General features: G+C 71.1%; 52 protein-coding genes and 1 tRNA gene (2 of these 53 cut by a window edge). 26 read left to right on the forward strand and 27 right to left on the reverse strand.

Features of this window, described 5'->3' with window-relative positions; all coding sequences use genetic code 11:
* A protein-coding gene (gene eutC, locus GTY58_RS23780) for an ethanolamine ammonia-lyase subunit EutC (protein ID WP_010985970.1) crosses the window boundary here: on the forward strand, positions 1-245 show its end. Its footprint begins 544 nt before the window's first position; the window shows 245 of its 789 coding nt (coding positions 545-789); the start codon falls outside the window, past its left edge; the stop codon is at positions 243-245.
* 292 nt (positions 246-537) lie between these two features.
* On the opposite strand, the gene GTY58_RS23785 is transcribed toward eutC, so the two are convergent.
* The gene (locus tag GTY58_RS23785; protein ID WP_010985971.1) at positions 538-1,395 is read right to left on the reverse strand and encodes a diacylglycerol kinase; all 858 of its coding nucleotides are present in this window, start codon (positions 1,393-1,395) and stop codon (positions 538-540) included.
* A 195-nt stretch (positions 1,396-1,590) separates the two neighbouring features.
* On the opposite strand from GTY58_RS23785, the gene GTY58_RS23790 reads away from it, so the two are divergent.
* A complete protein-coding gene (locus GTY58_RS23790; protein WP_010985972.1) occupies positions 1,591-2,874 on the forward strand; it encodes an adenylosuccinate synthase in 1,284 nt (427 codons plus the stop codon).
* Positions 2,875-3,101: 227 nt separating this feature from the next.
* Here the strand turns inward: GTY58_RS23790 and GTY58_RS23795 are convergent, their stop codons facing one another.
* The 4 genes from GTY58_RS23795 to GTY58_RS23810 form a co-directional block, all read right to left on the reverse strand.
* Complete coding sequence (locus tag GTY58_RS23795; protein WP_010985973.1) at positions 3,102-3,752, reverse strand: hypothetical protein; 651 nt, start codon at positions 3,750-3,752, stop codon at positions 3,102-3,104.
* A gap of 74 nt (positions 3,753-3,826) precedes the next feature.
* Entirely contained in the window at positions 3,827-6,295 is a 2,469-nt protein-coding gene (locus tag GTY58_RS23800; protein ID WP_010985974.1) for a dolichyl-phosphate beta-glucosyltransferase, read from the reverse strand.
* Positions 6,292-6,996 carry a GntR family transcriptional regulator gene (locus GTY58_RS23805; RefSeq protein WP_010985975.1) on the reverse strand — a complete coding sequence of 235 codons (705 nt, stop codon included), beginning with the start codon at positions 6,994-6,996 and terminating at the stop codon, positions 6,292-6,294. The genes GTY58_RS23800 and GTY58_RS23805 overlap by 4 nt, the downstream gene beginning before the upstream one ends.
* Positions 6,997-7,198: 202 nt before the next feature.
* Positions 7,199-8,554 (reverse strand): aspartate aminotransferase family protein, encoded by a 1,356-nt coding sequence (locus tag GTY58_RS23810; RefSeq protein WP_010985976.1) that lies wholly within the window; start codon positions 8,552-8,554, stop codon positions 7,199-7,201.
* A 200-nt stretch (positions 8,555-8,754) separates the two neighbouring features.
* On the opposite strand from GTY58_RS23810, the gene GTY58_RS23815 reads away from it, so the two are divergent.
* From GTY58_RS23815 to GTY58_RS23825, 3 genes are all read left to right on the forward strand, one after another.
* Entirely contained in the window at positions 8,755-9,357 is a 603-nt protein-coding gene (locus GTY58_RS23815) for a type 1 glutamine amidotransferase family protein (RefSeq protein ID WP_010985977.1), read from the forward strand.
* Positions 9,354-9,809, forward strand: coding sequence for a MarR family transcriptional regulator (locus GTY58_RS23820; RefSeq protein WP_010985978.1), 456 nt, complete (start codon positions 9,354-9,356; stop codon positions 9,807-9,809). The genes GTY58_RS23815 and GTY58_RS23820 overlap by 4 nt, the downstream gene beginning before the upstream one ends.
* Positions 9,810-9,898: 89 nt before the next feature.
* Positions 9,899-11,947, forward strand: a complete 2,049-nt coding sequence (locus GTY58_RS23825; RefSeq protein WP_010985979.1) for a serine/threonine-protein kinase — start codon at positions 9,899-9,901, stop codon at positions 11,945-11,947.
* Positions 11,948-12,065: 118 nt separating this feature from the next.
* Here the strand turns inward: GTY58_RS23825 and GTY58_RS23830 are convergent, their stop codons facing one another.
* Complete coding sequence (locus tag GTY58_RS23830) at positions 12,066-12,812, reverse strand: SLATT domain-containing protein (RefSeq protein WP_010985980.1); 747 nt, start codon at positions 12,810-12,812, stop codon at positions 12,066-12,068.
* Between the two features lie 353 nt (positions 12,813-13,165).
* Between GTY58_RS23830 and GTY58_RS23835 the strand changes: the two genes are divergently transcribed.
* The 7 genes from GTY58_RS23835 (at position 13,166) to GTY58_RS23865 (ending at position 19,850) form a co-directional block, all read left to right on the forward strand.
* Positions 13,166-13,507: a YbaB/EbfC family nucleoid-associated protein gene (locus tag GTY58_RS23835; RefSeq protein ID WP_010985981.1), complete on the forward strand. Its 342-nt coding sequence runs from the start codon at positions 13,166-13,168 to the stop codon at positions 13,505-13,507.
* 112 nt (positions 13,508-13,619) lie between these two features.
* On the forward strand, positions 13,620-14,219 hold the full coding sequence (gene recR / locus GTY58_RS23840; protein WP_007383602.1) for a recombination mediator RecR: 600 nt from the start codon (positions 13,620-13,622) through the stop codon (positions 14,217-14,219).
* Complete coding sequence (locus GTY58_RS23845; RefSeq protein WP_010985982.1) at positions 14,212-14,871, forward strand: DUF5063 domain-containing protein; 660 nt, start codon at positions 14,212-14,214, stop codon at positions 14,869-14,871. Before recR ends, GTY58_RS23845 begins: the two co-directional genes overlap by 8 nt.
* Positions 14,872-15,223: 352 nt before the next feature.
* Positions 15,224-16,516, forward strand: a complete 1,293-nt coding sequence (locus GTY58_RS23850) for an aspartate kinase (protein WP_010985983.1) — start codon at positions 15,224-15,226, stop codon at positions 16,514-16,516.
* Complete coding sequence (locus GTY58_RS23855; RefSeq protein ID WP_010985984.1) at positions 16,516-17,592, forward strand: aspartate-semialdehyde dehydrogenase; 1,077 nt, start codon at positions 16,516-16,518, stop codon at positions 17,590-17,592. The genes GTY58_RS23850 and GTY58_RS23855 overlap by 1 nt, the downstream gene beginning before the upstream one ends.
* A 462-nt stretch (positions 17,593-18,054) precedes the next feature.
* Complete coding sequence (locus tag GTY58_RS23860) at positions 18,055-18,651, forward strand: SigE family RNA polymerase sigma factor (RefSeq protein WP_202497490.1); 597 nt, start codon at positions 18,055-18,057, stop codon at positions 18,649-18,651.
* Complete coding sequence (locus GTY58_RS23865) at positions 18,648-19,850, forward strand: hypothetical protein (RefSeq protein WP_010985986.1); 1,203 nt, start codon at positions 18,648-18,650, stop codon at positions 19,848-19,850. Before GTY58_RS23860 ends, GTY58_RS23865 begins: the two co-directional genes overlap by 4 nt.
* A gap of 85 nt (positions 19,851-19,935) precedes the next feature.
* On the opposite strand, the gene GTY58_RS23870 is transcribed toward GTY58_RS23865, so the two are convergent.
* The 4 genes from GTY58_RS23870 to GTY58_RS23885 form a co-directional block, all read right to left on the reverse strand.
* The gene (locus GTY58_RS23870; RefSeq protein WP_010985987.1) at positions 19,936-20,763 is read right to left on the reverse strand and encodes an SURF1 family protein; all 828 of its coding nucleotides are present in this window, start codon (positions 20,761-20,763) and stop codon (positions 19,936-19,938) included.
* Between the two features lie 176 nt (positions 20,764-20,939).
* Positions 20,940-22,781, reverse strand: a complete 1,842-nt coding sequence (locus tag GTY58_RS23875; RefSeq protein ID WP_010985988.1) for a prolyl oligopeptidase family serine peptidase — start codon at positions 22,779-22,781, stop codon at positions 20,940-20,942.
* A 122-nt stretch (positions 22,782-22,903) separates the two neighbouring features.
* On the reverse strand, positions 22,904-24,925 hold the full coding sequence (locus GTY58_RS23880; protein ID WP_010985989.1) for an NAD-binding protein: 2,022 nt from the start codon (positions 24,923-24,925) through the stop codon (positions 22,904-22,906).
* A 132-nt stretch (positions 24,926-25,057) separates the two neighbouring features.
* The gene (locus GTY58_RS23885) at positions 25,058-25,555 is read right to left on the reverse strand and encodes a helix-turn-helix domain-containing protein (RefSeq protein ID WP_037649212.1); all 498 of its coding nucleotides are present in this window, start codon (positions 25,553-25,555) and stop codon (positions 25,058-25,060) included.
* A gap of 236 nt (positions 25,556-25,791) precedes the next feature.
* Between GTY58_RS23885 and GTY58_RS23890 the strand changes: the two genes are divergently transcribed.
* Complete coding sequence (locus GTY58_RS23890) at positions 25,792-25,953, forward strand: hypothetical protein (RefSeq protein WP_154696733.1); 162 nt, start codon at positions 25,792-25,794, stop codon at positions 25,951-25,953.
* Between the two features lie 56 nt (positions 25,954-26,009).
* On the opposite strand, the gene GTY58_RS23895 is transcribed toward GTY58_RS23890, so the two are convergent.
* The 3 genes from GTY58_RS23895 to GTY58_RS23905 all read right to left on the reverse strand — a co-directional run bounded on the left by GTY58_RS23895 (position 26,010) and on the right by GTY58_RS23905 (position 29,400).
* On the reverse strand, positions 26,010-26,780 hold the full coding sequence (locus GTY58_RS23895) for a TIGR03943 family protein (protein WP_010985991.1): 771 nt from the start codon (positions 26,778-26,780) through the stop codon (positions 26,010-26,012).
* Positions 26,777-27,787, reverse strand: coding sequence for a permease (locus GTY58_RS23900; protein WP_010985992.1), 1,011 nt, complete (start codon positions 27,785-27,787; stop codon positions 26,777-26,779). Before GTY58_RS23900 ends, GTY58_RS23895 begins: the two co-directional genes overlap by 4 nt.
* Positions 27,788-27,978: 191 nt before the next feature.
* Entirely contained in the window at positions 27,979-29,400 is a 1,422-nt protein-coding gene (locus tag GTY58_RS23905) for a hypothetical protein (protein ID WP_010985993.1), read from the reverse strand.
* A gap of 114 nt (positions 29,401-29,514) precedes the next feature.
* On the opposite strand from GTY58_RS23905, the gene GTY58_RS23910 reads away from it, so the two are divergent.
* Positions 29,515-30,771: a molybdopterin-dependent oxidoreductase gene (locus tag GTY58_RS23910; protein WP_037649216.1), complete on the forward strand. Its 1,257-nt coding sequence runs from the start codon at positions 29,515-29,517 to the stop codon at positions 30,769-30,771.
* 403 nt (positions 30,772-31,174) lie between these two features.
* Here the strand turns inward: GTY58_RS23910 and GTY58_RS23915 are convergent, their stop codons facing one another.
* The 5 genes from GTY58_RS23915 to mycP form a co-directional block, all read right to left on the reverse strand.
* Complete coding sequence (locus GTY58_RS23915; protein WP_237529498.1) at positions 31,175-31,966, reverse strand: class I SAM-dependent methyltransferase; 792 nt, start codon at positions 31,964-31,966, stop codon at positions 31,175-31,177.
* Between the two features lie 104 nt (positions 31,967-32,070).
* Positions 32,071-32,688, reverse strand: a complete 618-nt coding sequence (locus GTY58_RS23920) for a DUF2064 domain-containing protein (protein ID WP_010985996.1) — start codon at positions 32,686-32,688, stop codon at positions 32,071-32,073.
* Entirely contained in the window at positions 32,685-33,413 is a 729-nt protein-coding gene (locus GTY58_RS23925; RefSeq protein ID WP_037649221.1) for a glycosyltransferase family 2 protein, read from the reverse strand. Before GTY58_RS23925 ends, GTY58_RS23920 begins: the two co-directional genes overlap by 4 nt.
* Positions 33,414-33,723: 310 nt before the next feature.
* On the reverse strand, positions 33,724-34,725 hold the full coding sequence (locus GTY58_RS23930; protein ID WP_010985998.1) for an NAD-dependent epimerase/dehydratase family protein: 1,002 nt from the start codon (positions 34,723-34,725) through the stop codon (positions 33,724-33,726).
* Positions 34,726-34,963: 238 nt separating this feature from the next.
* Positions 34,964-36,223, reverse strand: coding sequence for a type VII secretion-associated serine protease mycosin (gene mycP, locus GTY58_RS23935; protein ID WP_042494497.1), 1,260 nt, complete (start codon positions 36,221-36,223; stop codon positions 34,964-34,966).
* 1,044 nt (positions 36,224-37,267) lie between these two features.
* Between mycP and GTY58_RS23940 the strand changes: the two genes are divergently transcribed.
* On the forward strand, positions 37,268-37,546 hold the full coding sequence (locus GTY58_RS23940; RefSeq protein WP_137865199.1) for a hypothetical protein: 279 nt from the start codon (positions 37,268-37,270) through the stop codon (positions 37,544-37,546).
* Between the two features lie 416 nt (positions 37,547-37,962).
* Here GTY58_RS23940 and GTY58_RS23945 read toward each other — a convergent pair whose 3' ends face one another.
* Positions 37,963-38,523 carry a hypothetical protein gene (locus GTY58_RS23945; RefSeq protein WP_048894227.1) on the reverse strand — a complete coding sequence of 187 codons (561 nt, stop codon included), beginning with the start codon at positions 38,521-38,523 and terminating at the stop codon, positions 37,963-37,965.
* A 500-nt stretch (positions 38,524-39,023) separates the two neighbouring features.
* On the opposite strand from GTY58_RS23945, the gene GTY58_RS23950 reads away from it, so the two are divergent.
* The 3 genes from GTY58_RS23950 to GTY58_RS23960 all read left to right on the forward strand — a co-directional run bounded on the left by GTY58_RS23950 (position 39,024) and on the right by GTY58_RS23960 (position 41,982).
* Positions 39,024-39,482, forward strand: a complete 459-nt coding sequence (locus GTY58_RS23950; RefSeq protein WP_010986002.1) for a hypothetical protein — start codon at positions 39,024-39,026, stop codon at positions 39,480-39,482.
* 11 nt (positions 39,483-39,493) lie between these two features.
* Positions 39,494-41,413, forward strand: coding sequence for an alpha/beta hydrolase (locus GTY58_RS23955; RefSeq protein WP_202497491.1), 1,920 nt, complete (start codon positions 39,494-39,496; stop codon positions 41,411-41,413).
* Between the two features lie 86 nt (positions 41,414-41,499).
* Positions 41,500-41,982, forward strand: coding sequence for a hypothetical protein (locus GTY58_RS23960; RefSeq protein WP_078234375.1), 483 nt, complete (start codon positions 41,500-41,502; stop codon positions 41,980-41,982).
* Between the two features lie 719 nt (positions 41,983-42,701).
* Here GTY58_RS23960 and GTY58_RS23965 read toward each other — a convergent pair.
* The 3 genes from GTY58_RS23965 to GTY58_RS23975 all read right to left on the reverse strand — a co-directional run bounded on the left by GTY58_RS23965 (position 42,702) and on the right by GTY58_RS23975 (position 44,608).
* Positions 42,702-42,775, reverse strand: a tRNA-Pro gene (locus GTY58_RS23965).
* 33 nt (positions 42,776-42,808) lie between these two features.
* On the reverse strand, positions 42,809-43,594 hold the full coding sequence (locus GTY58_RS23970) for a Pr6Pr family membrane protein (protein ID WP_010986004.1): 786 nt from the start codon (positions 43,592-43,594) through the stop codon (positions 42,809-42,811).
* An 87-nt stretch (positions 43,595-43,681) separates the two neighbouring features.
* On the reverse strand, positions 43,682-44,608 hold the full coding sequence (locus GTY58_RS23975; RefSeq protein WP_010986005.1) for a metallophosphoesterase: 927 nt from the start codon (positions 44,606-44,608) through the stop codon (positions 43,682-43,684).
* 131 nt (positions 44,609-44,739) lie between these two features.
* On the opposite strand from GTY58_RS23975, the gene GTY58_RS23980 reads away from it, so the two are divergent.
* Positions 44,740-45,207, forward strand: coding sequence for a GatB/YqeY domain-containing protein (locus GTY58_RS23980; protein WP_010986006.1), 468 nt, complete (start codon positions 44,740-44,742; stop codon positions 45,205-45,207).
* A gap of 59 nt (positions 45,208-45,266) precedes the next feature.
* Here the strand turns inward: GTY58_RS23980 and GTY58_RS23985 are convergent, their stop codons facing one another.
* A complete protein-coding gene (locus GTY58_RS23985; protein WP_010986007.1) occupies positions 45,267-47,558 on the reverse strand; it encodes a transglycosylase domain-containing protein in 2,292 nt (763 codons plus the stop codon).
* A 409-nt stretch (positions 47,559-47,967) separates the two neighbouring features.
* On the opposite strand from GTY58_RS23985, the gene wblA reads away from it, so the two are divergent.
* Positions 47,968-48,306, forward strand: a complete 339-nt coding sequence (gene wblA, locus GTY58_RS23995) for a transcriptional regulator WblA (RefSeq protein ID WP_037649120.1) — start codon at positions 47,968-47,970, stop codon at positions 48,304-48,306.
* Between the two features lie 74 nt (positions 48,307-48,380).
* On the opposite strand, the gene GTY58_RS24000 is transcribed toward wblA, so the two are convergent.
* A complete protein-coding gene (locus tag GTY58_RS24000) occupies positions 48,381-49,805 on the reverse strand; it encodes an ArsA family ATPase (protein WP_010986009.1) in 1,425 nt (474 codons plus the stop codon).
* Positions 49,802-50,779, reverse strand: coding sequence for an ArsA-related P-loop ATPase (locus GTY58_RS24005; protein WP_010986010.1), 978 nt, complete (start codon positions 50,777-50,779; stop codon positions 49,802-49,804). The genes GTY58_RS24000 and GTY58_RS24005 overlap by 4 nt, the downstream gene beginning before the upstream one ends.
* Positions 50,780-50,874: 95 nt before the next feature.
* Between GTY58_RS24005 and GTY58_RS24010 the strand changes: the two genes are divergently transcribed.
* The 4 genes from GTY58_RS24010 (at position 50,875) to GTY58_RS24025 (ending at position 53,407) form a co-directional block, all read left to right on the forward strand.
* Positions 50,875-51,036 carry a DUF4177 domain-containing protein gene (locus GTY58_RS24010; protein ID WP_010986011.1) on the forward strand — a complete coding sequence of 54 codons (162 nt, stop codon included), beginning with the start codon at positions 50,875-50,877 and terminating at the stop codon, positions 51,034-51,036.
* The gene (locus GTY58_RS24015; protein ID WP_010986012.1) at positions 51,033-51,503 is read left to right on the forward strand and encodes a RidA family protein; all 471 of its coding nucleotides are present in this window, start codon (positions 51,033-51,035) and stop codon (positions 51,501-51,503) included. The genes GTY58_RS24010 and GTY58_RS24015 overlap by 4 nt, the downstream gene beginning before the upstream one ends.
* A gap of 204 nt (positions 51,504-51,707) precedes the next feature.
* Positions 51,708-52,580 (forward strand): NUDIX domain-containing protein, encoded by an 873-nt coding sequence (locus GTY58_RS24020; RefSeq protein ID WP_010986013.1) that lies wholly within the window; start codon positions 51,708-51,710, stop codon positions 52,578-52,580.
* Complete coding sequence (locus GTY58_RS24025) at positions 52,577-53,407, forward strand: MBL fold metallo-hydrolase (protein WP_010986014.1); 831 nt, start codon at positions 52,577-52,579, stop codon at positions 53,405-53,407. Before GTY58_RS24020 ends, GTY58_RS24025 begins: the two co-directional genes overlap by 4 nt.
* Before the next feature lie 73 nt (positions 53,408-53,480).
* On the opposite strand, the gene GTY58_RS24030 is transcribed toward GTY58_RS24025, so the two are convergent.
* Positions 53,481-54,302 (reverse strand): nucleotidyltransferase domain-containing protein, encoded by an 822-nt coding sequence (locus tag GTY58_RS24030; protein ID WP_037649121.1) that lies wholly within the window; start codon positions 54,300-54,302, stop codon positions 53,481-53,483.
* A gap of 116 nt (positions 54,303-54,418) precedes the next feature.
* Complete coding sequence (locus GTY58_RS24035) at positions 54,419-55,093, reverse strand: Crp/Fnr family transcriptional regulator (RefSeq protein WP_010986016.1); 675 nt, start codon at positions 55,091-55,093, stop codon at positions 54,419-54,421.
* A 334-nt stretch (positions 55,094-55,427) separates the two neighbouring features.
* Here GTY58_RS24035 and nth point away from each other — a divergent pair, with 334 nt between their 5' ends.
* The gene (gene nth, locus GTY58_RS24040; protein ID WP_244905200.1) at positions 55,428-56,369 is read left to right on the forward strand and encodes an endonuclease III; all 942 of its coding nucleotides are present in this window, start codon (positions 55,428-55,430) and stop codon (positions 56,367-56,369) included.
* A gap of 187 nt (positions 56,370-56,556) precedes the next feature.
* Positions 56,557-57,129: the 5' portion of a CoA pyrophosphatase gene (locus GTY58_RS24045; protein ID WP_171033224.1), read on the forward strand. Its footprint extends 69 nt past the window's final position; only the first 573 of its 642 coding nucleotides appear in the window; its start codon is at positions 56,557-56,559; its stop codon lies beyond the right edge, outside the window.

The raw sequence follows: 57,129 nt of genomic DNA on the forward strand, positions 1-57,129 counted from the left end.
GCATGTCGGCGGCGGACTCCCTGGGCGCGTACCTGACGTACGCGCCGCGCCCGGGCACGACGACGGACGCGGACCGCAACTGCCTGTCCAACATCCGCCCGCCCCTCGGCCTGGCCTACGCGACGGCGGCGGCGAGACTGACGGCACTGATGAAGCGGGCCCACGAGCTGGGCCGCACCGGGGTGGACCTGAAGGACGAGTCGACCGAGTCGGCCGAGGCCCCTGCCCTCACTCCGACGACGTAGCCGCCTTTCCGCTCGCGCGGGGTGCGTGGCCGCCCGGCCGGGGTGTGCGGCGGCGCCCCGCCCGCTCACTGAGGCAGCCCGGGCCTCCGGGCCCTTCCGTCGTTCGTCCCGGAGGCTGACCGCTCCCCGGGGGGCGTGGCCGTGCCCCCGCTCTTCCCGGCAGCCCGGGGCCCTTCCGCTCGCGCCCGGGAGCGTAGGCCATGCCCCGCCGCTCTTCGCGGGGGCCCGGGGCCCGGGCCCCGGCCGCTTCCGTTCGCGTCGCGCCCGTGGGGCGTAGCCGCGCCCCTCCCGCTCACCCCGGCAGCACCAGCCCCCAGGCCCGCTCCCGGAGCGTCCACGTGCGGGTGCGTACCGGGCCTCCGACCGCCGCGTCCGCCCGGTACCGGAAGTCGGCCCCGGACACCGTCACGCGCCGCCCCGCCGCCCGCAGCGGTGCCACCTCCGCACCCACCGACACCGGCCGCACCTCCACCCACGCCCCGCCGGACGCGCCCGGTGTCACGGACACCCCCGCCACCGGCTGGTCCAGGTCGACGAGGGTCACCCCGTCGACCTCGATCCGCAGCCGCGACGGCCCGGGGCCGGGCGGCGCGGAGGCGAGCCGCGACGGGCGGGTCGCCAGCGTCCGTACGAGGGACTGACAGGTCCGCAGCCACGGGTGGGCCAGGGCCGGCCCCGGGACCACGCCCTCGGCCGCCAGCTCGGCCGTGCCGCGCGCCCACGGGATCCGCAGATCCCCGAGCACCACCCCGTCACTGTCGTCCACCAGCAGGTCCAGCCACTGCTCCGCCCCGTCCAGCACGGTCCGCGCCGCCGCCACGGCGCCCGTGGGCACCCCCAGCGACCGCGCGAGGGACAGCGTCCGCCCCACCGGCACGAGGGACAGCGCGCACGCGCCGAGCTCCCGCTGCCGGTGCAAATGCGCCACCGCCCGCAGCAGCGCCCGGTCGTCGCCCACCACCACCGGCCGCCGGGACCCCCGCCGGGCCAGTGCGCGGGCGAATTCCTCGGGCCCCTCCGGGAGGCACACCTTCGTGGACGCACCCGCGCTGAGCACGTCTTTTGCGATCCGTACCGACTCACCGTCGCTGTGACGGGCGACCGGGTCGATGACCACCAGGAGCTGGTCGGAAGTCGCCACCTCGGTCATGCCTCGCTTCCTCGGGTAGCATCTTTGTGCAAGAGCCCCTTGCGCTATTGCGCCAGGGGCTTCGTCTATTCCGGGGCATCCGGTCCGACGGTCGCGGCCTGTGAAGGTCGCCGGGGTATGCAGCCAACGCACTCGTGCGCTGGGCGCGTACGCCCCCGACCATGGACATGCCCCGCCCGGAAGGGGTGTACGCGCGTGCCCGCACTTGTGCTGCTCGGTGCTCAGTGGGGTGACGAAGGCAAGGGAAAGGCCACCGACCTGCTCGGTGGTTCAGTGGATTATGTGGTGCGCTACCAGGGCGGCAACAACGCCGGCCACACGGTAGTCGTGGGCGACCAGAAGTATGCCCTCCACCTCCTCCCTTCCGGAATCCTCACACCGGAGTGCACTCCGGTCATCGGAAACGGTGTCGTCGTCGACCCGTCGGTCCTGTTCTCCGAGCTGAACGGACTGAACGAGCGAGGCGTCGACACGTCCAAGCTCCTGATCAGCGGAAACGCGCACATCATCACGCCTTACAACGTGACGGTGGACAAGGTGACGGAACGCTTCCTCGGGAAGCGGAAGATCGGCACGACCGGGCGCGGCATCGGCCCGACCTACGCCGACAAGATCAACCGCGTGGGTATCCGCATCCAGGACCTGTACGACGAGTCGATCCTGACGCAGAAGGTCGAGGCGGCCCTCGACGGCAAGAACCAGCTCCTCACCAAGGTCTTCAACCGGCGCGCCATCGAGGCCGGCCAGGTCGTCGAGGAGCTGCTGACGTACGCGGACCGGCTCAAGCCGTACGTCGCGGACACGGTGCTCGTCCTCAACAAGGCGCTCGACGACGACAAGGTCGTGCTCTTCGAGGGCGGCCAGGGCACGCTCCTGGACATCGACCACGGTACGTATCCCTTCGTCACGTCCAGCAACCCCACCGCGGGCGGGGCGTGCACGGGCTCCGGTGTGGGCCCGACGAAGATCAGCCGGGTCATCGGCATCCTGAAGGCGTACACGACCCGTGTCGGCGCCGGTCCCTTCCCGACCGAGCTCCTCGACGAGGACGGCGAGGCGCTGCGCCGCATCGGCGGCGAGCGGGGCGTCACGACCGGCCGGGACCGCCGCTGCGGCTGGTTCGACGCGGTCATCGCCCGCTACGCGACCCGGGTGAACGGTCTGACGGACTTCTTCCTCACCAAGCTCGACGTCCTGACGGGCTGGGAGCAGATCCCGGTCTGCGTGGCGTACGAGATCGACGGCAAGCGCGTCGAGGAGCTCCCGTACTCGCAGACCGACTTCCACCACGCGAAGCCGATCTACGAGAACCTCCCGGGCTGGTCGGAGGACATCACGAAGGCCAAGACCTTCGAGGACCTCCCGAAGAACGCCCAGGCCTACGTCAGGGCCCTGGAGGAGATGTCGGGCGCCCCGATCTCCGCGATCGGAGTGGGCCCGGGCCGCGACGAGACGATCGAGATCAACTCGTTCATCTAGCCACGGCTGAGGATTCACCCGGCCACCGCTGACGAGAGGGGCGTCCGACCGGACGCCCCTCTCGTATCGGGTGGGGCGTCCTGCCGCTGCACCCCGCGCCGACCCGACACGACGGGCCTATGCTGAAAGTCGCCCGCGAGGCAGACGGCCCACGCCTTGGTGCGAGGGCCGTCCGCGTGTTCCGGCGGCTGAGGACGGGCGTCAGCTGAAGCGGCTGAGGACGGGCGTCAGCTGAAGATGATCATCGATCCCTGGGCGAGGCTGCGCGTGGCGGCCGCATGCAGCCCCAGCCACACGTGCCGCTCGCGCGCGAACGGGCTCGGGTCGTAGGGAGCGGCCACCGCCGGTTCCTCCAACTCCGTGGGGGCGCCCGGCGGCTCGGGTGCGGCGGGCGGGTTCGCCGGGTCGATGCCGATCGACGGGGCGACGAACTCCAGCTCGCGCAGCAGTGTCTGGGACGAGCCCAGCGGGCCGCCGCCCGCGAGGAGTTCGTCGCTGGACAGCGGGTGCGGGAAGTCGACCGGGACGTACGCGCCCGCGTGGTCGTAGTGCCACACCAGGTGGGACTGCTGGGCGTTCGTCTCGAACATCTCCAGCAACTGCTCGTAGTCCCCGCCCAGTTCGTCCACCGGGGTCACCGCGAGACCGCACATCTGGAGCAGGTACGCCCGCCGCAGGAAGTGCAGCGCGTCGTAGTCGAAGCCCGCGACCGGGGCGACCTCCCCGGTCAGCCCGGGCATGTACTGGTACACCGGCACCGGCGGCAGCCCGGCCTCGCCCAGCACCTTGTCGTAGAGGGCGAGTTCCTCGGCGAAGGGGTTGTCGGGGGTGTGGCACAACACGTCGACTAGCGGGACCAGCCACAGGTCACAGGCCAACAGACAGCTCCTCTAGTGGGACGACACGGACGACACCAACGATGGTCAGGGCAGCGTAGTCGGTCGCGAACGGGTCAGCTCCCGTCGTGCAGATCCCATACCCACACCCCGTCGACCCACTTCCCCGGGCGCCCCACGAGCTTCTCCACGGCCGCCCGCAGCGCGTCCTCGCGGCCCTGCGGGGCGAGCACGAGCGCGCCCGCCTTCCAGTAGGCGAAGTCGGCCTTCGCCTGCGCCTGCCAGTCCTCGCCGATCTGCGGGACGACGCCCTTGTAGTAGATGTCGCTCAGGAGACTCGAGGTGGAGCGGGGGGAGGCGCCGTAGATGCCGATGCGCTCCTTGCCGTACGGGCCGTTGAAGTAGCCACCGGGCAGCTTGAACCCGAGGCCCGCCGCGGTCTGCCAGTGCAGCGCCTCCGCGTTGCCGGAGTCGGGGAGCGGGACCGGTACGAGCGTCTCGCCCTTGTCGACGTCGACGTACGACTTCCAGGTCCCGTCCGCGATGAAGGCGGGCACCTCGGCGCGCTCCACGGTCTTCAGCGGCGCCGGGACGATCGGGAGCAGCGCGAGGGCCACCGCCGTGAGTCCCAGGAGCCGTGTGCTCTGGCTCGGGGTCCTTACCAGCCGCTCGATCGCGAGGGCGAGCAGCATGCCCAGCGCGGGCGCGCAGATCATCGCGACCCGCCCCTCGATGACCGACTCGAACAGCGGCTTGTCCGCCAGCAGCGCCCACGGGCCGGGCATGGTGATGTCCGTCAGCGGGATGCGGAACCTCGGGCCCAGGGAGAGGACGGCGGCGGCGATCGTCGTGAAGGCCAGCGCCTTGACGACCGCGTGCTCCCACAGCCGGATGACGATCGCGAAGGCGAGCGCGGCCAGCGGCCAGCCGTAGAAGGCGTTCTGCTCGGTCGGGTTGAGGGACAGCGCGTTCGCCGTCAGCTCGTCGCCGGCGATCGCCGAGCGCTCCGCGAACGACAAGAGCGCGAGCGGACTGTTGCCCGCGTTGTCGCCGTGCAGCACGCTCTTGTAGCTCTGCGGCCCGAAGAACTGCCAGTACAGGGGGAGGGCGACGATCGGGAGGCAGACGGCCGCGCCGATCCCGAGACCCTTGAGCAGGGGGCGCCAGGCGGCCCGCGCGACCTCCCGCCGCGCGGCCGCGTACGCCCCGGCGAAGAGCACCGTCCCCAGGGAGGCGAGCAGCAGCGGCTCCTCGCCGAGGAAGATCTGGTACGCCACCATCAGCCCGAGTACGACGCCGTCCCGGACGACCCGGGCGCCCGTACACAGCCGCAGCGCGCGGTCGATGATCAGCGGGACCATGAACAGGACCACGAAGTTCGGGTGCGCGTTGGCATGGCTGACCATCGGCGGGGCGAAGGCGGCGAGCGCCGCGCCGACGAAGGCCGCGCCCCGCTGCCGTACGACCCGTTTGACGATCAGCCAGTACCAGGCCGCGGCCGTCGCGGCGAGGCCGAGGGTCATGACCAGGGCGAGGGTGAACGCGGGGCCGGCGAGCAGCGTGAGCGGCGCGAGGGGCACCGACAGGCCCAGCATGACCGTGTTGGCCATCAGGTTCACGCCGTCGGGGAAGCCCTGGAAGGTGGTGAAGAGGGGATTGCGCAGCTGGCTGACGTTGTCGGCCGTGACCGCGAAGAACCACTCCCACTGGTTCTGGTCCTGGAGGGAGGAGGGCAGATAGCGGTGGCCGGGGTCGGCCCAGCGGCCCGACTGGAGGGCCACCGCCAGCAGCAGGAACAGGGCCGCGGCCAGGAGGTCGGCGGGGCGGACGGAGCGGGCCTTGAGGAGGGTCAGCTCGGCGAGGACGCGGCCGTAGTCGGCGGGCCGTACCTTCGAGCCGGACTGGTGGGCCCAGCGCACCGGCACCTCGGCGACCGGCCATCCCGAACGCCGGAAGTGCTGGAGCACCTCGACGTCGATGCCCCAGCCGTTGAGCCGGGACGCGGCGAACGCCTCGCGGGCGCGGTCGCCGTCGAACAGTTTGAAGCCGCACTGGGTGTCCCGGATGCCGGGCACGGCTATCCGGCGTATCAGTAAGTTACCGGCCCGGCCGAGCAGTTCGCGCATCCGGTGCTGGCGCCGCTCGATGGCCGCCCCCGCCGTGGCCCGGGAGCCGATCGCGGCCGCTTGCCCGTCGGTGAGCGCCTTGTCGAGCTGCTCCAGCTCGTCGATCGGGGCGGCCAGGTCGGCGTCGGTGACGAGGACCCGGCGTCCGTACGAGGCGAGGACGCCGAGCCGCAGGGCGTGTCCCTTGCCGCGGTTGCGGGGGCTGGTGACGAGCTGGACGCGGGTGTCACGGGCCTTGGCGGCGGCGACCACGTCCCTCGTCCCGTCCGTGGACCCGTCGTCCACGACGATCAGCTCCCACTCGCCCCAGCGGTTCTCGTTCTCGCGCAGATGGTCGACGATCGCGTCGAGTGTGGGGCCGAGCCGCTGCTCCTCGTTGTACGCGGGAACGACTACGGAGAGATCGATGGAGGTGGCCGGCATGTCCTCTATGACGTCGGGAACCTGCGTCGCGCTCATCCGGCGCTCCCGGCGGCCAGCCGTTCGACCAGGTCGAGGGAGTGCGCGTTGTACGCGGTGACGACGGCATGCGCCCCGGCGGGGTCACGGCGGGCGAGGGCGTCGACGAGATCGGTGTGGCGGGACCAGAGGCGGCCCTTGAGGTCGGACACCCTGCGCAGGTGCTGGACCGCGCAGACCCAGGACTGGACGCGCAGCCGGTGCAGGAAGTCGGCGAGATAGGGGTTGCCGAACAGGGCGCTCAGTTCGCGCCAGAAGCGCAGGTCGTAGCCGATGAGGATGTTCAGGTCACCGGCGCCCGCGGCCCGCTCGGCCTCCTCGCCGCGGCGGCGCACGACGGCGAGGTCGGCGGCGAGGCGGGGGTCGGACGGGTCCCGTCCGTCACCGCCGGTGAGCTGGTGGAACATCCCGTCCGTCACGAGGCTGCGGGCCTCGATCATGCCGCGGTAGTCGGCGAGGGAGTACGCGCGGACCTCGAAGCCGCGGTGCTGCACCGCGTCCAGGAGGCCCTGTGCCGACAGATCGACGAGGGCCTCGCGGACGGGGGTCGCGGAGACGCCGTACTGGTCGGCTATCTCCTTCACCGTGAACTCCTGCCCCGGCTGGAGCCGGCCGGCCAGCACCTCGTCGCGGAGCGCGTCCGCGATCTGCTGCCGCAGGGTGCTACGGGTCACGGCGCCATTGCCGCCGGTGCCGGGCATGGTGATCGGGATCTCCCTCCGCGTACGGGTCGTCTATGAGCACGTCACCTTACGCGGTGGGGTTCCCGGGGGGCCTGGCTGGCGCCTGGCCGGTGGTCCTGCGCGACCCACGGCCGGTGGGCCTGAGCGCAGCCGGTCGGGGGCCCTGTTCGCATAGCGCCCAGGGCCCCGACCGGCTGTCGGCGTCGGCGCCGGCTGTCGGCTAAACCGTGTACTCGTCCGCCACCGAGAGGGCCGCGTCGAGGGCCGCCAGGCCTTCCTTGGCCTCGGCCTCCGTGACGTTGCACGGGGGCACGACGTGCGTGCGGTTCATGTTGATGAACGGCCACAGGCCGTTCGCCTTGGCGGCGGCACCGAAGGCGGCCATCGGCGCGTTCGCCTCGCCCGCCGCGTTGTACGGCACCAGCGGCTCCCGCGTCTCCCGGTCCTTGACCAGCTCCAGCGCCCAGAACATGCCGACACCGCGCACCTCGCCCACGGACGGGTGCCGCTCGGCCAGCTCGCGCAGCCCCGGCTCGATGACCCGGGCGCCGAGGTTCGCCGCGTTCTCGACGACCCCCTCCTCGGCCATGACGTTGATCGTGGCGACGGCGGCGGCGCAGGCGAGCGGATGCCCGGAGTAGGTCAGACCGCCCGGGTAGGCCCGCTTCCCGAAGGTCTCGGCGATCTTCCCGGAGATCGCGACACCGCCCAGCGGCACATATCCGGAGTTCACGCCCTTGGCGAAGGTCATCAGGTCGGGTGTGACGTCGAAGAGATCCGCGGCGAACCACTCACCGGTCCGTCCGAACCCGGCCATCACCTCGTCCAGGACGAAGACGATGCCGTACTTGTCGCACAGCTCACGCACCCCGGCGAGATATCCGGGCGGCGGAACCATGATCCCCGCGGTCCCCGGAACGGTCTCCAGCACGATCGCGGCGATCGTGCCCGGCCCCTCGAAGGCGATGGTCGTCTCCAGGTGCTCCAGCGCCCGCTCGCACTCCTGCTGCTCGGTCTCCGCGTAGAAGCGCGACCGGTAGAGGTACGGCGCCCAGAAGTGCACGACGCCCGCCGAGGCGCTGTCGGAGGCCCAGCGGCGCGGATCACCGGTGATGTTGACGGCCTGCTGGGTGCCACCGTGGTAGGAGCGGTAGGCGGACAGCACCTTGGGCCGCCCGGTGTGTATCCGCGCCATGCGCACGGCGTGCTCGATGGCGTCGGCCCCGCCGTTGGTGAAGAAGATCTTGTCGAGGTCTCCGGGCGTCCGCTCGGCGATGAGCCGGGCCGCCTCGGACCGCGCCTCGACGGCGAAGGCGGGCGCGAAGGTGGTCAGGCTCGCGGCCTGCTCCTGAATGGCGGCGACGACCTTGGGGTGCTGGTACCCGATGTTGGTGAAGACGAGTCCGCTGGTGAAGTCCAGGTACCGCCTGCCGTCGTAGTCCCAGAAGTACGACCCCTCCGCACCGGCGACGGCGAGCGGGTCGATGAGCTCCTGCGCTGACCAGGAGTGGAAGACATGCGCACGGTCCGCGGCCTTGACGGCGGCACCGACCTGGGGATTCGGCTGAGGGGTCATGGCGCCGAGGGTAGATGTCCGCGGCACGGACAGGACATCGGCGTCCTGTCTGCGGTCGGGACGGGAACGCGACAGTCTGTCCACCACCGCCTTATTGACAGTGTGCTGTCGTATTGACGGGGTACTGTCGTAATGACAGGATGCTGACAAGTGCTCGGGTCCGTCCCGCAAGCGCTTCGGGGTCCGTCCAAGGAGGAGCCATGACCCGCAAGCCCGCCCACCTCGCCGTCTACGACACCTTCGCCGACTGGGAGACGGGGCACACGACCGCCCACCTCGCCCGCGCCGGATACGCGATCCGGACCGTCGGCCCCACCCGTGAGCCGGTCACCACCCTCGGCGGCATGCGCATCCAGCCCGACCTCGCGCTCGACGGCCTGCGCCCCGAGGACAGCTCCCTGCTGATCCTCACCGGCGCCGACCTGTGGGACTCCGGCGACGACCTCGCCCCCTTCGCCCGCACGGCCCGTGCCTTCCTCGACGCGGGGGTGCCCGTCGCCGCCATCTGCGGTGCGACCGCCGGGCTCGCCCGGGAGGGCCTGCTCGACGACCGCGACCACACCAGCGCCGTCTCCTTCTACCTCGCCGCCACCGGATACGGGGGCGGCGAGCGGTACGTGGACGCCGACGCCGTCACCGACGGCAACCTCGTCACCGCGGGGCCCACCGAGCCCGTCGCCTTCGCACGCGAGGTGTTCCGCCTGCTCGGGGTGTACGAGGGGGAGGTGCTGGACGCCTGGTACCGGCTGTTCCACGACTCGGACGCGGCGGCGTACGCGGTCCTGGAGGAGGCCGCGCGGTGAGCCGGGAGCGCCAGGACCTCTTCAGCCGCGGTGCCCTCGCCGTCTTCCGGCTCAACGGCCAGTTCCTGGGCGTGGCGGAGGAGCTGGCCCGGCCCGCCGGGCTCACCGCCGCCTGGTGGCAGGTGCTCGGGGCGGTGCTCGGCGAGCCGCTGCCCGTGTCCGGGATCGCCCGGGCCATGGGCATCACCCGGCAGAGCGTGCAGCGCATCGCCGACCTGCTGGTGGAGCGGGGACTCGCCGAGTACCGCCCCAACCCCGCCCACCGCCGCGCCAAGCTCCTCGCCCCGACGGAGGAGGGGCGCGCGGCCGTCGCCAGGATCGGTCCCGGTCACGCCGCCTTCGCCGGCCGGCTGGCGCAGGCCCTGGGCGACGCCGAGCTCGCCGAGGCCGTACGCGTGCTGGAACGGCTGTCGAACACGCTCGACGAGATCACGCCTGTTACGGAACCGTAGACACCGCTCCGCCCACCCGCCCGTACGGCCGCACTATCCTCGGTCTGTTGCTGGCGTACGGGGGCACACCGGGGGAAGGCGGCGCGGCGGTGGAGAAGCTGGGAGCGGGGGATCCGCAGCGTATCGGGGCATATCGGCTGCTGGCGCGGCTCGGGGCCGGCGGGATGGGGCAGGTGTATCTGGCCCGGTCCGACCGGGGACGTACCGTCGCCGTGAAGCTCGTACGGCAGCAGCTCGCCGAACAGGACGAGTTCCGGGCGCGGTTCCGGCAGGAGGTGCAGGCCGCGCGGCGCGTCGGCGGGCACTGGACCGCGCCCGTTCTGGACGCGGACACCGAGGCCGCCATCCCGTGGGTCGCCACCGGGTACGTCGCCGGGCCCACCCTCCAGACCGTCGTCGGGAGCGATCACGGCGCCCTGCCCGAGCGGTCCGTCCGGATCCTCGCGGCCGGGCTCGCCCACGCCTTGCAGGACATCCACGCCGCCGGACTGATCCACCGGGACCTCAAACCGTCCAACGTGCTCGTCACCATCGACGGGCCCCGGGTCATCGACTTCGGTATCGCCCGCGCCCTGGAGACCGTCACCGACGTGCGGGCTCAATCACACAGGAAACCGGCGCGCTCGTCGGTTCGCACCGGGTTTCATGGGCACCCCGAACAGGTGCGCGGCGACCGCGTCACACCCGCGTGCGACGTCTTCTGCCTGGGATCCGTCCTCGCGTACGCCGCCACCGGCGCCCTTCCCTTCGGGACCGCGAGCAGCGGGGTGCACGCCCTGATGTTCCGCATCGCCCAGGAGGAACCCGACCTGACCGGCGTCCCCGAGGGGCTCGCCGATCTCGTACGGGAGTGTCTGCGCAAGGACCCGGCCGCGCGGCCGCCGCTGGAGCGGATCCTCGAGCGGACCGGCGCCGAGGACACCGTGGCGGACGGGCGGTCCCGGGACCCCTGGCTGCCGAGCGCCCTCGTCGCCCAACTGGGGCGCCACGCGGTGCGGTTGCTCGACGCGGAGGATCCGGAGACGGACGAGGAGCCGGAACGGGAGGGCGCTCCGACGGCGGGCGCTCCGACGGCGGGCGCTCCGACAGCGGGTGCTTCGGCCGGGGGTGCTTCGGCCGGGGGTGCTCCCGCCGCCCCCGCGGACACTCCCGTGTGGCCCGGCGCCGCCGCCGTGCTGTCCACTCCGGCGGCCGCTTCCGGCACCCCCGGCCCGCCCCACGCCCCGAAGCGGCCCGAGGTCTCCCCCGAGCACGGCCCCGCCTCCGACGCCGGCGCCCCGAACGGCGCCGTACCGCCCCCGCCCGGCAGCCCCGCCCCCGTGGACCGGCTGCCCACCCAGATCGTCGGCCCGGGCCGGACGGCCCCGCCGGCCGCCCCGCCCGCCTACGGCTATCCGCAGCAGCACCCGCAGCAGCACCCGCAGCCCTCCGCGTACGGCTATCCGCAGAACGCCGGCTGGGGCGGTGCCCCGGCGTACGGCGGGCCGGGGCTCGGCTCGACCCCGCCGTACGGGCCGGTCGTCGGCGCCCCCGGGCAGCAGGAGCCGCCGCGAAGAAGCGGGCGCTCCACGGCGGCGCTGGTCGTCGTCGCGCTGGTCGTCGCGCTCGGGGCGGGCGGTTCGGTGTACGCGCTGATGAAGGGCGGGGACAGCGGCACGACCAGTGACGGCAAGCCCTCGCCCGTCGGCTCCGCGTCCACGGACCCCGGCCCCGGCAGCTCCGACCCGTCCGACCCCGCCACCCCGTCCACCGGGGACCGCACCACGCGGTCGACCGCGGGCGGCGCGATCCCGGAGGGCTACCTCGGCACCTGGACGGACGGCATCGACAACTCCAACGGGCACAGCACCCGGCGCCTGGTCATCCGGCAGGGCGAGGTCGGCGACACTGTCCTGTCACTGACCGCGGACGGTCCGGCCGGCAGCGGCACGTACCACTGTGTCTTCAAGGCCGATCTGGCCGAGAAGCCGAGCGGTGACGGCCCGCTGGAGATCGGCCCGTCCACGGTGACCGTGGGCGAACCGGCCTCTTCCTGCACACCGGGCGACGCCTCCGAGATCACCCTCCTCCCGGACGGCAGCCTGCGCCGGGTGAAGAAGGGCACCAGCGAGGCGCTCACGTACACGAAGAGCGACTGAGCCACCCGCACCGGGCCCGCCTCGCAGTCCGGCGCTCCCGCATGGCCCCTCACGGTCCGGTGCTGGCGTGCGGCCTCTCGTGGTCCGGTGCTGCCGTGCGGCCCCTCGCGGTCCGGCGCTACCGCGCCTCGGGTGGCCGCTGCCGAGGCATGTTCGGCCGGGTCCCGGGCGGCGGTGGCACGGCGAACCTCCCCGGCGCCACCCCGTCCATCCGCGCGGCTCCCGCCCCCACCGAATGCATCCCGAGCGGCGCGGAACCCGTCCGGAACTCCACCATCCAGTCCGCCGTCTCCGCCCGCACCAGTTCCGTCACGTCCTCCGAGAACCGCCGCAGCACCCCCAGGCACCGCTCGGACGCCTCCCCGGCGGTCCCCTCGGCCGGCCCCAGCACCTCCCGCACGCTCTCCGACGCCCAGTCGAACTGGAGCGCCTGAAGCCGACGCTGCACCGCCTGCGCCGTGGCCACGTCCCGCATCCACCCGGACGTCACGCCGAAGAACCGGTCCCCGGCCACGCACGCCACCCCGAGCAGCAGCGCCAGATACGCCCACGGCGTCGCCCCGCCGACGACCCCCGTGAGATCGAGCAGCGGCAGCGCGGCCCCGCACACGGCCCCCACCGCCGCACCGGTCCGCAGGGCCCGCGCGCCCCGCCGCTTCCACCTCCGGTCGGCGAGATACCAGGCGGCGGTGTCCAGCGCCCCACGCTCCACCCACCGGTACAGCTCGTCGAGCCGCTCCGCGGGCTCCCCCCAGTCGCCGAGCGGGAACGGCCGTCCCATGAGGTCACCCGACCGCAGCCCCGCGCCGCCGTCGCCCCGACCGTCCTGGGCCGACCCCTCGGGCTGCATCTCCGGCTGGCTCACCCGGCACTCCCTACTCAAGACCCAAAACTGTGTGACAGCCGCAGGACGGAAGCCTGCGTGACACCTGTGCTGAATGGTGCTGGATGGTGCTGAAGCGCAGCCCCTTTCCTACCGCCCAATGGGTGGCGATGACCCGGGTTTCGCCGCTTTTCCGCCCAGAAGAGGGCCTTGATCAGGTATAGGCCACGTGCTGATCTCACCCGAAAGAGTGCCGGGAAGAGTGCTGGAGCGATCGCCCCCATGACCACGTAGGCTCGTGCCAGGCGGCAAACCCGCCCTGACAGCCGTACGGACAGCCGTGCGGACGTCGCACCGACAGTCGTACTGACAGCCGTATGAACCAGGAGCTGATCGTGATTCCCGGTGGTGGCCAGCCCAATATGCAGCAGTTGCTCCAGCAGGCCCAGAAGATGCAGCAGGACCTTGCGAACGCGCAGGAGGAGCTGGCGCGTACCGAGGTCGAAGGCCAGGCGGGCGGCGGGCTGGTGAAGGCCACCGTCACCGGCTCCGGCGAGCTGCGGGCGCTCGTCATCGACCCGAAGGCGGTCGACCCGGAGGACACGGAGACCCTCGCGGACCTGGTCGTCGCGGCCGTGCAGGCGGCGAACGAGAACGCGCAGGCGCTCCAGCAGCAGAAGCTCGGCCCGCTCGCCCAGGGGCTGGGCGGCGGCGGCATCCCCGGCTTGCCCTTCTAAGACGGGCAGCGGCCAACTACCGTACGTACTGAAGCACTCGTACTGAAGCATCCGTACAGAAGCAACTCGTACAGAAGCACCTCGTACGGAAGCACTCCAGGAAGGCAGTCCGTTGTACGAAGGCGTGGTCCAGGACCTCATCGACGAGCTGGGGCGGCTGCCCGGCGTCGGTCCCAAGAGCGCGCAGCGGATCGCCTTCCACATCCTTCAGGCCGAGCCGACGGACGTCCGCCGCCTCGCGCAGTGCCTGATGGAGGTCAAGGCGAAGGTCCGCTTCTGCGCGACCTGCGGGAACGTGGCGCAGGAAGAGCTGTGCAACATCTGCCGCGACCCGCGCCGCGACCTGTCCGTCATCTGCGTGGTCGAGGAGCCCAAGGACGTCGTCGCGATCGAGCGCACGCGCGAGTTCCGCGGCAAGTACCACGTGCTCGGCGGCGCGATCAGCCCGATCGAGGGTGTGGGGCCGGACGACCTGCGGATAAGGGAGCTGCTGGCGCGTCTCGCGGACGGCACGGTGACGGAGCTGATCCTGGCCACCGACCCGAACCTGGAGGGCGAGGCCACGGCGACGTATCTCGCCCGCATGATCAAGCCCATGGGCCTCAAGGTCACCCGCCTGGCCAGCGGCCTCCCTGTGGGTGGCGACCTGGAATACGCGGACGAGGTGACCCTCGGGCGCGCCTTCGAGGGGAGACGACTCCTAGATGTCTGACGCCACGCTGCACAACACGACGCAGGACCCCGACGACTTCGCGGTCCAGATCGCGGATCAGGTGGAGAGCTTCCTCGTCGCCGTCACGGAAGTGGCGAAGGGCGACGAGCCGGACTCGGCCGTCCCCTTCCTCCTGCTGGAGGTCTCCCAGCTGCTGCTGGCCGGCGGCCGTCTCGGCGCGCACGAGGACATCGTCCCCGACGAGCGTTACGAGCCGGACATGGGCCCGGAGCCGGACGTCGACGAACTCCGCGAGCGCCTGGCCACGATGCTGGATCCGGTGGACGTCTACTCGGAGGTCTTCGACCCGTACGAGCCGCGCAAGGCCCCGGTGCCGGCCCGCATCTCGGACGACCTGGCCGATGTGATCGCGGACCTGCGCCACGGCATGGCCCACTACCGCGCGGGCCGCACCACCGAGGCCCTGTGGTGGTGGCAGTTCTCGTACTTCTCGAACTGGGGCTCCACGGCGTCCGCGACGCTCCGCGCCCTCCAGTCCCTGGTCGCCCATGTCCGCCTCAACCAGCCCCTGGAGGAGCTGGACGGCCTGGACACCGACCAGGACCTCAGCGAGGACGCCCTCGCGGAGGAGGCGGGCCGGGTGATGGCGAGTGAGATCGCGGGCCCGCTGGGGTTGCGGACGGTCAGGTAGGAGGCCACTGCCTCACTTGAGGCCTTCTGAGGTCTTTTGGCGCCTTCTGGGGCCTTGAGGCGGGGCCGGAATGTGATGGCGGGCAACAGGAGTACGCGCACAGCCGCACCCCCATGCTTGAAAATTAAGTCACATCGCTTGCGTGTGACGCGGCGCACTTTCCGAGTACCGCTCCCGTGACGAGGGCAGATGCCGTCCTGGAGCGGCCGGAGATTCCCGGAGAAATCCGAGGGGATCGCTGTGTGAGCGGGACATCTCACCATGCGACATCTCGGCAGGGAATTTCGGCTGCTCGTTAGACTGAGCCGACCGCAGTTGTGCGGTGCAGAAACGGATTGAGCGAGGAGCGCACGTGGGCCTTGTCGTGCAGAAGTACGGAGGCTCCTCCGTAGCCGATGCCGAAGGCATCAAGCGCGTCGCCAAGCGAATCGTGGAAGCGAAGAAGAACGGCCACCAGGTGGTCGTGGTCGTTTCCGCGATGGGCGACACGACGGACGAGCTGATCGATCTCGCCGAGCAGGTATCTCCGATGCCCAGCGGGCGAGAGTTCGACATGCTGCTGACCGCCGGAGAGCGGATCTCCATGGCCTTGCTGGCGATGGCGATCAAAAACCTGGGCCACAGCGCCCAGAGCTTCACCGGCAGCCAGGCAGGCGTCATCACCGACTCGGTCCACAACAAAGCGCGGATCATCGATGTCACGCCGGGCCGCATCCGGACCGCGCTCGACGAGGGCAACATCGCCATCGTCGCCGGGTTCCAGGGCGTCAGCCAGGACAAGAAGGACATCACCACGCTCGGCCGCGGCGGCTCCGACACGACCGCCGTCGCCCTTGCCGCCGCCCTCGACGCCGAGGTCTGCGAGATCTACACCGACGTGGACGGCGTGTTCACCGCCGACCCGCGCGTGGTGAAGAAGGCGAAGAAGATCGACTGGATCGCCTTCGAGGACATGCTGGAGCTCGCCGCCTCCGGCTCCAAGGTGCTGCTCCACCGCTGTGTGGAGTACGCCCGCCGTTACAACATCCCGATCCACGTGCGCTCGTCCTTCAGCGGACTTCAGGGCACCTGGGTCAGTAACACGCCACTCGTTCAAAAGGCACAGCAGCAAGGGGAACAGAAGGTGGAGCAGGCCATCATTTCCGGTGTCGCTCACGACACCTCAGAGGCCAAGGTCACGGTCGTCGGCGTCCCGGACAAGCCGGGCGAGGCCGCCTCGATCTTCCGCGCCATCGCCGATGCCGAAGTCAACATCGACATGGTCGTGCAGAACGTGTCCGCCGCCTCCACGGGCCTGACGGACATCTCCTTCACGCTCCCGAAGACCGAGGGCCGCAAGGCCATCGACGCGCTGGAGAAGGCCAAGTCGGTCATCGGCTTCGACTCCCTGCGCTACGACGACCAGATCGGCAAGATCTCCCTGGTCGGCGCCGGCATGAAGACCAACCCGGGCGTGACCGCCGGGTTCTTCGAGGCGCTGTCCGACGCGGGCGTGAACATCGAGCTGATCTCGACCTCCGAGATCCGTATCTCGGTCGTCACGCGTGCCGACGACGTCCCCGAGGCCGTCCGCGCCGTGCACACCGCCTTCGGGCTGGACTCCGACAGTGACGAGGCCGTGGTCTACGGGGGCACGGGCCGCTGATGGACCGCACCGGGCCGCGAGCCGGGAGGCCGACGCTCGCGGTGGTGGGAGCGACCGGCGCCGTCGGCACCGTCATGCTCCAGATCCTGTCGCAGCACGCGGACATCTGGGGCGAGATCCGCCTGATCGCCTCCCCGCGCTCGGCCGGCCGCAAGCTGGCCGTGCGCGGCGAGGAGGTCGAGGTCATGGCCCTGACCGAGGCCGCCTTCGACGGCGTCGACGTGGCGATGTTCGACGTGCCGGACGAGGTCGCCGCGCAGTGGGCACCCATCGCGGCGGCCAAGGGCACGGTCGTCGTCGACAACTCCGGCGCCTTCCGGATGGACCCCGACGTGCCCCTCGTCGTACCCGAGGTCAATCCCCACGCGGTACGTATGCGCCCGCGCGGGATCATCGCCAACCCCAACTGCACGACCCTCTCGATGATCGTGGCGCTCGGCGCGCTGCACGCCGAGTTCGGGCTGCGCGAATTGGTGGTGTCCAGCTATCAGGCGGTGAGCGGCGCCGGACGCGCGGGCGTCGAGACGCTGCGGCAGCAGATGTCCCTGGTCGCCGGTACGCAACTGGGGACCAGCCCCGGTGACGTACGACGGGCCGTGGGCGACAACACCGGTCCCTTCCCGGAGCCGGTCGCGCTGAACGTCGTGCCGTGGGCCGGATCGCTGCGCGAGGACGGCTGGTCCTCGGAGGAGATGAAGGTACGCGACGAGTCCCGCAAGATCCTCGGGCTGCCCCAGCTGCGCGTCGCCGTCACCTGCGTCCGGGTGCCGGTGGTCACCACGCACTCGCTCACCGTCCACGCCCGCTTCGAGGGCGAGGTCACCGTCGACAAGGCCCGCGAGATCCTCGCCACCGCACCCGGCGTCGTCCTCTTCGACGACCCGGCCGCCGGCGAGTTCCCGACCCCCGCCGACGTGGTGGGCACCGACCCGACCTGGGTGGGCCGCGTACGCCGCGCGCTCGACGACCCGACGGCACTCGAACTGTTCGTCTGCGGGGACAACCTGCGCAAGGGCGCCGCTCTGAACACCGCGCAGATCGCGGAGCTGGTGGCGAGGGAGCTGACGGGGGCGTAAGGAGCCCAAAGGGCACAGGGGGGGCAAGTTCTTCGCCTCAGGTGTCCGAAAACCGGAATCACCCTGGCCACCAGCGGATTCGTTTGTAGGATCTGTGTGAGTTCTGTGGTGCGGCCCATGGTCCGGACCACTTGAATCAAGCCCTTTCGGCGTTCGAAGATTTCCCTCCCCGCTCTCCGCAACCGTGCGGACGGCGGGGAGCGTCTTTGCGGTCGCCCTTCGGGGGGCTGGGAGCCACGACACACGGGGCATAGGGGAAGAGCTGGTACGCATGAGGGCCTTTGATGCACTGTCCGTTGCGCTGGGGAGCGCGCGGGCAGGTGTGCAGCCTGACGCAAACGTGATGCCTGTCGCGTACAACCCTGGTGGGGGGAAACGTGTCCAACTGACGTGGCAGAGGTACTGGAATTCACCGCGGTACAGGCAAGGGGCACAGCCCTTCGTCCACCCCGCCGACCCCGCATGCCCGGCGCGCCCGGCGGCATGCCGGTGATCGCCCCCATGCCCGCAGCGCGGCCCGCCCGCATACCGAACCAGCGCGAGGGCGCTGACGAGACGATGGCCGCCGGTACGACGGTCGACCATCTGACCGAGACCTATCGCGCCCACTACCGCTCCCTCCTGGGTCTTGCGGCGCTCCTGCTCGACGACACCGCGTCCTGCGAGGACGTCGTGCAGGAGGCCTTCATCCGGGTGCACTCGGCGCGCAAGCGCGTCCGCGACCCGGAGAAGACGCTCGCGTATCTGCGCCAGACGGTGGTGAACCTCTCGCGCTCCGCGCTGCGCCGCCGCATCCTCGGCCTGAAGCTGCTGTCGAAGCCGATGCCGGACATGGCGAGCGCGGAGGAAGGCGCGTACGACCAGCTGGAGCGCGACTCCCTGATCAAGGCGATGAAGGGCCTGCAGCGCCGGCAGCGCGAGGTCCTGGTCCTGCGGTACTTCGCCGACATGACCGAGGCCCAGGTCGCCGAGACGCTGGGGATATCGCTGGGGTCCGTCAAGGCGTACGGCTCGCGTGGCATCGCGGCGCTCCGCATCGCCATGGAGGAGCCGGTATGAGCGGGTACGACGACAAGCCCTTCGAGCCCTTCGACTCCATCTTCGACTCCATTGACTCCTACGACGATGAACACGCTGGGAACGGCACTGTGAAACACGGCCCCGACGGACAGGGACCTGAGAACACGGACACGGACGGTCGGGGTGGCGGCCGGGGCTTCGACGGGCTCGGCCCGGGCGCGGATCCCGACGGCTTCGACTCGGAGCCCGGCGACGGGCTCGGCTCGGACGAGCTGGCGCTGCGCAGGATGCTGCACCAGGCCGTCCGGGAGATCGAGCCCCACGACGCCACGCTGGAGCATCTGCGGCGCGCGGTGCCGGCCCGGCGGGCGCGCAAGCGGCAGGCCGTGGTGGGCATGGCCGCCGCCGCGCTCTTCATCGGCACGGCCATCCCGGCCCTCGTGCACGTCTCGAACGCCACCGGCTCCGACGCCGACCCGTCCATCGCCGGCCAGGCCTCCCAGGCGCAGGGCGGCGCCGGCCAGGACAAGGGCCCGGACGGAGGCTCCAACGCCGCCGGCTCCTCGGGCTCGTCCAAGGGCAAGGGCAAGGACAGCCAGAAGGGCAAGGGCGACAAGGGCACGGGGGCGAGCGGCGGGACCACCGGCGGGGTCAACCCGCCGGCCTCCGCGGCGAGCGCACCCACGTGTACGGCCACCCAGTTCGGCGTGGTGTCCGCGAACGCGGGCACGCCGGACTCGACCGGCGCCGTCTACGGCACCTTCCGCATCTCCAACATCTCCGCCACGAGCTGTACGGTCTCCGGCACGGGCAGCGTGACCGCGGCCGCGGCGGGCGCGGCGGACCAGTCCAAGATCAACGTGGTGCCCCATGTCGCGGGCGACGCGGCGGCCGGCCTGCCGGACCCGTCCCAGGACGTCGCCTCCCTGGTGCTTCAGCCGGGGGCGGCGTACGACGTGAAGTTCGCCTGGGTGCCGTCGGAGACGTGCCCCACCACGGGTGGTCCCGGTGGCCCCTCCCCGGACCCGACGCCCAGTGACGACACCACCGACAGCGGCGGTACGGACTCGGCCGGCGCCGGCACGGCGCCGCAGCTGCTGAGGGAGGACGGGACCGCCGACGGAAGCGTGACGGTGTCCCACATCACGGCCGCGGGGTCACCCACGGCCACGACGGCGGTGTCCAACGCGTGCGCCGGGACGATCTACCGGACCGGGATACTGCCGGCGGTGTCCTGACCCGGCCTCCGACGCCGCGTGCGCGCCGCTGCGTTTCCGCCGATGTGCGCAGGCGGCGACGGCGGCGACTGCGGCGGCGGCCTTCTCAGCTCTTCGCTTCGGCCTCGGCCTCGACCCGGGCCTCGGCTTCGCCGGTCGCGTCGGTCTCGGGCGGGAAAATCCCCAGTTCCGCGTCCCGGGCGAATTCCGCCTCCCGGCGCAGCAGCCGGAACCACATGAAGACGACGAAGCCCGCGAAGACGAACCACTCACCGGTGTAGCCGAGGTTCTGGAACGCCTTCAGGTCGAGGCCGGTGCCCTGGGCCGCCGTCGCGGGCACCGCCTTCATCCCGCTGTCGGTCTTCGTGAGCGTGATCCACGCGTTGTACACGTCGTACGGCACCAGGTTCACCAGCGCCGCCGAGCTGATCGCGCCGGTCTGGCCCGCGGGCAGCCCGCCGACCGTGCTCACCCCGTTCGACCCGGGGCTCTCGGACGCCTGGAGCGCGCCCGTCACCGTGACCTCGCCGGTGGGCGGAGCCGGCGCCTTCGCCGCGTCGGCGGTGCCGGGCAGCCAGCCCCGCACCACGGGCAGCGCCTTGCCGCCGTCGGTGCGCAGCATCGTCAGGACGTAGAACCCGCGCCTGTCGTCCAGCTCGCGGTCCGGCACGAGCAGTTGCCTGCCGCTGTCGTACCGGCCGGTCGCCGTGGCCTGCCTGCCGGACGTCCTCTTGTCCACGGGCAGCAGCTCGGCCAGCGGCCGGGCCGCGGCCGTCTTGGCCGCCGCGGCCTGCTCGCTCGCGGTCCGGTGGTCCTGTATCCGGTCCTCGAACCTGCTCAACTGCCACGACCCCATGAAGACGCAGAAGGGGATGGCCAACAGCACGAAGACGTTGATCCCCCACCATCGGGGCGTCAGCAGGAACCGGTACACGACGTCAACGGTACGGTGCCGTCGGCCCGGGCCGAGCGTGGGGGTTCGGTCGTACGGGACCGGGATTCGGCCGTACGAGACCGGCGCTCGCCGTCACCCCGGCCCCGCACGCCCCGCTTCACCGGCCCCGCACGCCCCGCGTCAGAGGCTCCGCGCGCCGTGGCCCCCGCGCGTCCTCACCGCCCGAGGTGCCGCTCCGCGAACTCCAGTTCCAGCCGCACCTGCTTGATCCGCTCGTCCACGACCAGCGAGCCGTGCCCCGCGTCGTACCGGTACACCTCGTGCACCGCGTCCCGCGCGGTCAGCCGCTCCACATAGTTCTCCACCTGCCGGATGGGGCACCGCGGATCGTTGACGCCCGCCGAGATGTACACCGGTGCCTTCACCGCGTCGACGTAGGTCAGCGGCGACGACGCCTCGAACCGCTCCGGCACCTCCTCCGGCGTGCCCCCGAGCAGCGTCCGGTCCATCGCCTTCAGCGCCTCCATCTCGTCGTGGTACGCCGTGACGTAGTCGGCCACCGGCACCGCGGCGATCCCGATCGTCCACGCGTCCGGCTGGGTGCCGAGCCCGAGCAGCGTGAGATACCCGCCCCAGGAACCGCCGGTCAGGATCAGCCTGTCGGGGTCGGCGAGCCCGGACGACACCGCCCACTCCCGCACCGCCGCGATGTCCTCCAGCTCGATCAGACCCACCCGGTGCTTGAGCGCGTCCGTCCACTCCCGCCCGTATCCGGTCGACCCGCGGTAGTTGACCCGCACGACCGCGTACCCGTGGTCCAGCCAGGCCGCCGGGCCCGCCGCGAACGAGTCGCTGTCGTGCCAGGTCGGACCGCCGTGGATGTCGAACACCGTCGGCAGCGGACCGCTCGCCCCCGCCGGCCTCTGCACCAGCGCGTGGACTCGCCCGCCGGGACCCTCCACCCACACGTCCTCCACCGGCACCGAACCCGGCGACTTCATCCCGGGCGGATCGAGGACGATCCCGCCCGAGGTGGACCGCACCACCGACGGCTCGGCCGCCGACGACCACAGGTACTCCACGCTGCCGTCGGGCCGGGCCGTCGCCCCCGACACCGTGCCCGCGGGCGTCGGCACCCGGACCAGCTCGCGCGAGGCCAGGTCGTAGCGGAACAGCTCGCTGCGCGCCTCGAAGCTGTGGGCGACCAGCAGCGCGGAACCGTCCGGATACCACTCCGCGCCCACGTCGCCCGGCAGCTCCAGCGCCAGGTCCGTCTCCTCGCCGGAGGCGACGTCCCACACCAGCGGCTCCCAGCGGCCGCGCCGCTGGTGCCCGATGAGCAGCCGCGTGTCCCCGTCGACCGGAGCGAAGCCCAGCACCTCCAGGCCCAGCTCGACCGAGCCACCCTTGGTGTCGTCCAGCTCGGCGACCGTGGAGCCGTCGAGGCGCAGCACCCGCAGCGCCGAGTGCATCGCGTCGCCGTGCTCGGTGTGCTCGACCGCGATCAGCGATCCGTCGTGCGAGAGGTCGCCGACGCCGGCCGACTCCCGGTGGCGGTAGATCTCCACCGGCTCCTGACCGGCTCGTACGACATGGACCGTGGACCCGTCCTCGTCGGTCGACCGCCCCACCACGGCGGTGCCGCCGTCCCGCCCGATCGCGAGACCCGCCGGGTACGAGGGCTCGAGGCCGTCAGCCGCGGGCTCGTCGGGGCCGTCCGCGGTGCCGCCCCCGGTGAACCGCTGCCTTCTCCAGATCCCGAACTCGTCCCCGTCCGTGTCGTCGAACCACCAGATCCACTCGCCGTCCGGCGAGAGCACGCCGTCCGTCGTGCCGTTCGGCCGGTCCGTGACCTGGCGTTGCTCGCCCGTCGTGCGGTCCCACGCGTACAACTCGTACGTCCCCGTCGCGTTGGACACGAACAGCGCACGGTGCGGCGCGTCCTCCGCCCAGTCCGGCAGCGACACCCGCGGCGCCCGGAAGCGCTTCTCCCAGTCCGGCATGGTCTCGCCGCGTACCTGCTGTTCCTGCGAGGTGGACCCAGTGCTCTCAGTCATGGCCCCATAGTGCACGGCCCGGACGACAATCCGCCGGGGAGGTCCCCAGCCTGTGGATAACTTGCCGGCCCTGACGGCCTTCCTCCGTTGTCTTCGCAGGTCGGAGCAGGTGTCAGGGCCGGCTACACGTCGGTCCGCGCCTGGGGCCGCCGGCCGAGGAGCTCCGCGAGGCCGCGGCGGGTGGCGGCCAGCACCACTCGGTCCTCGGCGCGCAGCACGTAGGTGGCGGGCAGGTCCCAGACCAACCCGGAGCGACGGTAGGGAGAGTCCGCGGACGCGGACGCGGACGGGGAGGGGGAGGGGGCCGGGGAGTGGGCCTGGCCCCGGCCACCGCGTGCCGCCGTGTCCAGCGCCAGTACGCGCCACGCCCCCGCGTGGAACGCCTCGCCGACCGTGCGTCCCTCCAGCCGCGGATGCCCGCCCACGTCCACGGCCGCGAACAGCAGCACCCGCCGTTCGACCGGGATGGCTCCCAGAATCTGCCGCCCCATCATGGCCCCGGCGAAAGCGGGTGCGGCCAGGTGCGACACGCTGCGGCTCCGGGTGAGCGCATGGGGGTGCGCCGCGCGCAGGGTGCGGTACACGGCGGTCGCGAAGTCGTCGTCGTACAGACGCAGGACGACCCGCAGATCGGGCCGCACCGACCGCGCGTACAGGGCGGCCTCCAGGTTGGTCGTGTCCGCGCTGGTCAGCGCGAGCAGCGCATGCGCCCGGTGGATCTTGGCGGCCTCCAGGACCCCTTCCTGCGTCACGTCCCCGAGCACCACCGGCACGCGCAGCCGCCGGGCCGTGGCGAGCCCGCGTGCCTCGGGGTCGCCCTCGACGCACACCACGGGGATGCGCAGCTCCCGCAGCCGGGTCAGCACGCGCGTACCGATCTTGCCGACCCCGAGCAGCACCACGTGCCCGGACAGCCCCCGCGGCGGCTTCCGCAGCGCGGACCCGCTGCGGAAGGTGCCGAGCGCTTCCAGCACGGCCGCCAGCAGCACGGGCAGCAGCAGCAACCCGACCAGCCCGGACAGGAGTTGCAGGATCTGCCGGCCGGTGGACTGTCCGACGGCGGGGTCGTTGATGGCGAACAGGTCGAGCAGCGTCAAGTAGGTCGCGTGCAGGGGGTGTTCGCGGGTGACCGCCATCTGCGCGACCGCGAGCCCGACCACACAGCCGACGAGCCCGGCGAACGACCACCGCAGCCGCCGCGACAGCAGTGAGGCGAACGGCAAGGCGTTGCGCCCGGCGGGCAGCGAGGACCCGGAGTACGACACGTTCTCCAGGACGACCGTGCCGCGCCCGGTGGCCGCCGCGATCGCTTCCTCGTCGGGCAGCAGCCGTGGCCCCTGCTCGCCGCTGCTCTCGGAGCCGTCGGCCCCGGCCGGGTCGCTGGCCGTCGCGGACAGCAGCGCCAGCGTGCACAGACCGGGATCGGCGACCTGCCCCGGTTCCGGCGGCGGCCGCTCCACCGCCCGCAGCATCAGTCCGTCGGTCTGTACGACCTTGCTGGTGCCGGTGACCGCGGTCGCGGCCAGCGCGGGTGCGGCGGTGTCGGCGTCGGACAGGACGGTCGTGGACGCGTCGAACTGTGCGGCCGGCCCGTCGGCTCCGGCCGCGGCCAACGTGGCGGCCTGATCGAGGAGTTCCTCGATGTGCTGGCCCAGCCGCCGGTTGTAGAGCCGCAGGACGAGCCGCAGGTGTGGGTTGAGCCGGCGGGCGGTGAGCGCGGCCCGGATGTTGGTCTCGTCGTCGTCGTACACGAGCGCCAGCGCGGCCGCCCGCTCCACACCCGCCTCGGCGAGCACGGCCTCGTTGGCCTCGACGGCCTCCAACAGCCGCTCGGTGCCGGGGGGTTCGGTGGTCCGGCCACCGCCGGTGGATCCGCCGCGCCCTCCAGCGCCGTCACCGCTGCCGCTGTTGCCGTTCCCGCCGCTGTTTCCCGTGGTGCTTCCGGCGCCGTTTCCGTTGCCGGCCGCCCGGGTGACGGCGGCGGACACCCGGTCGAGCAGGGTGGAGGTCCGGGCCCTGCCCACCACGGGCTGCCGCGCGACCCGTTCGGCGGGCGGTACGACCAGGGTCACCTGTTCCCCGTACACCCCTCGCAGCTCGGTGGCGAGCCGGAGGGCGAGGGCGTCGTCCCCGCACACCACCATGTGCGCGGCGGCGTCACTCGACCCGCTCTGATTCGGAAGGCTCACCACGAGGGGAAAGACTGCCCTACCGAGGGAGCTGGTTCCACCGGGGCACGACACGCGGATTTCTTCGCCGGTCCCGGGACTCGGCGTTCAGTCCGCGAACCGCTCCCGCACGTCGGGGCGTTCGGCGAGGCGGGGCGGGTAGCCGGGGCCGAGCCGCGGCCGGGTGTCGGTGGCGGTCATCGGCTCGCCGCACTCGGAGCAGACCACTTCCGCGTGCCCCTGCCGCCCGCACCGTTCGTGGTGGAAGACGACCGGCGCGCCCTGTTCCCCGGCCAGCCAGCGGTCGCCCCAGGCGTTCATGGCCATGAGCACACCGTAGAAGTCCCGGCCCTTGTCGGTGAGGACGTAGTCATGACGTACGGGCTCGTTCTGGTACGGCTGCTTCTCCATCAGCCCCTCGTCCACGAGCCGCCGCAGCCGGTCGGTCAGGGTGTTGCGGGCGATCCCCAGCGACTGCTGGAACGCGTCGAAGCGGCGCACGCCGTAGAACGCCTCGCGCAGCACGAGCGGTGTCCACCAGTCCCCGAGCAGATCCATGGTGCGAGCGATGGAGCAGGGCCAGTTCGCGAAGGAGGTCCGCCTCATGCCTGCCAGCATACGGTCCCTCCCCGGGGTCGGTCTCGGCTTGAGACCTTGCAGGCGGGGGCGGGCCGGGGGCGGGCCGGGGGTAGGCCGGGGGTGGCCCGGGGGGTGGCCCGGGGGCAGGCCGACGGGCGGGTGCGCGGGACCCTCCACGGGGCCGCCGACCGGGCTGTCGGCGGCCCCCGCGAGCGTGGTCGGGCAGCTGCTCGGCCCTGCTGGGTCCTGCTCGGTCCTGCCTGGTGAGCTGCTCGGTCGGCCATACGGCCCTGCTGGCCGCGGCGATGGCGGAACGCCTCGACCTGATGCTCGTACTGACCTGGCTGCCGCACCGGGACGGCCGGCGACGGGACGGCCGGCGACGGGACGGCCGGGCGACGGGGCGGCCGGCGACGGGACGGTGAGACACGGGACGGTGAGACACGGGGCGCGGCGAGTCCGCCCCGCCCGTCAGCTGCGGCTACTCCGGGCTTTCGTACTGGTCGCGCGGAGCCGGGACCGGCGTGGCCCGACTGACGTCGATGAACGGAATGACGCCGTTGTTGACCGGGTCCTTGGTCCGCCTGCTGCTGTAGGTGCCGGTGATCTCGAGCCAGGTGTCGGGCTGGAGGACGGGCGGGGTCCGCCCGGTCAGCCCGACCTTGATGGGCTGGGCGTCGGCGGCGCAGCAGCTGAGGATCATGCGGGTGAGATACGGCGCGCCACCGCGGTCGAGGGCGATGAAGCCGGTGATGGTGACCTTCCGGCCCTTCAGGGAACGTCCGTGGTCGAAGGCCGCACGGCCCGCGTAGTCGTCGACGCTGAGCTTGATGGGGTCGCCGGCCGGCAGGGCGGGAAAGCCCCAGGGCGCCTGGAGAGCCGTACCCGTGCGTACGGCGCTGTAGGAGCCGAGGGCGGGCGGCGCGACCAGGATGAGGGCGAACAGGGGCAGCACGAGAAGCCAGGAGATCCACGACTCGCGGTGCGCATGCCCGTGCCCGTGATCGTGCCCGCGATCGCGATCGTGGTCGTGGTCGTGACTGTCCTCATGGTCGTCGTGTTGTCCGCCCCGCGGCCGTCGAAGCTCGTACCAGACGGTGGCGACGGCGGCGACGATCAGTACGGCACCGGCCACCAGCAGCAGCGGGCGCAGTCCGGCCTTGACGTAGCGCAGATAGAGATCGGTGGAGCCGGCCCGCAGCACCGCCCCGCCGACGAGGAACAGCACGACCGCTTGCGCCTGCCGGTTCACAGCAGCACCGCCCCGACGAGGACCGACACGAGGACGGCCATGGCGAAGGTGGCCGGGGCGAACCGCAGCGCGAACCCGCGCCCGAACGTGCCGGCCTGCATGGCGAACAGCTTCAGGTCGATCATCGGCCCGACGACGAGGAACGCGAGCCGGGCGGTGAGCGAGAACTGGGTGAGGGACGAGACCACGAACGCGTCCGCCTCGGAGCAGATCGACAACAGCACCGCGAGGATCGCCAGCGCGAGGACCGACACCACGGGGTTGGTGGCGGCCATGTGCAGCCAGGCGGCCGGCACCACGGCCTTGAGGGTGGCCGCGGCCATCGCCCCGATGACGAGGAACCCGCCGGCGTGCATCACGTCGTGCCGTACGGACCCCCAGAACGCGGCTCCCTTGCCGGCGCCTTCGAACGACGGGTGGGCAGGGGCCCGCATCCAGTCGGTACGCCCCAGCCGCTGCCACAGCCACCCCATCGCGCACGCCACGAGCAGGCTCGCCCCGAACCGGGCGAACACCATCTCGGGGTTGCGGGGAAAGGCCACGGCGGTGGCGGTCAGCACGATCGGGTTGATCGCCGGGGCGGACAGCAGGAACGCCAGCGCCGCCGCGGGAGTGACGCCCCGGCGCACCAGCGCCCCGGCCACCGGCACGGAGGCGCACTCGCAGCCGGGCAGCACCGCCCCGGCCATCCCGGCGACGGGCACCGCGAGGGCGGGACGCTTCGGCAGCGCACGGGCGAAGAACGACGGGGGTACGAACACCGCGATGACCGCCGACAACAACACGCCGAGCACGAGGAAGGGCAGCGCCTGCACGACCACCGCGACGAACACGGTCGTCCAGCTCTGCATCACCGGAGTGGACAACGCCCGCCGAATCGGGCCCTGCACCGCGACCACCAGCACCAGCAGCATGGTCAGACCGAGCGAGGAGTTGAAGTGCCATCCCTGGGAACCGCCGGCGTCGGGGCGCTCGGCCCTGTCCGGCGCTGCCTTGGTGAGGGTCACGACTGAGGTACCTCCGGTGGTCCGGCAGGGCAGGGCGCTTCGCGGGACGGCGCCCCCCGCCCTTCAGTACGCCGCGGGAAGCCCGACTGCTCATCCGGGACCCACTATGGCCCACCCGGATCCCGAGCCCGACGGGCGCCCTCATCAGCCGGTCGGACGGGCGCCCTCATCAGCCGGTCGGACGGGTGCCCTCACCAGCCGGTCAGCAGCAGGTGGTTGAGGAGCAGGGCGAGCGTGGCCTGTGCGGCGAGCCAGGCGCGCGGTCGGGGGAGGAACGCGCCGGCGGCGAGCAGCCACATCGCGAACGGCAGCCAGATGCGTTCCGTCTCCGCCTTGCTCATCCCGGAGAGATCGGCGGCGAGCAGCGCGAGGAGGGCGGCGTACACGAGCAGGGCGAGGCGCGGTTCGGCGGCGGGGCCGGGCGCATCCCGGCTGCGAAGGACCTGGCCGCGCTGCCGGACCAGCGCGACGCCGGCCCGGCGCAGGCCCGCCACGGTCGCGAGGCCCACGACGAGCACGGTGCACGCCGGATTGGCCCACACCCAGTAGCCGTAGGGCCGGAGGCCGCCGGCTCCTTGGTAGTAGCGCTCGACCAACAGGCGGTACGCCTCCCACCAGTGGAAACCGGCGAGCGTGAACACGAGCGGGACGACGGCGAGTCCGGCGAACAGAAGGGGAAGCACCCGGACCCGCTCCCGCCCGAGCACCAGCACGCCCGCCGCGATCACCGCGAACAGCGTGAGCCCGTACGAGAGATAGCAGGTAAGGCCGAACAACAGCCCCGAGCCGAACGCGGCGGCCCACACCCGGTGCCCCGTCCGTCCCGCTCCACCCGTCTGTCCTGCCCCACCCGTCCGTCCCGCTCCACCCGTCCGTCCCGTCCCGCCCGTCACCGCGAGCGCCAGCAGCGCCACGGCCCAGGCGGCCACCGCCGCGAAGTACCCGTCGGCCGAGGTCCCCATCCACACCGCGGCCGGCGCCAGTACCAGGAACGGCGCAGCCCGCCGTGCCAGGACCTCCCCCGCCAGCACCCGCACCGTCACCAGCACGGCCACGCAGGCCGTGGCACCGACGGTGATGCACCAGACCCCGGCCCAGCCCCCGCCGCCCAGGCCGATCCGGTCGAGCAGGACGAAGGTGAGGGGCGCCGCCGGGGGATGACCCGCGACATGCGCGGGCCAGTGGCCGGGGGAGTCGATCAGGATGTGGTGGGTGAAGTCCCGCAGCGTGCCGGGGATGTCGTGGAAGCGGTCGATGACCCGGAGGTACTCGTACTGGGTGGTCAGCCGCCCGGCGATGCCGCGCTGCCAGCCGTCGACGAGCGCGAGCGAGAACGTCCACGCCGTGGCCGTGGCCCACGCGGCGGCGAGCAGCGCCCGCCAGGGCAGCCGGGCGGCGAGGGCGGGACCGTACGCCACGACGGCGACCGCGACGGCGAGCGCGGCCGGGGTGCCGGCGCCGACATGCGGCTCCGCAACGGCGTACAGCGGCGGCCAGCCCACATACAGCGTGCCGTCCTCGCGCTGGATGACGGTGCCGACCAGCACGGCCGTCACGACGAGCAGTGCGGCGACGAGGGCGGCAGCCAGGTCCCGGAGAAGATCGCGGATCACCTGGGGAACGCTAGGCCGGAAGGTGGCGCACGAGGCCGCACGCGGTGCGGACGTCAGCGTTTCGTCATGGGTTGCGGACCCTTTCGTGGGGTGGTCCCGGCCTACCTTCGGGACATGCGCGCCCCACGGCTCCCCTCCTCACGTGCCCCATGGCTCCCCTCCTCACCCGGCTTCTGGCGCAGTCCTGTGCGCGGCCCCTGGTTCACCTCCGTGCTCGGTGTCGTGCTGCTCGGCGGTATCACCGTGCTGTTCGTGACCGGGCTGCTGTCGTACGCCGCGTACAACCCGGACCTGGCACCGGTGAACGACCAGACTCCGGACAAGGGTCTCCTCGGCTTCTACCTCTTCGCCTGGCCGACCGATCCACCGTGGCTGTACCGCCTCACGCAGGGCCTCCACGTCACGCTCGGGCTCACCTTGATCCCCGTCCTGCTCGCCAAGCTGTGGTCGGTGGTGCCCAAGCTGTTCGAGCTGCCGCCGGCCCGTTCGCTCGCCCACGCGCTGGAGCGCCTCTCGCTGCTCCTGCTGGTGGGCGGCGCGCTCTTCGAGTTCGTGACGGGCGTGCTCAACGTCCAGCTCGACTACGTCTTCCCCGGCTCGTTCTATCCGCTGCACTTCTACGGCGCGTGGGTGTTCTTCGCCGCGTTCGTCGCGCACGCCGTGCTGAAGACGCCCGCGGCTCTGCGCAATCTGCGCCGACCGCGCACCGAGGAAGAGGAGTACGAGCCCGGTTCCCCGCCCCGCGCCGAGCCCACGGTGTCCCGGCGCGGCGCCCTCGGACTGGTCGGCGGCGGCTCACTGCTCCTGTTCGGGACGACGGCCGGGCACAGCTTCGACGGGCCGCTGCGGCAGACCGCCGTGCTCGCACCGCACGGCGGCCCCGAGCCGGGCCCGGGCCCCGGCGGCTTCCAGATCAACAAGACGGCCGCGTACGCCGGGATCGACGACCGTGAGACGAGCGCGGACGCCTGGCGACTGGTCCTCGTCGGGCGCACCGGCACGGTCCGGCTGAGCCGCGCCGAACTGGAGCGGCTTCCGTCGCGCAGCTCGGCGCTGCCCATCGCCTGCGTGGAGGGATGGTCCACCTCGGACCAGCGGTGGCGGGGCGTACGGCTGCGGGATCTCGCGGCGCTCGTCGGACACGACGAACCGCCCGACGTGCTGGTGGAGTCCCTCCAGCGGCACGGCGCGTTCCGCCGGGCCGCCCTGCGCGCCAACCAGGTGGCCGACCCGCGCTCCCTGCTCGCGCTGTACGTCAACGGCGAGGCCCTGACCCCCGACCACGGCCACCCGGCGCGGATCATCGTGCCCGCCGCCCCCGGCGTGCTCAACACCAAGTGGGTGGCCCGGATGACCTTCGGAGACCTGTGATGGGCGGCTTTCGGAAGCTGCTGAGCCCTGTGATGGACGGCCTTCGGAGACAGCTGAGTCCTGTGTTGGCCGGCCTTCGGAAGCTTCTGAGCCCTGTGATGCGCGGGCCCGTCATCGGCAGCCCGCTGCAACTGCTGCTGCTCGCCTGCTCGTTCGCCCTCGCGGGGTATGCGGGGGTGCGGCTGTTCGCGGGGGACTGGTTCGGGGTGGCGATGTGGTTCGTGGGAGCGGCCCTGGTGCACGACCTGGTGCTGCTCCCGTTGTACGCGCTGCTGGACCGTCTCCTCGTGGGGGCGGCGGGCCGTCACCGGGAGCTGGTCGGGTACGTACGCGTACCCGCCGCGCTCTCCGGCCTGCTCCTGCTCGTGTGGTTCCCGCTGATCAGCGGGCAGGTGTCGGCGCGTTACGAGTCCGCCGCCGGCCTGCCGGGCGACGGCTTCCGGGCCCGCTGGCTGCTGATCACGGCCGTACTGTTCGGCGGCTCGGCGCTCCTGTTGGTGCTGCGGCTGCGCAGGGCGACGAAGGAACGGCCGCCGGTGGACCACTGATCGGTGGCGTGCCAGCCCGAGCGCGCGGCGTACTGGAGCAGGGCCGGGGTGCCGAGGCGGGCCCAGGGGAACGGGTCGCCTGGGGTGGCCCGGGCATCGGTGACGTGGACGTGCACGCGTTCGTCGATGTCGTACGGGACGGTCTCGGCGATCAACAGGCCGCCCGGAGCGAGGAGATGGGCGATCCGGTGGAGGAGGGCGTCCGGGTCGCCGCCGATGCCGAGGTTGCCGTCGATGAGGAGGGCGGTGCCCCAGCGGCCCGCGCCGGGCACCGGCGCGAAGACGGAACGGCGCAGCGCCCGGCCGCCGATGCCGCGCGTGTGGGCGACGGCGGCCTCGCTGACGTCGATGCCGAGGGCGCGCAGGCCCCGCGCGCTCAGGGCGGCGACCAGTCGGCCGGGCCCGCACCCGACGTCGAGTACGGCCCCCTCGCACCGCTCCACCACGTCCAGGTCCGCCGCGTCCGCCTCCGCGCACCAGCGCTCCACCTCCAGCGGGAGCAGCCAGCCGTCGGCGCGGCGCAGAAAGAGGGGGCCGCGACCCGCGCGCAGGGCGTCGGCGTAGGGGTCGGCACACCAGGAGGGCGACGCACCGTCGAGCAGACCGCGCAACCGCCGGTTCGAACCGACGTTCTCGGTCTCGGTCATGCTGCCGCTGCCGCTGCCGCTGCCGCTGCCGCTGCGGGTGTGGCTGCCGCTGGTCGGTTCGGCCGCCTCGGTCGCCCACTCGGGCGCCATTTCGCGTGCGGTGCTCATCGGCCGGTGGCCGCCCTGAGCCGGTCCAGCTCCGCGGCGAAGCGGCTGTGGGGCGCCGACGCGGCGACCGACTCGGCGTCGGGGGCCGTGTCCACGTCGCGCAGCCGCGGCAGATCGCGCACCCGCAGCCCCGCGGCGACCAGCCGCTCACGCTGTACGGCGCCCGTCGCGGGCGTCGACATCGGTACGCCCCGCAGAAGACCGGGGTCGGGATCGGCGAGGCCGAGCGCCCAGAAGCCGCCGTCCTCAGCCGGTCCGAAGTACGCGTCGCAGCCGCGGAAGTCCACCGTGAGCAGCTCCGGTGTCACCTGGGGCGTGTCCATGCCGACGAGCAGAGCGGGACCGGCGCACCCGGCGAACGCCGCGGCGAGCCGTTCGTCGAGGCCGCCCGCGCACTGCGGCACGACCTCGAAACCCGGCGGCAGCCAGGGGCCCGGGGTCCCGTCGAGGACCAGCACGCGCCGCCGCGCGGGCGTCGCCGCGACGGTGCGCAGCGTGTCCACGAGAGCGGCCTCGGCGAGCTCCGCGGCCTGCCGGGGCGTGAACGGAGGCGTGAGCCGCGTTTTCACCCGCCCCGGCCGGGGTTCCTTGGCGATGACGAGCAGAGTGGTCACTGGGAGCTTCCTCCTTGGGAAGAGGAGAGGGAACCGCTCTCCGGGGGGCCGTCCTGCGCCGGTTCGGCCAGGACGCGGCTCATGTCGCGTACCGCCTGCCAGGTGCCGCGCCAGGTGCCCGTCACCTTCGAGACGCCGGTGCGCGGGAGGTAGGGGACGTCGTGTTCGGCGATGCGCCAGCCGGCGTCGGCGGCGCGGACCACCATCTGGAGGGGATAACCGCTGCGCCGGTCCGTGAGGCCGAGGGCGAGCAGCGGCTCGCGGCGGGCCGCGCGCAGGGGGCCGAGGTCGTGCAGACGCAGCCCGGTGCGACGGCGCAGCATCCGGGCGAGCGCGAGATTGCCGGCCCGAGCGTGCGCGGGCCAGGCGCCCCGGCCGTGCGGGCGACGCCGGCCGAGTACCAGGTCGGCCGCGCCGTCGCGCACCTCGCGGACGAAGGGGACGAGCAGGGAGGGGTCGAGTGAGCCGTCGCAGTCGCAGAAGCACACGATGTCGGCGGTGGCGGCGGTCAGCCCGGCGTGGCAGGCCGCACCGAACCCGCGGCGCGTCTCGGGGACGACGGTCGCGCCGAGACGGCGGGCGATCTCGGCCGAGCCGTCCGTGGAGCCGTTGTCCACGACGAGGGCACGCCAGCCGGGCGGAATGCGGGCCAGCACCCAGGGGAGGGCGTCGGCCTCGTCGAGGCACGGAAGGACCACGTCGACTTCGGGTTTCGTCGAAGCCAGGGGATCGACGGGATCGAGCGGATCGAAGGGATCGGGAGGATCGCTGGGAGAGGTCGTCACGGCTTTCACCCTACGAACACGAAAGGTTCATATCGGACTTCGACTCCTTACAGAACTGGGACGTCGGGAGGGGCGGCAGGGAAGGGGGCAGCGCGGAGCAACGGCCGTATGGAGCAACGGCCGTATGGAGCAACGGCCGTACGGAACGACGGCCGTACGGAACGACGGCTGTACGGAACGACGGCTGTACGGAACGACGACAGCGGGACCGGCGCAGGCGGCGGCCCCCGACCCCGCGATGGTCACCTGGTCACTCGTCGCGCAACCGCGCCCGCGCGAACTCCCGCATCCCGTCCTCGAACCCGGTCTCCGCCTTCCACCCCAGCTCGGCCCGCAGCCGGGAGGAGTCGGCCGTGATGTGGCGTACGTCGCCCAGCCGGTACTCCCCGGTGACGACGGGCTCGGGCCCGCCGTACGCGGCGGCCAACGCCCGGGCCATCGCGCCGACCGTGTGCGGCTCGCCGCTGCCGGTGTTGTAGACCGTGAGCGCGCCGACGGGTGAACTCGCTTCCAGCGCGGCCACGTTCGCCGCCGCCACATCCCGTACGTGCACGAAGTCCCGCCGCTGCGCGCCGTCCTCGAACACGTGCGGTGCCTCTCCCCGGGCGAGCGCCGAGCGGAAGAAGGAGGCGACGCCCGCGTACGGGGTGTCGCGGGGCATCCGGGGCCCGTACACGTTGTGGTACCGCAGCGACACGGCCGTTCCGTCCGTCGACCGGGCCCACGCCGCCGCCAGGTGTTCCTGGGCGAGCTTGGTCGTGGCGTACACGTTCCGCGGGTCCACCGGCGCGTCCTCGCCCACCAGTCCGGGAGACAGCGCCTCACCGCAGGCCGGGCAGACGGGCTCGAAGCGCCCGGCCGTCAGGTCGGCGACGGTCCGCGGTCCGGGCCGGACCACTCCGTGCCACTCGCACAGGTACCGCCCCTCCCCATAGACCACCATCGACCCGGCGAGCACGAGCCGCCGTACGCCCGCCTCCGCCATGCCGGTGAGCAGCACCGCGGTACCGAGGTCGTTGCGGGAGACGTACTCCGCCGCGTCGGTGAATCCGTTGCCGAGTCCGACCATGGCTGCCTGATGGCACACGGCGTCCACGCCGGCCAGGGCGCGGGCGACCGCGTCCCGGTCCCGGACGTCCGCGCCCGCGTCCTCGCGCACGTCGAACACGACGGGCTCGTGCCCGCGCGCCCCGAGCGCCTCGACGACATGGGACCCGATGAATCCGGCTCCGCCGGTGACCAGTACACGCATACGCCGCACGCTAGGCCCCGGCCCCCCACCACCCCAGCGCCACGCCCGGCACGTCACGGCTCCGTAAGACCTCGGCAGCCCTGAGGATCTCGCCCTCGGTGAAGTGCTCGCACAGCGCGGCGATGCTCACGGGGGAGCCGTCCGACAGGGAGAGGCTGTACGCCGCGACGCTGACCGTGACCGCGCTGCCGCGTCGCTGCGCGAGGGCGCGCGGCGCCGCTCAGCGTGAGGCCGACACTCAGGACGACCCGCGCCCTGGATATACATGTGATGTCGCCTGAGCACGGCGACGCTTGCGGACACACCACCCCGCGAACGCCGCTCCGCTGATGAGTACGCCACTGCCAACACCCAAGAGAATCCACGGGGGTGAACTGTCTCCGCTGCCGGAGTTCGTCGACGCGGCTGGTGCCGCGCCCTCTTGCTTCGATGAAGCGGAGGCTGACACCTCTGGCGTCCTGGACGCGGCGTACTCGAAGTCAGGCAGTGGGTACCCGTCGACGGGACCTGGGTCGCCGGGATCCGTCAATGCGATGCGGGGGCGTACCGCGCCGTAGCCGAGATAGTCCGTGCGTTCCTTGCCGCTCTTGGATTTGCTCGCGGTGTTGACCATGACCCGCAGAACCTGGTTGTTCGTCCAGTCGAGGTGCTTGGACCAGATCAGGGCGGCTGATGCAGAGGCGATGGCGGTGGCGTCGCTGGTGCCGTGGGTCTTGCACAGTTCCGTGCTGCCGAGACAGGCGGCGACCATTTCCTCTCCCGGTGCGACCAGGTCGACTTGGGGGCCGTGCTGGGACTCCTTCGTCGCCTTGACGCCTCTGTCGATCGCCCCGACGCCGACGACACCGGGAGTGGCCGCCGGGTACTCAACTTTGTTGAGGCCGCCGCCGGTGTTGCCCACACCCGCGAAGATCAGCTTGCCCTTGGACAGAGCGTAGGCGACGGACTCGGTCAGCTCCGGTGAATGGGCGGTGCTCGCCAGCGAGATATTGATGACCTGGGCGTCCGAATCGGCCGCGTACCGGATGGCCTTGGCCATGTAGGTGGGGTAGTCGTCCGGGTTGCCGTCGCTGCGGCTCTGTTCGATGAAGTCCGGGATACGGATCGGGAGGATCTTCGCTCCTGGGGCCAGGCCGTAGGAACCCGTCGCTCGGCCTTTGGCTCCGGTGCCAGCGATGAGGACGGCCATGCTGGTGCCGTGGCCGTCGTAGTCCGAGTGTTCGTCCCCGGGGTGATTGGAGAAGTCCTTGCCCGCCACGACCCGGCCGCGCAGGTCGGGGATGTTGTCCTGGATGCCGGTGTCGATGACGGCGACCGTGATGCCCTTGCCCGTGCTGGTCTTCCACATCTGCTCGGCCTGCATGGCGTCCAGGTGCCACTGCTGGCCGCGGACGGTGTCAGCGTGTGCGGGCGTCACGGCGGCGCCCGCCAACAGGACGCCGGCGACGGCCGCCACGACCCGGCCGTACCGTAGGGCCTGCTTGCTGTGGGTGGGCATGGTCATCCTTCTTGTCCTGCGTGTCGGTCGGGCCCGCTGGGTGGACGTGGCGTGGTCGGTCGGCCTTCCTCGTCCTCGGCCCTCTGATTCGTGCGGGAGCGCGACCGTTCGTCATGGGCGGAGCGGTCACCACCGTATGGGGCACGGGTGACCGCGGAGGCGCCGCGGGCTGTTCCGCCGCTCTGCGGCAGTACGTCGTCTGTGCCCGTTCCCCGTACAAGTCCGGCGCCCCCTGAGGTGAACCCCGCCCGTCCGCGCTGTCGGGATGTCCTGGGTTGCCCACCGACGATCCCATCGGACTGCGCAGGCAGGGGGGCGCTCTTCGACGCGCTTTCAGGGTTCGCCGTGCGGCCGTTAGCGCGGGGCGTCGTGGCGCCAAGGCCGGATCCTCCCGGTGCGGTGCCACGACCGATGGGAGGCTGCTGCTGCGGGGTGCCGCCGATAACAGTGCCGCGTGGAATCGCACCAGCGGATCGTCCGCTCGGTGGCGAGACCGGGCGGCCGCCAGTGACTCCGTTGGCGTTTCTGGCCGCGCCGGGAACGGCCGACTCACGACCTGGGACCGGCTGACCACCGGACATGCCGGGGCCGAAGGGGCCGGTGGGTCCGCGCCCGGGTACGTGCGATCCTCCGGGTGTACCTGAGCCGGACGGCGTGGGCAGGGCACTCCGGCCTCCATACACGGAGTGCCCCCCGCCTGCCCGAGGAACCTGCGGAGTCACTGCTCTGCCCCCGAACGCAGGCGGAAGCAACCCGGTCGTCGGCTGTGTCCTGCCGTCCGGGCTGCTTGGTTCCGGGGGCGGCGCCGGTGGGGCGGAAGGAGCTGCTGGAGCGGACGGAACGGTTCTTACGCTGTCGATCGCCGTGTTCGTCGTGTCTGTGTGAGGGCGCGGCGGCGCATCTGGCCCGACGGCCAGGTCCGTCAGGTGGTGCGGCGCGGACGCCCTCGGTGCTGAACTCATGCCGCCCACACCGGAGTCGGCGTCCGTCTCCCGCCCCAGAGCGTCCGCTCGCGCCACCGTCCCTTGGGTACCGCCATCGGCGGTGGGCGCGGTGATGTGGGTTCCACCGTCACGTTCGATCGGCACGAACCGCTTTGGCAACTCCGGAAACTCGGGCGCCTTCAGCGCGTCGATCTGTTCCGTCGAGGCGGTGTACGACTGGGCCAGTTTGATCATCAGCCCGGCCGCTTCAGCGCTGTCATCGGCGAACGACGTCTTGGCCTTCTCCACCGCGGCATCCGAGGGACTGCCGTCGTGGTCGCCGATGTCCGTTGCCTTCGCCGCGTGCGCGTCGAGCACCGATCGCGCGGTGGCACTCTGATTCCGCAGAATCTCCAGCTGGGGCCTGACCTCGTGAAGCGTATCCCCCGCGTGGCCCAGCCATTTGCCCGCGCTCGCGCTGTAATCGCCCAGTCCCAGGGTGGCCAACGCGGCCTGGTGGATCCACTTCCGGAACGCCTCGCCGCCTTCACCCTCCCACTCGACCGCCATGCTGTGGGTCCGCAGATCGGTGCCGATTTCCCCGATCGTCTTCGCGGCCTGGGTCAGCAGTACGCCGAGCTCCGTGGCCGTCGCACCGTCCGCCCCCTCCACCATGGACCACAGCTGTTCGGGATCCTGGGTCAGAAACCGGGACTGCCGGACCGTCCGCCACGCCGAGCTGCCCAGATCAGACATGGAGCCGTCCCGCCTTCCCCACCACGGTCGTGGTGCTGCCGTTCCTTGCTGACACGGACATCACAGACCTCCGGCCTCCGCGTCCGGCGGTTGGGAACCCTGTTGGTCACCGCTCGGTCTTCCCACCCCCCGACTGGTGCGGTTCTCCGCTCCCGGCCCCGGCCTGTCGGCGAGCAGTTCGTCGGCCTCGACCCGGATCCGGCTCAGGCGGTCGCGAACGTCGTCGTCGAGATCGTGATAGCCGGCCTTCGAGGCGTCGACCGTGACGACCAGTCCCTCGATCTGCAACGCCAGCATCTGGGACAGCTGCTCCAGTTGGGAGTGCACTCGGGTGTAGGCGGCGTGCAGCGCGTCGGCCTCGTCGAAGTTGCCCAGACGTCCCGTGGGCAGAGCGCCGTCCGCGATCCTGCGCGGCGCGGCCTTCGACTCCTCCAGCTGAGTCAAGAGGTCATCCACCCTCTTCTTGAAGGCGGTCAGCGTCTCGCCCTCGACACGCAGAACCTGCGCCGCGGCGGCACCGACACCCGCGAAGGGCCCGATACCCGAAGCCGCGATCCCTCCCACAGCAGCCCCCAGGCCAGCGCCGGTTGCCTGCGGATCTCCCGTGCTGTCGACCGCCATCACGTCCTCCCCGTCCGGACAACTTCTCCGTCAGCACCTCGGGGTACTCACTGACAGTGCCAATGACATCCCCGTCTGTAACAGAAGCAACTCCGCAAGATAGCTGTGATCTCGTGTCTTCGCGGAATCCTGTTGCCCCCATGGCGTGGGGCTGGCTGAAAGCCGACTCCGCCGTGCGTCGGGCCACTCCACTGCTGCCATGTCCCGCCTGCTGCAGGGCGCAGCTTGGCGAGAACAGGCCGTCGCCGTGCGCAGATGTCGATCTGTGAATGTCCGATGCGTGACGGTGGTTCGGCTGTCCGCCCGCGCCCGACCGGGCTGTGTCGCAGTTTCACCCCGTTGTTGCCACTGTGGCAGCGGGTCAGGCCCATGGGCATGAGTAGGCATACTCAGTCACTCTGGTGGATCGCACGGATACAGTGCGTTGCGACCACGGGATAACGTCCGCAACAGCAGGCTCAGACAGCGCCGTTGAGCCGTACAACGGGGAAGGATTGCGGATGGCGTGGGACGAGTGGGAACAGATCAAGGCCGCGGCGGCCGAGCGCCGCTCCACCCAGATGCAGCTCAACCAGTTGCCGGCTGATCAGGGCGGCAGCACTCCCACGGGTGGGTCGAAGCCCGGATTGAATGGCGGCTCGGGCACCCTGCGGCACTCGAACGGGCCGTGGACCCACGCGGCAGGCACAGCGGACGACCTGAGGATCAGCACCGAGTCCACGAAGAAGAGCCTGCAGTCCGGCCATACGGGCGTGTCGGCGGGGGCTGAAGGCCTGGCGAGCCTGGGTGCGTTAAAGACGGTACTCACCTCCTGGGAGAAGCGGCTGGAGGCGGTACGGGACGAGTGCGAGTCACTGGAGCCCAAGCTGCGCGCCGTCGCCAAGGACATGGGCGAGTACGACAGTGCCGTTGCCGCCAAGGCGCGCGCTGTGCACGTCTCGGACGGGGGCAAGGGCTAGTGACCTCGGCGTTGACCTGGCAGCAGTTGCGGGACCTGACGCTCTCGGGGCTGGATGACGCGGCCGACGGCTGGGTCAAGGTCTCACACCACGCGGATGCCTCGGCCGAACGAGTGGACGCCGAGATGGCCGGCAAGTTGTCCAAGACGCAGGAGAGTGAATCGGCGACGGCGGCCATCCGGCGGCTGCAGCGACTGAGCCGTAACTATCACTACATCCACGCCGAGTGCGGACTGATCCGCTCCTCGGTGAACGGTCTTGCCTCCGAACTCAGGCCTCCTCAGCGGCGGCTGAAGGAGGCGCTGGACGATGCCACCGCCCTGTCGTACGCGGTGAACGAGGACGGGAGCATCGGGTACCCGGCCGGCGGCAAGAACGAGATGACCGGGGAGAAGATCCCCGGTGGTTCGGCAGTGGGCCACAACGGCATGCTCGCGCCGGGCAACAACGGGCTGTACCCACCGAGCGACAAGGGGCTGCACACGCCCGGCACTGGTCCTGGAACCCCCGGCCTGATCAACCCCAACCCTCACCACGCCAAGGCGCAGGACATCGCTGACCGCATCGCTCACGCCCTGCGCGAGGCCCGGGAGACCGACGAACGTTACCGACAGGCGCTGAGCAAGCTCAAGGCAGGCCCCGGGCTGAAGGTCGACACGAAAACCTGGGCCGACGCTGCCGCCGACGTCAAGGCCGTGGGCGATGCTGCGACGGAATACCTGAAGGACGACATCCCTCTCGACAAGTCCCCCGCCGCTCGCAAGGACTGGTGGGACCACCTCACGCAGGAGCAGCGGGAGGAGTACCTGGCGGTCTACCCGGACGTGATCGGGAACCTGGACGGCATCCCGGCAACCGTGCGGGACGAGGCCAACCGGGAAAACGTCGAGCTCCTCATCGGCAAACTCTCGGGGCAGGATGACGAGAAGTCGAAGACGATACTGGAAGGGCTGAAGGGAATTCAGGGGAAACTGCAGGAAGCAAGCGTGCCACCGATGTATCTTCTTGGTATCGGCGACGAAGGAAATGGTCGTGCGATCGTTTCCTATGGGAATCCCGACACGGCGAATAACGTCTCGGCTTATGTCCCTGGGCTCTCGACGAAACTGGATGGCGAATTCGTCGGCGGCTCGATGAAACGAGCCCAGGACACTGCTCTTGGCGCCAAGGAAGCCGACCCTCACAGCTCAACCGCGTCGATCGTCTGGCTCGGCTACGACGCGCCCCAGCTCTCTCCCACGGACCTCGCCGCCAACACAGACGTCATGTTCAGAGAAAATGCCGAAGCCGGAGCACCGGCATACAACAGCTTTATGGCAGGAATCTCAGCGACGAACGAGAACGAGAATCCGCATATCACCGCCATTGGGCACTCATACGGTTCCCTCACCGTAGGCTTGGCAGCTCAGGAGAAGGGCGGGGTCCCCGGAGCCGACGACATCATCCTCGTCGGTAGCCCCGGCACTGATGCAAAGACCGCCGACGATTTGAACGTCGGCAAGCACCATGTATTCGTCGGTGCGGCAGACAACGACATCGTCACTAAGCTCCCTAATCATAATGAGGCCAGTGGCATGGGAGCCGGGGCTGCTGGTGGCGGATCAGCAGGTCTTGTACTGGGATTGGGGATGGGCGGCCCCGTAGGTGGAGTCGTTGGTGGTGCAGCCGGTACCGTCGTGGGTGGCATCGCCGGCTATATGGCTCAGGACCAGCAGACGGATCCCAGTCAGATCTGGTTCGGAACCGATCCGGCGAACAAGGCGTTCGGAGCCACACGCTTCTTGGTCGACGATGGCCCTCCTGTGACCGACGGTGGGTTTGACGCACACTCGCACTATTTCACCCCCACAAAGGACCAGATGTCAGCCGACAATATTGCCAACATCGTGGTTGGGAAGTCCGACGGAATCGTCTTGGAGCAGCCACGATGAGAGGCGTCAGCGTCACGATCCTGGTAGGAATGCTGCTTTTGACGGGATGCGGAACTTCGGAGCAGCCGGCTGAAGGGAAGCCGAAGATGAACATGCAAGAAGCGGCGGAAAATGCCGATAAAATGCTGGACGGGACTTTCGCTGCCATCAAGCCCGCCGTCCACTGGACCCACGGGGAAACCACCGCGGGCAGCTGTGATGTGTCGCGGCGTCGCGCAGTGATGACCATCATCTCCCCAGAACGCAGGGGTAGTTTCCTCGGGGTGGTGGAGCGCTATTGGAAAGCCGAGGGGTACCGACAGCTTGGTGTGAATCGAAGCACCAAGAGCCCTGCGACGTACTTCGAGACTCCCGACCAGTTCCGTGTGCGCCTCCTCATCGGCGGCAACGGCCAAGCCTTCTTCGAGGTGGCTACACCGTGTGTCACCAAGTCCTCGGTGTCGCCGCCGACAGCCGAGACGGTCGGCCCTAATTATGCGGGAGGATCGATCCCGGACCCCAACGTCCGATCTGATTTCTGGTCATCAACCACCCCGACCCCCTCTGCGTCCCCGAGCGAGAAGAACTGAGCGTGCAGCGCACAGCCACTTCGTACGTGTCTTCGTCAGACGCCCGCGCTCAGCAGCACCTCAGTGAGGCGGTTGGCGACATCCGGGCGTCCCAATGACCGGGCCTGCTGCGCCATGTGCGAACCGCCCAGCCTGCTGTACCTCCGTGATCAAGGCGGCTCCGGCTTCCGGCGGCGACGGCTGTGGGGACTTCGTGGCGCGCTGCGGCGCCGCTTCGTCGTGGACGGGGCTGCGGCTTGCTTCTGCGTGAAGGGGCCGTTCGTGTCCGTTTTTCGGGACCCGTCAACCGGTGCCTGCGCTGAGCCGACTCCGACCGGTTCGGGTGATGGCCGTGCTCCAGATAGACGCCGCTTCCCACCCTGCTTGGGCAAGGCCGCGCCCCTTGAGCGTGTGGGCGGTATCAGCGAGCTCGGGGCTGCCCGACGCGACGGGGTCGTCCCCGATGCGGGTGAGGAGCGCGGGTTGCCGGTCATTTAACGGAGACCATAGGTGCATGGCGATCGCCGTACCGTCCGTGGTCTCCTCGCCACAAGCCGTGGGGTGGCCCTTCCGAGGTGTACGCGGCGCCCAGCGTGCTTCAAGGCGGAACGCCACTTGCTCGGAGCCACCGGGAGCCGCTTCCCGCAGTCGGCTCCCGAATGGCTCCCAAAACGGGGCCGCACAACAAATCAGGCCCGGTGCTGATCTCTCAGCACCGGGCCTGACCTGGTGTTTCACTGTCGGGGTGGCGGGATTTGAACCCACGACCTCTTCGTCCCGAACGAAGCGCGCTGCCAAGCTGCGCTACACCCCGATGTCACTGCTTGTCGCGGCGACGTCGTTTACTTTAGCCCACTGGTGGCTGGAGACGAAATCCGTTTTTGGCGCGGCGGCGGAGCGGGTTCGGGCGGACGCGGTCGAGGGTGACGAGGAGGACCGCCAGGGCGTAGAACGCCAGGCCGAGGAGGAGCGCGTTGCCGAGGACGCTCTTGTAGCCGTGCTGTTCGACGTCCAGGAACGGGTAGAGGTAGCGGCCCGGCGTGCCCGGCAGGATCAGCTCGCCCCGGGCGAGGGTGAGCGCCAGGTACGCGAGGGGGTAGAGCAGCCAGGCGCTGGCCTGGCGCAGGCGCAGGCGTCCCGAGCCTGTCAGGAGCAGCCAGTCCAGTACCACCGCGACCGGGACCGCCGTGTGCAGGAGCTGGTTCGTGAGCGCCTGCCAGCCCGTGAGCGGGCCCGCCTGGCCGGTCATCGTGAAGGGGGCCGGCTCGTGCGCGAGGAGCAGATGGTAGACGAGGCCGGTGATCACGGCGTAGAGCAGTGTGCCGCCGGTCAGGAGCGCGGGCAGGGGGCGGCGGGCCGCCCAGGCCCGCCAGGCCGAGAGGGTGAAGGTCAGGGCCACCAGCACGCTGCTCTGGATCGTGAAGTAGGTGAGGACGCGCAGCGGGCTGCCGAGGATCAGGTCGATGGTCACGCCCGCCGTCGCCGCCAGGGCGACCAGCAGGCGGAACGCGGTCGTCAGCGGACGGCGGGTGGGCGCCACCACCGCCGCCGCGGGGACGGCGGACGGCATCAGTACAGGCATCCCCGGAATGGCGGGCAGGTCCGGTATGTCCTTGGGTATGCGGGCGATCATGCCCTCACGCTAAGCGGATCGGGCAAATCGGGCGATACGGGCAAGCTGTGTGGGTTACTCGCCCGGCCGCTCCTCCCGGGATACCGGCTACTCCCTCTCCACCAACGTCAGCAGCGACGCTTCCGGCGGGCAGGCGAACCGCACCGGCGTGTAGCGGTTCGTGCCGCAGCCCGCCGACACGTGCAGGTAGGACGCCCGCCCCTCGGCCGTGTGCCGCGACAGGCCCTTCACCCGGTCCGTGTCCAGGTCGCAGTTGGTGACGAAGGCCCCGTAGAAGGGGAGGCAGAGCTGACCGCCGTGGGTGTGCCCGGCCAGGATCAGCGGGTAACCGTCCGCGGTGAAGGCGTCCAGGGTGCGCAGATACGGAGCGTGCACCACGCCCATCGAGAAGTCCGCCGAGACCGACGGGCCGCCCGCCACGCGCGCGTACCGGTCCCGCTTGATGTGCGGGTCGTCCAGGCCGGTCAGCTCGATCTCGGCGCCCTCGATCTTCAGGGCCCCGCGCGCGTTCGTCAGGTTCAGCCAGCCCGCCGCGTCGAAGCCGTCGCGCAGGTCCTCCCACGGGTTGTGGATGGCGTCGACGGCCGGCTTGTTGCCGTTCAGCCCGTGGCGGCCCTGGGTCTTCTCCAGCAAGTAGCGGGCGGGGTTGCGCAGTTTGGGGCCGTAGTAGTCGTTCGAACCGAAGACGTACGCCCCCGGGAACTCCATCAGCGGGCCCAGTGCGTCGAGGACCTCCGGCACGCCCTCCGGGTCGGAGAGGTTGTCCCCGGTGTTGATGACGAAGTCGGGGCGCAGTCCGGCCAGCGACCTCAGCCAGCGCTGCTTCTTGCGCTGGCCGCCGACCATGTGGATGTCCGACACCTGCAACACGCGCAGGGGGCGCATCCCCGGGGGCAGGACGGGGACCGTGACCCGTCGCAAGCGGAAGGAACGGGCCTCGAAACCCGCCGAGTAGAGGAGACCGGCGGCGCCGGCCGCCACGATTCCCAGGGGTACTCCGTATCGCGCGCGCATACGTCCATCGTGTCAGACCCCGACGCCGCCGCGTATCCGCCTGTGGACAACCGCGGCAGCCCACGGCGGGCCGCGGGGGCCCGCCCGAAATCAACGGGCGGCAGCCGTGCCACACCTGCGACAATCACCCCATGACCACGCTCAAGTCGAAGCTGCAGGAAGACCTCAACGCCGCAATCAAGGAGCGCGACGAGCTCCGCTCCTCGACGCTCCGGCTGACCCTCGCCGCGATCACCAAGGAGGAGGTCGCGGGCAAGACCAAGCGCGAGCTCTCCGACGACGAAGTGCAGAAGGTGATCACTCGCGAGGCGAAGAAGCGGCGCGAGGCCGCCGACGCGTTCGCGCAGGGTGGTCGCCCCGAGTCGGCCGAGCGGGAGAAGGCGGAGGGTGAGGTGCTCGCCACGTACCTGCCCCAGCAGCTGTCCGACGAGGAGCTCCAGCAGATCGTCGGACAGGCGGTCCAGGAGGCGAAGGCGGCCGGCGCCGAGGGCCCGCGCGCCATGGGCCAGGTCATGAAGATCGTGAACCCGAAGGTGGCCGGCCAGGCCGAGGGCGGCCGCGTCGCCGCGGTGGTCAAGCAGCTCCTCGCGGGCGGCTGAGCAGCGCCCCCGTCGTCGTACCGCGTACCACCGACAGAAGGGGACGGAGCTGGGCGGAACTAGCCGTTCCCGTTCCTGCCGCCGTTCCCGTTCCCGCCGTTTCCGTTTCCGCCGTTCCCGTTCCCCTGGATGAAGCCATCCGGGATCGAGAAGGACGGGAGCGGGACGGTCGTACCGCCGTCGGTGCCACCCGTGACGGTCGTGCCTCCGGTGTTGCCGTTCCCGTTCCCGTTGCCGCCGTTGTTCCCCTCGTCGCCGCCCTTGTCCTTGTCCGCGTTGCTGTCCGGGATGTTGATCAGGTTGAAGTCCGGGGCCGGCTTGCCCTGGAGCGCGCCCGACATCATGTCGCGCCAGATCGGGCCCGGGACCTGGCCGCCGTAGACCTTGGCCCAGGTGGTGCCGCCGATGGTGATGTTGACCATGCGCCGCTTGTGCGCCGGGTCGCCGACCCAGACCGCGGCCGCCATGTTCGGCGTGTAGCCGACGAACCAGGCCGCGTAGCGTCCGTCCGTCGTACCGGTCTTGCCCGCGCTGGGACGGCTGCCGAGGCCGGCCTCCGTACCCGTACCGTCCTCGACCACGCCCTTCAGCAGCGTGTTGATCGTGTCCGCGGTGGTCTCCGTCATCGCGCGTGAGCACGTCGACTTCGGGACCTCCAGGGACTTCTTCTCGTCGCCGACGGTCTGGGTGATCGACTCGATGGCGACCGGCGTGCAGTGCATGCCGCGGGAGGCGAAGGTCGCGTACGCGTTCGCCATCGTCAGAGGCGACATCTCCTGCGTGCCCAGCGCGATCGACGGGGCCTGGGTGATCTTCGCTCCGTCGGCGCGGCTCACGCCCATCTTCTTGGCCATCTGCGTCACCGGGCAGATGCCGATGTCGCTGATCAGCTGTACGTAGTAGGTGTTGACCGACTTCGCGGTCGCTTCCTTCATCCCGTACGGGCCGCGCTCAGACTCGTTCTCGTTCGTCAGCTTGGCCGGGCGGTTCGGGTCGTTGCGCCAGGTCTTGCCGTTACAGGCCGAGATCGGGCTCGGGTACAGCATCTCGTAGGGCGACGGGTACGCCTGCGTGGCCGGCATGCCGCCCTCGACGGCGGCCGCCGCCACGATCGGCTTGAACGTCGAACCGGGCTGGTAGCCCGCGCCGCCGCCCATGTCCTTGTCCACGGAGAGGTTGATCTGCGTCTCGTTCTTGCCGAAGCCGTACGGACGCGACTGGCCCATCGCGAGGATCTTGCCGGTGCCGGGCTCGACGACCGTGGCGGCCGTGGCCACGCCGTCGCTCTTGTTGACGTGCTGCTTGATCGACGTCTGCGCCGACTCCTGCGCCTGCGGGTCGAGCGTCGTACGGATCGTCAGACCGCCCCGGTTCCAGATCTTCGCCCGGGCCTCCTTGGTCTTGCCGAAGACCGGGTCGGTCAGGAAGACCTCGCGTACGTAGTCGCAGAAGAAGCCCGCGCCCTTGACCGCCGTGATGCAGCCGTTCTTCGGCTTGCTCACGTTCAGTCCGAGGGGCTTCTCCTTGGCCGTGTCGGCATCCGCCTGCGAGATGTCGTGGACCTCGGCCATGCGCTGAAGCACCACGTTGCGTCGCTTCTTGGCCTCCGCCTCGTCGTTCACCGGGTCGTACCGGGTGGGCGACTGGACGATGCCCGCGAGGAGCGCCGACTCCTGGACGTTCAGGTCCTTGGCGGACTTGGAGAAGTAGCGGTGGGCGGCGGCCTCGACGCCGTAGGCCTGCTGGCCGAAGAACGTGATGTTCAGGTAGTTCTCGAGGATCTTCTTCTTGCCGAGCTTCTCCTCGATCTGGATCGCGTACTTCAGCTCGCGGATCTTGCGGCCGAGGGTCTGCTGGGTGGCCTGGGCGACCTTCGTCGGGTCGTCGCCCGCCTCCTCCACGAAGTAGTTCTTCACGAGCTGCTGCGTGAGGGTGGAGGCGCCCTGGGCCACTCCGCCGTTCTGCGCGTTCTGGTTCACCGCGCGCAGGATGCCCTTCAGGTCGACCGCGCCGTGCTGGTAGAACCGCGAATCCTCGATCGCGACGATCGCCTTCTGCATGTACGGCGAGATCTCCTTGAGATCCACCACCGTGCGGTCGCGCGAGTAGACCGAGGCGATCTGGCCGCCGGCACTGTCCAGGATCGTGGTGCGCTGGCTCAGCTGCGGGCTCTTCAGGTTGGCCGGGATGTCGTCGAATCCTTTGACGGAACCCTTGGCGGCGAGCCCGAGCGCACCGGCGGCGGGCATCGCGATTCCGGCCATCACCGCCCCCGCGAGCACACTCACTCCGAGGAACTTGGCGGCCTGCTGCACAGGGGACAGTCCCCCGCCCGAGCGCTTCTTTGGCATGAGGGCAGCCTACGTTCTCATTCGCCGGACACGCGTATATGCCTTGGCCTAAGCTGCTCCCAACTGTCACAGCAGTAGGGCCTTGTATCAAATACGGTCGGCGACGCCGAATCGTTCCGGTGTTCCACCAACTTTTTTGTTGAGGGCGTGTCCGAATCCGCCTCGTGTGTCACCGGACGTCCGTTGTGACTCAACTGAACTGCCCCGGTTCGCCGGGAGAGTCGCATATGTCGCCAGCTCACTCCCCCGGGTGATCTGCCGCTTACGCATAGTCCGTTCGGGCCATTCAAGATTGGGCCCGAAGGGGGTGTTGCGCTGTGCCCACCTTCCGTAACGTCCTCAACTGGCGGCGGTGAATATGCCGCTGCCGCCGTGGGGGAGCCTCGATTCGGGAGAGGACGGCGCCGGTATGGGCTGGGTAACCGACTGGAGTGCGCAGGCGGCCTGCCGCACTACCGATCCGGATGAACTGTTCGTTCAAGGAGCAGCGCAGAACAGGGCCAAGGCAGTGTGCACCGGATGTCCGGTGCGCACGGAGTGCCTCGCCGATGCGCTCGACAACCGCGTCGAATTCGGCGTGTGGGGTGGCATGACGGAACGGGAGCGCCGCGCGCTGCTGCGCAGGCGGCCCACCGTCACCTCGTGGCGTCACCTGCTGGAGACCGCGCGTACGGAGTACGAGCGCGGCGCGGGTCTGCTGCCCCTCGACGAGGAAGAGGTGTACGAGAACTACGCGGCGGTGGGCTGAGGGAGTCCCCCCCAAGCACCGCCGTCGGATCCCCGGGCACTGTCATCGGATCCCCAGGCACCGCCAGGGGATCCTCACGCACCGCCAGGGGATGTGGGCAGCTCCGGCCGGTTGGCCGCGAGCCGGTCCCCGATGTCCCGCAGTCCCGTGAGGTCGTGGACGTCACCGGGCAGCGCGGCCACTTCGGCCACGGCCACCTCGGGGTGGAGCGCGGCGAAGCGGTCACGTGTGCGCTGCTCGCGGGAGAGCAGTTGCATGCGCTCGGCGTGCAGTATCAGCAGGCCTGCGGTGAGTTGTTCGACTGCTCCGTCCGTGGCGGGGGAGCCCTCGGAGGAAGCGGGAGTCTGGTCAGCGGGAGTCAGGTCAGCGGGTGATTCTGAACTTCCGTACGTGTCGGGAGAGTTACGAAGTCCAGCTTTCCCGCCCTCCTGATCGACAATGCGGGACTCCTCAAGATTTTCCGTGCTGCCGGGATCGGCGGCGAGGTCCAGGTTTTCCGCGGCGGCGAGCGCCCGCTCGGCGGACAGCTGAGCGGCTCCGCTGCCGTGGACCCGGTTGAGGACGAGACCGGCGAGCGGCATGTCCTCGGCGGCCAGCCGCTCCACGAAGTACGCGGCCTCGCGCAGCGCGTCCCGCTCCGGGGCGGCCACCACCAGGAACGCCGTACCGGGCGCCTGAAGCAGCTTGTACGTCGCGTCCGCGCGCGTGCGAAAGCCGCCGAACGTCGTGTCCATCGCGGCCACGAACGTCTGTACGTCCTTGAGGAGCTGACCGCCGAGCAGCTTTCCGAGCGTGCCGGTCATCATCGACATACCGACGTTCAGGAACTTCATCCCCGCCCGGCCGCCCAGCTTCGCGGGGGCCGTCAGCAGCCGGATCAGCTTGCCGTCCAGAAAGGAGCCGAGCCGCTTCGGGGCATCCAGGAAGTCCAGCGCCGAGCGCGAGGGCGGCGTGTCGACGATGATCAGGTCCCACTCGTCACGCGCGCGCAGCTGCCCCAGCTTCTCCATCGCCATGTACTCCTGCGTGCCCGCGAAGCCCGCCGAGAGCGACTGGTAGAAGGGGTTGCTCAGGATGGCGGCCGCCCGCTCGCGGTCCGCGTGCGCCTCGACGATCTCGTCGAAGGTGCGCTTCATGTCGAGCATCATGGCGTGCAGTTCGCCGCTCGCGGAGTCGTCGATGCCCTTCACCCGCCGCGGGATGTTGTCGAGCGAGTCGATGCCCATGGACTGGGCGAGCCGGCGCGCCGGGTCGATGGTCAGGACGACCACCTTGCGGCCGCGCTCGGCGGCCCGCAGCCCCAGGGCCGCCGCCGTGGTCGTCTTGCCGACGCCGCCCGAGCCGCAGCACACCACGATGCGGGTGCCCGGGTCGTCCAGCAGGGGGTCGACGTCCAGGAGGCGGGCGGAGCCGATCGCGCGCGCCGGGTCCTCGGCGTGGGCCGCTTCCTGGTCGTGGGGGTGGGCCGGGTCGGGCGTGTGGGCCGGGTCCAGACTCATGAGATCCCTTGGGTCCGCAGTTCCTTGGCGAGCTCGTACAGGCCCGCCAGGTCCATTCCCTCGGCGAGCAGTGGCAGTTCGTGCAGCGGCAGCTCCTGCTCCGTGAGCACCGCCCGCTGCTCGCGCTCCAACGCGAACCGCTCGGCGTACTCCTCGGCCTGCCTGAGCAGCGGGTCCACCAGCCGCTCCGCGAGCCCGCCGCGCCGGGCGCCACCGAGGCCGGCGGCGGAGAGCGACTTGGCGATGGCCGTACGGGGCGTGGTGTGCGCCAGCTCCAGGTCCGCCTGGTCCAGGACCGCGGGCCGCACCATGTTCACGATGATCCGGCCCACCGGCAGCTTCGCCGCCCGCAGCTCCGCGATGCCGTCCGCGGTCTCCTGGACGGGCATCTCCTCCAGGAGCGTCACCAAGTGGACCGCCGTCTCGGGCGACTTGAGTACACGCATGACGGCCTGGGCCTGGTTGTGTATCGGACCGATCTTCGCGAGGCCGGCCACCTCGTCGTTCACGTTGAGGAAGCGGGTGATGCGGCCCGTGGGCGGCGCGTCCATGACGACGTAGTCGTAGGCGAAACGTCCGCTCTTGTCCTTGCGGCGCACGGCCTCGCAGGCCTTGCCCGTGAGGAGTACGTCGCGCAGTCCGGGCGCGACGGTGGTGGCGAAGTCGATGGCGCCGAGCTTCTTCAAGGCGCGGCCCGCGCTGCCCAGTTTGTAGAACATCTGGAGGTAGTCGAGGAGTGCCAGCTCGGGGTCGATGGCAAGTGCGTACACCTCCCCGCCGCCCGGAGCGACCGCGATTTTCCGTTCCTCGTAGGGCAACGCCTGCGTCTCGAAGAGCTGCGCGATGCCCTGTCTGCCCTCGACCTCGACCAAGAGGGTGCGTTTGCCCTCGGTCGCGAGGGCGAGCGCGAGGGATGCGGCGACCGTGGTCTTGCCGGTACCGCCCTTGCCACTGACGACCTGGAGCCTGCTCACGTCTTCGAGCCTAACCAGTCTGTGCGCGGCCTACGCAGGAGGCTGTGGACAACGTGCGCGGAAGGCCGTCCACGACAGCGGCTACAGTCGGTCACATGACCAAGTGGGAATACGCAACCGTGCCGCTGCTCGTCCACGCCACGAAGCAGATTCTGGACACCTGGGGCGAGGACGGCTGGGAGCTCGTCCAGGTCGTGCCCGGGCCGAACAACCCCGAGCAGCTGGTGGCCTACCTGAAGCGCGAGAGGCAGGCATGAGCGGGGCAGTCGAGGCGAAGCTGGCGGAACTCGGGCTGACGCTGCCCGCGGTCGTGCCGCCGCTGGCCGCGTACCAGCCCGCTGTGCAGTCCGGCGTGTACGTGTACACCGCCGGCCAGCTGCCGATGGTGGAGGGCAAGCTTCCGGTCACCGGCAAGGTGGGCGCCGAGGTCACGCCGGAGGAGGCGAAGGACCTGGCCCGCACCTGCGCGTTGAACGCGCTGGCCGCGGTGAAGTCGGTGACGGGCGACCTCGACCGCATCGCGCGTGTCGTGAAGGTCGTCGGGTTCGTGGCATCGGCCTCGGACTTCACCGGGCAGCCGGCTGTCTTGAACGGCGCGAGCGAGCTGCTCGGCGCGGTGCTCGGCGACAAGGGCGTGCACGCGCGGAGCGCGGTCGGCGTGACGGTGCTGCCGCTGGACGCGCCGGTCGAGGTCGAGATCCAGGTGGAGCTCACGGAGGCGTAGTGCGCCGCCGGGTGGCGGGGGCCGGGGCCGTGCGGGTGGGCTCCGCCCGCCGCCCCACCTGCGGGTGGTCGCGCTGCCGGGGGGGGGCGCGGGCGGCATCCTGCCCGCGCCGGCGGGTGGACCCACCCCGGCCGGCCCCGGCTCCCGGCGACTGATCGTCCGGGGGCTCTCGAACATCCGCCCGGTACGGGATAGCCTCCGGCCATGGTGAATGGGCAGTGGTATCCACCGGAGTGGCCGGTCCGCATCCGTGCGCTGGCGGAAGGCGCCCTCACCCCTGTCGCCCCCAAGCGGGCGGCCACCGTCATCCTGCTCAAGGACACCGACCGCGCCCCCGTCGTCCACATGCTGCGCCGCCGCACCTCCATGGCCTTCGCCGGAGGCGCGTACGCGTACCCGGGTGGCGGTGTGGACCCCCGCGACGACGAGCGCCAGGTCCGCTGGGCGGGCCCCACGCGCGCGTGGTGGGCGAACAGACTCGGTGTCGACGAGACCTCCGCGCAGGCCATCGTCTGCGCGGCCGTACGGGAGACGTACGAGGAGGCGGGCGTCCTGCTCGCCGGGCCCACGCCGGACACCGTCGTCGGCGACACCACGGGGGACGACTGGGAGGCGGACCGGGCGGCCCTGGTCGCCCGTGACCTGTCCTTCGCCGAGTTCCTCGACCGCAGGGGGCTCGTGCTGCGGTCGGACCTGCTGGGCGCCTGGACCCGCTGGATCACCCCCGAGTTCGAGCCCCGCCGCTACGACACCTGGTTCTTCGTGGCCGCCCTCCCCGAAGGACAGCGCACCCGCAACGCCTCCACGGAGGCCGACCGTACGGTGTGGATCCGGCCGGCGGACGCGGCGGACGGGTACGACAAGGGCGAGCTGCTGATGATGCCGCCCACCGTCGCGACCCTGCGTCAGCTCCTCCCGTACGCCGCCGCCGCCGCCGACGTCCTCGCCGCCGCCCCGGCCCGCGACCTGACGCCGGTGCTGGCCAAGGCGCGTCTGGCGGACGGGGAGGTCGTCCTGTCCTGGCCCGGCCACGACGAGTTCACCAAGCACATCCCGACCGGTGGAGCCCCCGCATGACGGACGCAGCAGCCCTTCCCGGCCAGCCACGCGGCGGAGTCCTCTCGGGCCCCGCCACCCGGCGCGCCGTCAACGTCCTCGCGCCCAACGCCTCCGCGATGACCCTGGACGGCACCAACACGTGGATCGTCGCCGAGCCCGACTCCGAGCTCGCGGTCGTGATCGACCCCGGCCCCCTGGACGACGTACACCTGCGGAACGTCGTCGACACGGCCGAGCGGGCCGGCCGGCGGATCGCGCTGACCCTGCTCACGCACGGGCACCCGGATCACGCGGAGGGGGCCGCGCGGTTCGCCGAGCTGACCGGGACGAACGTGCGTGCGCTCGATCCGGCGCTGCGGCTCGGCGACGAAGGGCTGGCGCCCGGCGACGTCGTCACCGTGGGGGGTCTGGAACTGCGGGTCGTCCCGACGCCCGGCCACACCAGTGACTCCCTGTGCTTCCATCTGCCCGCCGACCGGGCCGTCCTGACCGGTGACACCGTCCTGGGGCGCGGTACGACCGTCGTGGCGCACCCCGACGGCCGGCTGGGCGACTATCTGGACTCCCTGCGGCGGCTGCGCTCCCTGACCGTCGACGACGGCGTGCACACCGTCCTGCCCGGCCACGGGCCCGTCCTGGACGACGCCCAGGGCGCCGTCGAGTTCTACCTCGCCCACAGAGCCCACCGGCTGGCCCAGGTGGAGACGGCGGTCGAGAACGGCTACCGGGCGCCTGCCGAGGTCGTCGCCCACGTGTACGCGGACGTCGACCGCTCCCTGTGGCCGGCAGCCGAGCTCTCCGTACGAGCCCAGATGGACTACCTCCGGGAGCACGGCCTCATCTAAGGCCCGCCTGCCAGTAGGGCACGCCTGTCACATGGATCACGTGGATCACGTGGATCAGGCGGCCGCACCGGCCCTAGTCCGGGCGTGGCTCCTTCACGCCGTGCACGCGCGCGTACTCCTCGGCCAGCCAGGGGCCCAGATCGTCGACGTACCGACGGAGGACGGTGGGGTCGCCGGTCGGGTCGTATCCGAGCAGCGCCGCCTCCCGCAGCTGCCCCGCCCGCTCCGGGTAGTACTCGGCGAACGCCTCGGCCATCTCCCCGAGATCGCTGGTCCAGCCGTTCCAGCGGGGCATGACGAGCGTGAAGCCGGTGCGGACCAGGTGGCGGGACATGAAGCGGACAAGCGGGCGGCGGGCCTCGTCCGTGTCGGCCGTCCCGGCGATCCGCTCGCGCCAGCGCGACAGGTGGAGCGCGAGGTCGCCGTTCGTCTCGCGGGCGAGGTGGGAGTCGGGGCGGTAGCGGGGCAGGAACTCGGCCAGGTCCTCGCCCAGCAGGGGCGTGCAGAGGCAGGCGACGAACCAGCCGAGGTCGTACGTCTCCAGGGCGCTCAGCGTCCGCGTACGGCTGACCAGGAGCGTTCCGACGCCGTCGATCCCCGGGAACTCCTTGTCGAGCGAGTCACCGAGCGCACGCGCCTCCGCCCGGTCCGCCTCGGTGGGCTCGTCGCGCAGGACGAGGAGCAGATCGAGATCACTGCGCCCCACGCGCGCGGTGCCGCGCGGAATCGACCCGTAGAGGTACGCGCTCGTCATGCGCGCCCCGAAGACGTCCGTCAGCCGGTCGCGCGCCGCGGCGACCACGGGCCAGAACGTCTCCTGGATCCGGCCGAGCGAACCCTCGCGTTCGATGTATCCCTGGGCGTCGAGCCCTCCGTGGTGCCCCTGTCCGGCCATGCGCCCACTGTGCCCCGACAGGAGCGTGGTGGCAGATGATTTTTGGATCAGCACGCCAGAAGGTACGCCGATGGGGCCCCGCCGGTTCAACGGCGAGGCCCCATCGGCGTACGGCGTCAGCGCGAGCGCTTCGCGAGGCGCTCCACGTCCAGCAGGATCACGGCGCGCGCCTCCAGGCGCAGCCAGCCGCGGCCCGCGAAGTCCGCGAGGGCCTTGTTGACCGTCTCGCGGGACGCGCCGACCAGCTGGGCCAGCTCCTCCTGTGTGAGGTCGTGCACCACGTGGATGCCTTCCTCGGACTGCACGCCGAAGCGGCGTGAGAGGTCGAGCAGGGCGCGCGCGACCCGGCCGGGCACGTCCGAGAAGACCAGGTCGGACATCTGGTCGTTGGTCTTGCGCAGGCGCCGGGCGACGGCGCGCAGCAGGGCGGCGGCCACCTCGGGGCGCACGTTCAGCCAGGGCTGGAGGTCGCCGTGGCCGAGGCCGAGCAGCTTGACCTCGGTCAGCGCGGTGGCCGTGGCCGTGCGCGGACCCGGGTCGAACAGCGACAGCTCGCCGATCAGCTCGCCGGGGCCGAGGACGGCGAGCATGTTCTCGCGGCCGTCGGGGGATGTGCGGTGGAGCTTGACCTTGCCCTCGGTGACCACATACAGCCGGTCACCGGGGTCGCCCTCATGGAACAGGGCGTCGCCGCGCGCGAGGGTCACCTCACTCATGGAGGCGCGGAGCTCCGCGGCCTGCTCGTCATCGAGCGCCGCGAAGAGCGGGGCGCGCCGCAGAACGTCGTCCACGAGTTCTCTCCTTGTCGACCTGCTCAGGGGATCTTGCTCCCCCGTTACCAGGGGACCGTGTTCCCCATTTTGCTGGACGGTCCAAACAGTGTGATCAGTCACAAGTCTGCCGCACGGTCGTGCGGGGCAGTGCGGCAGGGGGCCAATTGGGGGCTGATCTTCAGGGTCCGGGGCGGATGTCGGTGCAGGGCTTTAGGCTGGCCGGGTGTCCAAATCGCCGGTGAGAGCACAGGCCAAGGGGGCTGGGCGGGTGGTAGTACGTCGCGATTCCGCTGTGGGCGAACAGGTCACGGGTGGAACGAATAAAACGACAAAAGCGGCAGAAGCTCCAGAGGTGGCGCCGGTGAAGAAGGCAGCCCGGAAGACAGTCAAGAAGGCGGCCAAGAAGGCGACGACGGCCGTGAAGAAGGACGCGTCCGCGGACCCCGTCGCCAAGGCGCCCAAGTCCGTGGCCGCCAAGCCGCCCAAGTCCGCCGCCAAGCCGCCCAGGAACGAGTCGCGCACCGCCCTCGTCCGCCGCGCCCGCCGGATCAACCGCGAGCTCGCCGAGGTGTACCCGTACGCACACCCGGAGTTGGACTTCGAGAACTCCTTCCAGCTGATCTTGGCGACCGTCCTGTCCGCGCAGACCACCGACCTGCGGGTGAACCAGACGACGCCGGCGCTGTTCGCCAAGTACCCGACCCCGGAGGACCTGGCCGCGGCCAACCCCGAGGAGGTCGAGGAGATCCTCCGGCCCACCGGCTTCTTCCGGGCCAAGACCAAGTCGGTCATAGGGCTGTCCAAGGCCCTCGTGGAGGAGTTCGGCGGCGAGGTCCCCGGGCGCCTCGAAGATCTCGTCAAGCTGCCCGGCGTAGGACGCAAGACGGCCTTCGTGGTGCTCGGCAACGCCTTCGGGCGGCCCGGCATCACCGTGGACACCCATTTCCAGCGGCTCGTCCGCCGCTGGCAGTGGACCGACGAGAAGGATCCGGACAAGATCGAGGCGGCCGTCGGCGCGCTCTTCCCGAAGAGCGAGTGGACGATGCTCTCGCACCATGTGATCTTCCACGGCCGCCGCATCTGTCACGCCCGCAAGCCGGCCTGCGGGGCCTGCCCCATCGCCCCGCTCTGCCCGGCGTACGGGGAGGGCGAGACCGACCCCGAGAAGGCGAAGAAGCTCCTGAAGTACGAGAAGGGCGGCTTCCCCGGCCAGCGGCTCAATCCCCCACAGGCGTACCTGGACGCGGGCGGCATCCCGGCGCCGCCCCTGGGAGCGCCCCAGGGCACCCCATGAGGGCGCGCGTGGAACGATCCGCGGACCGGCAGGCGTTGGGAACAGCAGAACGGGGGTGGCGATGACGCACGCGAGCAACGCGCAGGACAGCAGGGCAGCGCTGAGCGGCGACGGGCGGGCTGCGCTCGGCGGTGACGGGCGGGCCGCGTTCGGCGAGGACGGCCAGGTGGCGCTGCGCAAGGACGGTATGCCCGACTGGCTCGATCCGGTCGTGCGGGCCGCCGAGACGGTGGAGCCGCTCCAGCTGAGCCGCTTCCTGCCGCCCAAGGACGGCGCGGGACGCCAGTCCGCCGTACTCATCCTGTTCGGCGAGGGCGACCGCGGCCCCGAGCTGTTGCTCATGGAGCGCGCCGGCTCGCTGCGCTCGCACGCCGGCCAGCCGTCCTTCCCCGGCGGTGCCCTCGACCCCGAGGACGGCGACCCGGGGGCCGACGGGCCGCTGCGGGCCGCTCTGCGCGAGGCCGAGGAGGAGACCGGGCTCGACCCGAGCGGCGTCCAGCTCTTCGGCGTGCTCCCCAAGCTGTACATCCCGGTGAGCGAGTTCGTCGTCACCCCGGTGCTGGGCTGGTGGCGCCGCCCCACGCCGGTCGGAGTGGTCGATCCGAACGAGACGGCGCGCGTCTTCACGGTCCCCGTGGCGGATCTCACGGACCCCGCCAACCGCGCCACCACCGTGCACCCCAGCGGCCACAGAGGTCCGGCATTTCTGGTCGAATCGGCCCTGGTGTGGGGCTTCACGGCAGGCGTCATCGACCGGCTG

This window comes from Streptomyces sp. SID5469, from assembly GCF_009862865.1.
Lineage (GTDB): Bacteria > Actinomycetota > Actinomycetes > Streptomycetales > Streptomycetaceae > Streptomyces > Streptomyces avermitilis.

Coding starts and splice junctions, on each gene's coding strand:
- wblA (WP_037649120.1), top strand. CDS start 47,968: ATGGGCTGGGTAACCGACTGGAGTGCGCAGGCGGCCTGCCGCACTACC.
- GTY58_RS23785 (WP_010985971.1), bottom strand. CDS start 1,395: ATGACCGAGGTGGCGACTTCCGACCAGCTCCTGGTGGTCATCGACCCG.
- GTY58_RS23970 (WP_010986004.1), bottom strand. CDS start 43,594: ATGATCGCCCGCATACCCAAGGACATACCGGACCTGCCCGCCATTCCG.
- GTY58_RS23915 (WP_237529498.1), bottom strand. CDS start 31,966: ATGACCGAGACCGAGAACGTCGGTTCGAACCGGCGGTTGCGCGGTCTG.
- GTY58_RS23975 (WP_010986005.1), bottom strand. CDS start 44,608: ATGCGCGCGCGATACGGAGTACCCCTGGGAATCGTGGCGGCCGGCGCC.
- GTY58_RS24010 (WP_010986011.1), top strand. CDS start 50,875: ATGACCAAGTGGGAATACGCAACCGTGCCGCTGCTCGTCCACGCCACG.
- GTY58_RS23815 (WP_010985977.1), top strand. CDS start 8,755: ATGACCCGCAAGCCCGCCCACCTCGCCGTCTACGACACCTTCGCCGAC.
- GTY58_RS24030 (WP_037649121.1), bottom strand. CDS start 54,302: ATGGCCGGACAGGGGCACCACGGAGGGCTCGACGCCCAGGGATACATC.
- GTY58_RS23805 (WP_010985975.1), bottom strand. CDS start 6,996: ATGCCCGGCACCGGCGGCAATGGCGCCGTGACCCGTAGCACCCTGCGG.
- mycP (WP_042494497.1), bottom strand. CDS start 36,223: ATGCCCACCCACAGCAAGCAGGCCCTACGGTACGGCCGGGTCGTGGCG.
- GTY58_RS24025 (WP_010986014.1), top strand. CDS start 52,577: ATGACGGACGCAGCAGCCCTTCCCGGCCAGCCACGCGGCGGAGTCCTC.
- GTY58_RS23845 (WP_010985982.1), top strand. CDS start 14,212: ATGTCTGACGCCACGCTGCACAACACGACGCAGGACCCCGACGACTTC.
- GTY58_RS23855 (WP_010985984.1), top strand. CDS start 16,516: ATGGACCGCACCGGGCCGCGAGCCGGGAGGCCGACGCTCGCGGTGGTG.
- GTY58_RS23885 (WP_037649212.1), bottom strand. CDS start 25,555: ATGAGGCGGACCTCCTTCGCGAACTGGCCCTGCTCCATCGCTCGCACC.
- GTY58_RS23960 (WP_078234375.1), top strand. CDS start 41,500: ATGAACATGCAAGAAGCGGCGGAAAATGCCGATAAAATGCTGGACGGG.
- GTY58_RS23860 (WP_202497490.1), top strand. CDS start 18,055: ATGCCCGGCGCGCCCGGCGGCATGCCGGTGATCGCCCCCATGCCCGCA.
- GTY58_RS23810 (WP_010985976.1), bottom strand. CDS start 8,554: ATGACCCCTCAGCCGAATCCCCAGGTCGGTGCCGCCGTCAAGGCCGCG.
- GTY58_RS23950 (WP_010986002.1), top strand. CDS start 39,024: ATGGCGTGGGACGAGTGGGAACAGATCAAGGCCGCGGCGGCCGAGCGC.
- GTY58_RS23865 (WP_010985986.1), top strand. CDS start 18,648: ATGAGCGGGTACGACGACAAGCCCTTCGAGCCCTTCGACTCCATCTTC.
- GTY58_RS23880 (WP_010985989.1), bottom strand. CDS start 24,925: ATGGTGGTGTGCGGGGACGACGCCCTCGCCCTCCGGCTCGCCACCGAG.
- GTY58_RS23985 (WP_010986007.1), bottom strand. CDS start 47,558: ATGCCAAAGAAGCGCTCGGGCGGGGGACTGTCCCCTGTGCAGCAGGCC.
- GTY58_RS24000 (WP_010986009.1), bottom strand. CDS start 49,805: ATGAGTCTGGACCCGGCCCACACGCCCGACCCGGCCCACCCCCACGAC.
- GTY58_RS23945 (WP_048894227.1), bottom strand. CDS start 38,523: ATGGCGGTCGACAGCACGGGAGATCCGCAGGCAACCGGCGCTGGCCTG.
- GTY58_RS23875 (WP_010985988.1), bottom strand. CDS start 22,781: ATGACTGAGAGCACTGGGTCCACCTCGCAGGAACAGCAGGTACGCGGC.
- GTY58_RS23930 (WP_010985998.1), bottom strand. CDS start 34,725: ATGCGTGTACTGGTCACCGGCGGAGCCGGATTCATCGGGTCCCATGTC.
- GTY58_RS23980 (WP_010986006.1), top strand. CDS start 44,740: ATGACCACGCTCAAGTCGAAGCTGCAGGAAGACCTCAACGCCGCAATC.
- GTY58_RS24020 (WP_010986013.1), top strand. CDS start 51,708: ATGGTGAATGGGCAGTGGTATCCACCGGAGTGGCCGGTCCGCATCCGT.
- GTY58_RS23800 (WP_010985974.1), bottom strand. CDS start 6,295: ATGAGCGCGACGCAGGTTCCCGACGTCATAGAGGACATGCCGGCCACC.
- GTY58_RS24015 (WP_010986012.1), top strand. CDS start 51,033: ATGAGCGGGGCAGTCGAGGCGAAGCTGGCGGAACTCGGGCTGACGCTG.
- GTY58_RS23910 (WP_037649216.1), top strand. CDS start 29,515: ATGCGCGCCCCACGGCTCCCCTCCTCACGTGCCCCATGGCTCCCCTCC.